Below are 56,428 nucleotides of genomic sequence, written 5' to 3'. Positions count from 1 at the left end.
GGCGGCAGCCAGGCCAGCCACAGCCCGAAGAGCGTGGCGAGCAGGACTCCGAGGGCGAACTCCGGTACGGCGTGCACCGCCAGGGTCAGCCCGCTCACGGTCCGGTCGAGCGGCCCGCCCTCGCGCCGGGCGGCCAGCACGCCGAGCCCGACCGAGAGCGGGACGAGCAGGGCCAGGGTGGCGCCGGCGAGGAGGAGGGTGGGGCCCATTCCGCCGGCCAGGTAGCCGGTGACGGGCCGTCCGCTGACCAGGGAGGTGCCGAGGTCCCCGTGGAGGAGGCCGCCGACCCAGTCGGCGAGGCGTTCGGCGGGCGGGCGGTCCAGGCCCATCGTCGCGCGGATCAGGGCGATGCGGTCGGGATCGGGCTGGTCCCCGGCGAGGGCGACGGCGGCGTCACCGGGCAGCGCCTCGGTGAGGGCGAAGACGAACAGGACGACGGCCGCCGTCTGCCCCAGACCGAGGAGCAGGCGGCGGCCGATCCATGGAAGGTGCGGTGTCACGCGAGCCAGATCTTGTCGAATCGGGCCCAGTCGAGGGTGTTCGCGGGGGCCTGCTTCGACACCCCGTGCACCGTGGGCGCGGTGGCGATGATCCAGTCGGCGAACCCCCAGATCAGGAAGCCGCCCTCGTCGTACAACCGGCGCTGCATCCGCTCGTAGAGGGCGCCGCGCTGGGTGACGTCACGCGTGGACTGGGCTTGCTGGTACAGGTCGTCGAAGTCTTGTCGCTGCCACTTGGTGGCGTTGGTGGTGGAGCCGGTCAGCAGGCGCTGCGAGATGTGGGACTCGATGGGCATGGCGCCGGAGCGGTAGGAGGCGAAGGTGCCGGTGTTCAGGATGTCCTTCCAGTACGTGTCCTTGTTGCCGACCTTGATCTCGACGGTGACTCCGGCCTTGGCGGCCTGCTCCTTGAAGATGCCGGCGGCCTCGACGAAGCCGGTGGCCGCGGGGGCGGTGTCGAGGGTGACCTTGAGGCCCTCGGCCCCGGCCTCCTTGAGCAGGGCGCGGGCCTTGTCGAGGTCCTGGGTGCGCTGGGGCAGGCCCGCGGGGTAGTACTGGTAGCCCTTGCCGAACAGGTCGTTGCCGATCTCGCCGGCGCCGGAGAGGGCCCCGTCGACGAGTTCCCGGCGGTCGGCGATGAGGAAGAAGGCCTGCCGGACCCGGGGATCGTCGAAGGGCGGGCGGTCGGTCTTCATGACGAAGCCCTGCATCGCGCTGCCCGGGAGGCGCACGACGTCGATCTTCCCCTTGCCCTCGTGGGTGCGGGCGGTGGCCGGGTTCAGTTCGTGGGCGTACTCGACCTGGCCTCCGAGCAGGGCGCTGACGCGTGCCGACTCCTCGCCGGCGACGACGAATTCGAGCTGGTCCAGGTGCGGGGCGCCGTCCCAGTAGGCCTCGTTGCGCTTGACGAGGAGGGAGCTGCCCGGTGTGAAGGAGACGAAGCCGAACGGGCCGGAGCCGACGGGCTTGTCGAAGGAGGTGGTGTCCTTGGGGACGATGTACGCGCCGAACGCGGCCAGGACGTTGGGGAATTCGGCGTAGGGGCGCTTGAGCTTGAACTCGACGGTCCCCGCGTCGACGGCGCGGCTGGCCGCCAGGTCGATGGGCTCCAGGGAGGCCTTGGCCCGGAAGGTGCCCTTGGGGTCGGCGATCCGGCGGTAGCTGTAGAGCACGTCCTCGGCCGTGACGGGCCTGCCGTCGTGGAAGGCGGCCTTGCGCAAGGTGACCCGCCAGGTGTCGAGGGTCTCGTTGGGCTCCCAGCGCTCGGCGAGCCGGGGGACGGCGGCGAGGTCGGCGCCGAAGTCGGCGAGCTTGTCGAAGAGGGCCTTGGCGCGGGCGGCGTCGACGAACAGGTTGGCGGCGTGCGGGTCGAGGGTCTCGTTGGCTCCGCCGCCCGCGAACGCGGCGCGCAGCTTACCGCCGGCCTTGGGGGCTCCCGCCGCGGCGTTCTTGGCGTCCGGGGCGGTGGCGCCGGCGCCGCAGGCGGCGGTGAGGGCGAGGGCGGTGGCCCCGGTGGCGATGAGGAAGCCTCTGCGGGCGAGGCTGGAGCGGGCGTCGTTCATGCGGACATGTCTCCGTTGCTGGGGTGGGGCGCGAGCCGGGCGATGAGGTGGAGGCGGTCGGAACGCGTGGTCCCGTGCGGGGCCTCGCCCTCGCGCCACGGCGGTTCGGTGCGGGGGCCGGGTCCGTCGTGCAGCCCGAGTACCTCGAACCCGGCGGTGGTGAGGAAGTACCGGAGCTCCTGCGGGAAGAGCAGCCTCCAGGCGGAGTGCTGCTCGTCCGGAAGGGAGCCGTCGTCGGCGGTCCAGGTCCTTCGGCGGCGCAGGAGTTGTGCGCCGTGGTCGATCCACAGGGTGGTGTGGGAGGTGTACGTGGTCCCGCGCCAGGCGAAGGAGGCGGTGCGCGGGGTGTCCAGGAGTTCGGTGTTGCCGAGGAAGAAGGCCCCGTTGCGCATTTCGGCGACGAGCAGCCCGCCGGGCGCGAGGTGGGCGCGGCAGCGGGCGAGGAAGGCGGCCAGGTCCTCGTTCGTGTGGCAGTAGAGCAGGGCGCTGTCCAGGCAGACGATCGCGTCGAAGGTGGCGTCGACCTCGAACGCGCGCATGTCGGCCAGCTGGTAGCCGGGGCCGGGGTGGTGGACGCCGGCGTGGGCCAGCATGGCCCGCGAGGTGTCGATGCCGGTGACCTCGCGCCCGGCCCGGTGGTGCAGCCAGGCCGCGTCCCGGCCGGTGCCGCACCCGACGTCGAGGACCCGGGGACCGGCGCCGTGGCGGGTCAGCATCTCCTCGGCCCAGCGGGCGGCGAGCCGTTCGGGGTCGGGGAAGCGCTCCTCGTAGAGCTCGGGGTGGTCGGTGAGCAGGTTGCCGCTGGTGGCGCCGCTCGTCGTGCCGCCGCTGGTGGTGACTGTCATCGGGTCTCGCTTCGGGGGCGCGCGGTGGTGCGGGAGGGCAGGGGGTCGAGGGGGTCCGGCGCCGGGTCGCGGGGCAGGGCGCGTCTTCGGTGCAGGTGGGCCACGGCCGCTGCCGAGAGCAGGCCGAGGGCGAGGCAGCAGCCGTAGGGCAGCCAGGTCCGGCCGGTGTGGCCCGCGGTGTCCATGGACCAGCCGATGGCCGCGCTGCCGGCGGCGGCCGCGACCCCGGAGACCGCGTAGAAGAGGCCGTAGTACGTGCCGGTCAGGTTCGGGCGCCCGAAGGCCGGTATCAGCTCCATCACGAAGGGCTGGGCGATCATCACCCCGAGGTGCAGCAGCAGGGCCCCGGCGAGCACCGGCAGGAGCCGCAGGGGGTGGGCGGTGGCGGGGCCGGCGACGAGCATCGGCGGCAGGAAGCCGAGGCCCATGACGGCCAGGCCGGTGGCGATCCAGCGCCCGCTGCTCCCCCGGGCCTTCAGGGCGCGGGTGATGCGCAGTTGGAACAGCAGGTTGGCGACGGTCCCGGCGAGGAACAGCAGGCCGACCGAACCGGCCCAGCCCGAGGCGTCGGTGGCCGCACGGGGCAGCAGCAGGTACAGCTGGTTCTCCAGGCCGTACATGCCGATCATGGCGAGCGAGAACGCCAGGAACCGGCGGTTGCCGGCCACCTCGCGCCAGTCGCCGAGCACGCCGGTGCCGGGGGCCGGGACCTTCCGGGCGGGCAGCACCAGCAGCTGGGCCACGGTGAGGACGGCGAACACCCCGGCCGCGGAGACGGCGGCGGCCCGGAAGTCCACGAGCAGCAGCAGGGTGCCGAGCAGCGGGCCGAGCAGCGCCCCTGTGGTGGCGAAGACGTTGAACAGGGCGAAGGCCTCGGCCTTGCGGTCGCCGGCCTCCTGGGCGACGTAGGTCCGCACGGCGGGGTTGAACAGGGCCCCCGCCAGCCCGCTGAGCACGGAAGCGGCGATCAGCAGCGGCAGCCCGTCGCCGAGGGCGAACAGGCCGAATCCCACCGTGCGCAGGGCGCAGCCCGCGATGATCACCCCGCGGGCGCCGAGTCGGTCGGCGGCCGAGCCGCCGATCAGGAACAGGCCCTGCTGGCTGAGGTTGCGCAGGCCGAGGACGACCCCGACGAGGGCCGCCGAGAGGCCGAGGTCGTCGGTGAGGTGGGTGGCGAGGTACGGGATGAGCAGGTAGAAGCCGGTGTTGACGCCGAGCTGGTTGACGAGGAGGAGGCGTACGGCGGGCGGGAAGCCCCGCATCGAGTGGAGGACCTTCACCGGACGACCGCCGGGTGGGCGCGCCGGACTCCGAGGCCCGCCCGGTCGGCGGCCCGTACGGTGCCGTCGGTCCCGCCGATGCCGGTCCACGGGTCCTCGGCGAGCAGCAGGTGCCCGTCGAGGTCCACCCAGCGGGCCCGGTCGGCGAGGTGCACGGCGGGCGCGATGCCGAGCGAGCTGGCGGTGAGGCAGCCGAGCATCAGGTCGGTGCCGCTGCCGCGCAGGGCTTCGTGGATGCGAAGGGCGGCTTGCACGCCGCCGCATTTGGCGAGCTTGACGTTGACGCCGTGGACGAGTCCGGCGAGCGCCACGGCGTCCTCGTACGAGACCGCGTCCTCGTCGGCGATCACCGGGACCGGGGACTCCTTCGCCACCCGGGCGAGCGCGTCGTGGCGGCCCGGCGCGATGGGCTGTTCCACGGCGGTGACGCCGAGGGCGGCGAAGCGCGGGAGCAGGTCGTGGGCCTGGCGTTCGGTCCACGCCCCGTTGGGGTCGAGCAGCACGCTCGCACCGGGGGCGGCGATCCGTACGGCCTCCACCCGCGCGAGGTCTTCGGCCGGATCGGGGGATCCCGCTTTGACCTTGAGGGCCGTGAAGCCGCTCATGGCGAGCCGGGCGGCCTGCGCGGCCGCCGCCACGGGCGTGGTGATGCCGATCGTACGGGTGGTCTGCGCGGCCGGTGCGGCGTCGGTGCCCAGCAGTTGGTGGGCGGGCCGGCCGGCCCGCTTGCCGACCAGGTCGAGCAGGGCCGCCTCCAGCCCGGCGAGCACGCCGGGCGGCAGGCCGGGAAACGGACGGGCCGCGTGCCGGTCCCGCGGGGACGCGTGTTCGTCCCACAGGGCGGCGTGTTCGTCCCACGGGGCGGCGTGTTCGTCCCACGCGGTCTCCGGGTCGGGAAGGCGTTCGACCGAGGGGCGCACCGCACCGAGGTGCCGGACGATGCGCTCGGTGGGCAGGCCGAGGTAGTCGCTGCTGACCACCTCGCCCCAGCCGGTCAGGCCGCCGTGCTCGATCGCCGCCCAGACCGCGTCGCGGCGGGCCATCACCGAGCGGGATATGCGCAGCGGTTCGGCGAGTTCCAGCTCCGTGGTGTACCAGGTGAGCTTCACGCAGCGCCTCCCCGCGCCGGCGCCGGCAGGTGCGGCCGGGTGGCCGCGAGCGGGTCGAGGACGGTGCGGCAACGGGTCCAGCCGACCGCCTCGGTCGCGTGCGGGTGGGCGATCTCCAGCGGGCGGAGCGCGAGTTCGGCCCGGTCGAGACCGTGGGCGTGGCAGAACTCGTCGTCGTAGACGGTACCGAGGTAGCGGTGCGGGCCGTCGGGGAAGACCGTCGCGACGACCGCGCCCGCTTCCACCCGGGCGGCCCAGGCGGAGACGAGGGCGACGGCGCCGGTGCTCCAGCCGCCGCTGACGAAGCCGGTGCGGGCGAGCCTGCGGCAGGCGTCGACGGCTTCGGCCGGGCCCACCCAGTGGACCTCGTCGAAGGCCTGGTGGGCGACGTTGCGCGGGTGGATGCTGCTGCCGAGCCCGCGCATGAGGCGGGGGCGGGCGGGCTGGCCGAAGATGGCCGATCCCACGGAGTCCACGCCGATCACCTTCAGGCGCGGCCAGCGGCGGCGCAGCGGGCCGATGAGCCCGGCGCTGTGGCCGCCGGTGCCGACGCTGCACACCAGGACGTCCAAGTGTTCGAGCTGCCCGCACAGTTCGGCGGCCATGGGGAGGTACCCGGCCGCGTTGTCGGGGTTGTTGTACTGGTCGGGCCAGTAGGCGTCCGGGATCCGGGCCAGGGCTTCGCGCAGCCGGGCGATCCGGGCCGCCTGCCAGCCGCCCTCGGGGGCGGGCCGGTCCACCAGCTCCAGCTGGGCGCCGTACGCATGGAGCAACTGCCGCATGGACGGTTCGAGTTCGCGGTCGCCGACGAGGACGACCGGGTGCCCGAGCGCCTGTCCGGCGAAGGCGAGCCCGATCCCCAGGGTCCCCGAGGTGGATTCGACCACGGTGGCGCCGGGGCGCAGTTCGCCGCGCCGCCGGGCGCCGCGCAGCATGGACACGGCGGACCGCGCCTTCATGCCACCGGCGCCGAGGCATTCGAGTTTGGCCCAGAAGCCCGGGTGGGCGTAAGGGAGTTCGGTACGGATCCGCGCGAGCGGGGTGCGGCCGACCAGCGTCAGCAGCTCCGGGTTCGCGCTGCGGGCCGGGGTGCGGTCCAGCAGGGGCGCGACGGTCAACAGGTGCCTCCGTAGCGGTGGATGACTCCCGGGCCGCCGTCGAGCCAGAAGAAGGGGTAGGGCTCCGCGGACACGGCGCTGACCCCGGCGCCCAGGAAGCGCGGGAGGACCGCGCTGCCGGTCTGGGCGAACATCACCAGGGGCTTGCCGGTGGCCGCGGCGTGGTCGAGCAGCGGCTCGAAGGTGCCGTTTCCGAGGGTCATGCCGGAGGCGAGGACGGCGTCGCACCGTTCCAGCTCCGCGAGGGCGTCGGTCCGCACCGGCTCGCCCCACTCGGTGGCGCCGCCCTTGAGATCGCAGGGCACGTACGCCAGTCCGCGCGACCGCAGTTGCTCCAGCAGGGAGTTGACGACGCCGATGACCAGGACCCGGCGGATCCCGGTCGCGGGCAGCAGGTCGGCCACGGCGCGGGCGCGGGCCCGGGACCGGTGCAGGGAGTTCCCGGCCGGCAGGGCGTACGGGCGGGCGCCGTGGTCGGGGGTGTGGGGGCGCACGTGGCCCAGGTACGCGTCGAGCGCGGCGATCCGTACGGGAAGCTGCGGGTGGTCGAGGAGTTCGGCCACCGTAGCTCCGACGCAGTCGTCGAGCGTCGCGGCGGGCAGGGTGCCCGGCTCCACGGCGCAGGATCCGACGGCCGCCTCCAGGCGCAGGCTGAGCACCTCGTTGCGGTATCCGCTGCCGCGGCCGGCGTGGCGTACCGCCTGGGCGGTGGTGAAGGCGAGCGCGATGCGCTCCAGGGCGGGGTCGGAGCCGTAACTCCCGCCGCGCACCGCTTCGACGAGCCGGCCGACGGTGCGCACGGCGGGATCGTGCAGGGTGGGATCGTGCACGGCGGGATCGTGCACGGCGGGCGCCGTCATGCGGGCACCGCCGCGGACTCGGCGCCCTGCTCCTCGAGTTCGGCATCCTGCTCCTCGAACGTGGGGCGCAGGCGGGCGAGGAGGAGCTCCGCGGCCCGGCGGGCCCCGCTCCCGAAGGTGTCGGCCGTCATGATGTGGCCGAGGTACTCGTTGTTGCTGGTCGCGGCCCGTACGGCGCGCCCCGGCCCGGCGAGGGTGAGCTCCAGCACTCCGGGCTGCGCCCGGACCTCGTCGGCGCCCTCGATTCCGGCGAGGGTGCCGGCCGTGTCGGGGAGCAGGAAGACGATGGCGGCGCTGTGCACGCCGGTCGGGCGCGGAGTGAGGTCGGGCGTCCGGCCGAGGGCGGCGTCCACGCAGGCCGCGGCCAGGTCGATGCCCGTGACGTGCCGGACGAGTTCGGTGATCCGGTTGCCGGCGGGCCGGGGGTTGACCTCCACCACCTTGGGGCCCTCGGGCGTCAGTTTGATCTCGGTGTGGCACACGACGTGGTCCAGGCCGAGGGCCTTGACCGCGGCCGCCGCCGTGTCCACCGCTTGCCGCGCCGCCTCCGGCGCGATGTCCGCCGGGAACATGTGCCCGGTCTCGATGAAGGCGGGCGCCCCGCCGATGCTCTTGTCGGTGACACCTGCCACGCCGATGACACCGCCGAAGGAGACGGTCTCGACGCTGACCTCGGGTCCGGTGAGGAACTCCTCCAGGAGGACGACGGGCATCCGTTCCTGGCCGCGCGCGTTGACCGGGAACTCCTCCAGCGCCCGGCAGGCCGCCTCCAGTTCCCGCTCGTCGCGGACCTCCCGTACGAGCATTCCGGCGCACAGGTCCACGGGCTTGACCACCAGCGGATAGCCGATCTCCCGGGCGGCGGCCGCGGCCTGCGCGGTGTCCGCGCAGAGCGCGAAGCGGGGCCCCGGAACCCCGGCCCCGGCCAGCACCCGGCGGGTCAGGTCCTTGCGGCAGGCGGCCTCCACGGCTTCGACGGCCGGGCCGGGCAGGCCCAGCCGGTCGGCGATCCGGGCCACGGCGGGCAGGTAGTAGTCGCAGGAGGAGACGACCCCGTCGAAGGCCAGCACCGCGTGGAGGCGTTCGAGGTGGGGCAGCAGCTCGTCCATGGCATTGGTGTCCGCGGTGATGATGTTGCGCGCCGCCAGCAGCGGATGCGGACCCTCCGGTCCGGCGCCGCGCAGGTAGTGGTGGAGGTCCCGGGTGACGAAGGTGAACTCGTGCCCGCCTTCTCCGATGGCCCTGGGCAACAGCCTGCTCATCGACCCCACCCAGCTCTCGACAACCAGCAGATGTGCCAAGGAAGTTCCTTTCAAAACGCCGTGACGACGGTGCGGCGCGCCTGCGGAGCGGACCGCCCGGCAGGAGGCGTCCGCAAGGGACCGAGGAGGAAGCTACCGGAAATCGTTTTCATTTCCAATAGAGCTGATTTCCGGTAGCCTGCCGCTCACGAGACCGGAGTGCAGGAAGGGAGCCGCCGAGCCATGAGGGAACTGACGGACCCGGCGCAGGGGCAGGCGCAGGGGCAAGGCCAGGGGCTGCGGATCGGGCCGTACGTCGTACGGCATGCCGAACCGGGGGACGCCGCCGGCGCGCGGAGCGTCATGCTCGACACGTTCTACCGGGAGTTCGACTACGGGTACGTGCCCCGGTGGCACGACGACGTCGTCGACCTCGACAGCACCTACCTCACGCACCCGCGCCACACCCTCGTCGTCGCGGTCCTGGGCGAAGAGGTGGTCGGCACCACCGCGCTGAACTCCCGCGGCCCCACCCACCCCCCGCACCCCCGCTGGCTCACCGAGCGCTATCCCTCGGGACGCACCGCGCAGCTCCTACGGGTGTACGTGCGCCCGGACCACCGCCGCCACGGGCTGGCCCGCGCCATGGTCGGGACGGCCTGCGCGTTCGCCGCGGGCGTCCCCGGATACGACACGGTCTACCTGCACACGAACGTCGACATCCCGGGAGCCGAGGCCTTCTGGCGCAGCCTGGCCGACGAGGTCTGCGACGGGCGCACCACGGGCGAGCACGGCGGCTACGGAACGGTCCACTTCGAAATCCCGCTCCCCCGGACGACCACCCCCACCCGAAGCGTCGACCACCTCCCCACGACCCACAAAAAAACGCCCCCCGGGCTGGGCACGCAGCCCGCCCAGGAGGCGACTTTCCACTCGTGACGTCCCGCCGGGGCATTCATCCGGCGGGCGTCGGACCATCACCGACCCGAACGTCAGGCGTCCTTCGCCACCCGTTCCAGGATCGCCACGCACTCCACGTGGTGGGTCATCGGGAAGAGGTCGAAGGCGCGCAGGGTGCGGACCTTGTAGCCCGCCTCCTGGAAATAGGCCAGGTCGCGGGCGAGGGCCGCCGGGTCGCAGGCCACGTAGGCGATGCGGCGCGGGTTGAGGCCGGCGACCTGGCGGACCGTCTGCTTGCCGGCGCCCGCGCGGGGCGGGTCCAGGACGACGAGGTCGCACTCGGTGATGCCGGTCTTCGGGAGGATCTGCTCGACCTTGCCCTGCTCGATGCGGACCCGCGGGAAGTCGGTCAGGTTGTGCCGGGCGTCCTCGACCGCGCGCTTCGTGGACTCGATGCCCAGGACCGCGCCGGTGTCGCCGAGGCGTTCCGCGAGGGCGCCCGCGAAGATGCCGACGCCGCAGTAGAGGTCGAGGGCCATTTCGCCCTTGCGCGGCATCAGGCCCTGCATGACGGCCTTGATCAGGGTGTCGGCGGCCTGGGGGTGGACCTGCCAGAAGCCGCCCATGCCGACGCGGTACGTACGGCCGTCCGCGCGCTCGCGCACGAAGGGGCGGCCGTGGACGCGGTGGACTCCGCCGTCCTTCTCCTCGACGCGGAGGACCGAGACGGGCTTGTCCAGCTCGACGAGCGGGAGCCGGCCGCCGGGGCGGGGGGTCAGGACGACCTGGCGGTCGCCGGAGCCGGACGCGGCGATGGCCTCGACGGTGGCCATCTGCGGCCAGTCCTGCTGCTCGATGCCGAGCTCGGTGACGCCCGGCGCCGCGATCATGCAGTGTTCGATCGGCTGGATGTCGTGCGAGCGGTGCTTGCGCAGGCCCACGACACCGTCCTCGTCGATCGCGTACTGCACGCGGGTGCGCCACTGCGGGACCTGCCCGGCGGGCACCTTGTCGCCCTCGGCCGGCATGACCGTACCGTCCCAGCCGGCCTGCTCCGGGGTGAGCCCGGCGAGCCTCAGCAGCTGCTCGGCGACGACCTCGCCCTTGAGCCGGCGCTGGGCGCCGGGCTTGGCGTGCTGCCAGTCGCAGCCACCGCACGCGCCGGGGCCGGCGTACGGGCAGGGGGCCTCGACCCGGTCCTTGGAGGGGTCGAGGACGGTGATGGCGTCGGCGCGCAGGAAGCGGGAGTCGACGTCGCCCTCGGTGACCTTCGCGATGATCTTCTCGCCGGGCAGCGTGTGCCGGACGAACAGGACGCGGCCCTCGGCGGTCCGGGCGATGCAGTGCCCGCCGTGCGCCACGGGGCCGACCTCGACCTCGTACTCCTCCCCGACCAGTGACTGCTTCTCGTTCTGCTCGCTCGTCATGGTGGGGAGACTCCAAGGATGTGGATCAGAAGATCAAAAAGGAACGGCCGGACGACCGACCCATCAGTTTACGTGGATCTCGTCCGGCCGTTCGCCACCCCGGATCCGGGGCTGCGGGACTACTTCCCCGCCGGGTCCTTCGGACGCGGACGGGGCGTGTCGACCGGCCCGCGGCGCACCGCGCCCGGGGCGTTCCACTCCGCGCGCTTCTTCGCCCGCTTCTTCGCCAGCTCCGAGGACTCCAGCTGGTAGGGCACCGAGGTGACCATCACGCCGGGGGTGAAGAGCAGCCGGCCCTTGAGGCGCAGGGCGCTCTGGTTGTGCAGCAGGTGCTCGTACCAGCGTCCGACCACGTACTCGGGGATGTACACGCTGACGGCGTCGCGCGGGTTCTCGCTGCGCAGGCCCTTCACGTACTCGACGACCGGGCGGGTGATCTCGCGGTACGGGGAGTCGAGGATCTTGAGCGGGACGTTGATGCCGCGCCGCTCCCACTCCTCGCGCAGCGCCTTGGTCTCGACCGGGTCGACGCTGATGCTGAGCGCCTCCAGCCGGTCCGAGCGGGTCAGCTTGGCGAAGGCCAGGGCGCGCAGGGTGGGCTTGTGGACCTTGGAGACCAGGACGATGGAGTGGACCCGCGAGGGGCGCACGCTGTCGTCGCTCGGGCCTTCGGCTGCGGCGATCTCCTCGGAGACCCGGTCGTAGTGCTTGCGGATCGCGGACATCGTTCCGTAGAAGATGACCATGCCGAGCAGGGCGACCCAGGCGCCGTGGGTGAACTTGGTGGCCAGGACGACGACCAGCACCATGCCGGTGAAGAAGGCGCCGAAGGTGTTGATCGCCCGGGACCGGTGCATCCGGCGGCGCGCGGCCGGGTCGCGCTCCGATCGCAGGTGGCGGTTCCAGTGCCGGACCATGCCGATCTGGCTCAGCGTGAAGGAGACGAAGACGCCGACGATGTAGAGCTGGATCAGCTTCGTCGAGTCGGCGTCGTAGATCCACACCAGCAGCATGGCGGCGCCCGCGAGCAGCACGATGCCGTTGGAGAAGGCGAGGCGGTCGCCGCGGGTGTGCAGCTGGCGCGGCAGGTAGCGGTCCTGCGCGAGGATCGAGCCGAGCAGCGGGAAGCCGTTGTAGGCGGTGTTCGCGGCGAGGAAGAGGACCAGCGCGGTGGCCGCGGCGAGCACGATGAAGAGGAAGCTGCCGTTGCCGAAGACGGCCTCGGCGACCTGGGAGATGACCGGGTGCTGGACGTAGCCGTCGCCGACGGGGACGCCGTTCTCCAGCAGGTCGGCGGCGGGGTTCTCGGCCATCCGGACGTTCGTGGCCATGGCCAGGCCGATGATCCCGCAGAACATGGTGACGGCCAGGCCGCCCATGAGGGCCAGGGTGGTGGCCGCGTTCTTGCTCTTGGGCTTGCGGAAGGCGGGTACGCCGTTGCTGATGGCCTCGACGCCCGTGAGCGCCGCGCAGCCGGAGGAGAAGGCGCGCAGCAGCAGGAAGACCAGTGCGAAACCGGCGAGCCCCTGGTGTTCGGGTTTGATCTCCAGGCCGGCCGTCGGGGCCTCCATGGTGTCGCCCATGACCAGGCCGCGCCAGGCTCCGTACGCGATCATCACGAAGACGGCGCCGACGAACACGTAGGTCGGGATGGCGAAGAGGTTCCCGGATTCCTTCACACCGCGCAGATTCATCAGTGTGAGCAGCAGGATCATGATGATCGCGGAGAGCACTTTGTGCTCGATGACGAAATCGACGGCGGAGCCGAGGTTCTCGACCCCGGAGGAGATCGACACGGCGACCGTGAGGACGTAGTCGACGAGCAGGGCGCTCGCCACGGTGAGACCGGCTCTGGGCCCGAGGTTGGTGTTGGCGACCTCGTAGTCACCGCCGCCGCTGGGGTAGGCGTGAACGTTCTGCCGGTAGGAGGCGACCACGGTGAACATCAGCACGACGACCGCGACGGCGATCCAGGGGCTGAAGTGGTACGCCGACACGCCCGCGATCGAGAGGACCAGCAGGACCTCGCCAGGGGCATATGCCACCGAGGAGAGCGGGTCGGACGCGAACACCGGGAGGGCGATCCGCTTGGGAAGGAGGGTTTCCCCGAGGCGGTCGCTTCGTAGCGCCCGGCCGATCAGGATCCGTTTGGGCACGTCGGTCAGTTTGGACACGCAGAGGATCGTAAGCGTTCGAAATCGGCCTGACGAACCCCCCACCCCTATACAGCGTGAAGTCGCACCGCATCCAGGGCAAAGGAGGCCCGCCTCCCGCGCAAATGGTCACAGTGGTGACCGCCCGTGTGTAGCTTGGGCCATGGTCTGAGACCCTGTTAAGCCAGAGCAGCAATGAGGCTGGAACCCAGCGAGCCGCTGACAGCCGGAAGGACGGCCGTGCACATCGTCATTATGGGCTGCGGAAGAGTGGGCTCCGCCCTCGCGCAGACCCTGGAACAGCAGGGGCATACGGTCGCGGTCATCGACCAGGACCCCACCGCATTCCGCCGGCTGGGAGCCGGATTCGGCGGCCGTCGCGTCACCGGAGTCGGCTTCGACCAGGACACGCTGCGCGAGGCCGGCATCGAGGAGGCGGGCGCCTTCGCCGCGGTGAGCAGTGGTGACAATTCCAACATCATCGCCGCCAGGGTGGCCCGGGAGATGTTCGGCGTCGAGAACGTCGCCGCCCGCATCTACGACCCCAAGCGCGCCGAGGTCTACCAGCGCCTGGGCATCCCCACCGTCGCCACCGTCCGCTGGACGGCCGACCAGATGCTCCGCCGGCTGCTGCCTTCGGGCGCCGAGCCGCTGTGGCGCGACCCGAGCGGCGGTGTCCAGCTCGCCGAGGTGCACACCTCCACCACCTGGATCGGCCAGAAGGTCAGCCGCCTGCAGGAGGAGACCGGCGTCCGCGTCGCCTTCCTCACCCGGCTGGGCGAGGCCATGCTGCCGACATCGGCGACCGTCCTCCAGGAGGGCGACCTCGTCCACGTGATGATGCGCACGGACGAGATCGACAAGGTGGAGGCCGCCTTCGCCGAGGGGCCTGAGGAGGCACACGCATGAGGGTCGCGATCGCCGGAGCCGGCGCGGTGGGCCGTTCCATCGCGGGCGAGCTCCTGGAGAACGGCCACGAGGTGCTCCTCGTGGACAAGGCCCCGACCGCCATCTCGGTGGAGCGGGTGCCGCAGGCGGAGTGGCTGCTGGCCGACGCCTGCGAGATCACCTCGCTCGACGAGGCGGCGCTCCAGCGCTGCAACGTGGTCATCGCCGCGACCGGTGACGACAAGGTCAACCTGGTCGTCTCCCTCCTCGCCAAGACCGAGTACGGGGTCCCCCGGGTCGTGGCGCGGGTGAACAACCCGAAGAACGAGTGGCTCTTCAACGAGTCCTGGGGCGTGGACGTCGCCGTTTCGACCCCGCGCCTGATGTCGGCGCTGGTCGAGGAGGCCGTCAGCGTCGGCGACCTGGTCCGGCTGCTGCGCTTCAGCCACGGCGACGCCAACCTCGTCGAGCTGACCCTGCCCGCCGACTCCCAGGTCGCGGGCAAGCAGATCAGCGAGATCACCTGGCCCGAGGACACCTCGCTGGTCACGATCATCCGCGGCAACCGGGTGCTGACCCCGCACGGCGAGGAAACCCTGGAACCGGGCGACGAGCTCCTCTTCGTCGCCGCCCAGGCCCGCGAGGAGCAGCTGGAGGACCTCCTCCAGGCAGCGGACTAGCCTGCGGCCCGCTGAACGCCGAAAGGGGGCGGCCGACCATTGCGGTCGGCCGCCCCTTCTCACATCCCCGGCCCTACGGAGCCGCACGCCCTACCCATCCGGCGCCGCCGAGCCGACTCCAGCCCCGCCGGCGTTTGTGCGCGGGGCCCGGGGCGGCGGCCCGCTCCCACCCCGCGCAGCAAAGTGAGCGCACGCAGCGGCGTACCGCTCAGACCCCCGGACCCCGCGCGGCCTTCGCGGCCGCCTTCGCGGCCTTCTCCGCGGCCTCCTCCGCCTCCCACTCCGCGATCACGTTGATCGGCGGCGGCGCCTGCGCCAGGAAGAGCCACGTGAAGTACACCGCCAGCACCATCGGCGGCAGCTTCAGCGCGATCAGCACCCAGCCGAGCTGCGTCGCGTCGCCCCACCAGTACAGCGGGAAGAGGATCGCGTACTTCGCGAGGAAGATCAGGCCCCAGGCCAGGCTGGCCTTGACGTACGCCTTCTTGCGCCCCGGGTTGCGCGTGCGCCAGGACAGGTTCTCCTTGAAGACCGGCCCCAGCATGACCCCCAGCAGCGGGAAGCCCACCAGCGCGGAGAGCGTGAAGGCCACGCCCAGGCCGGCGCCGTAGATCATGCCGGGCAGGTAGAACCCCTTCGCGCTGCCCGTGAACAGGGCGAAGGCCACGCCCACGCCCACGCCGAACACCCCGCTGAAGGCGTGCTTGACCGTGTCCTTGCGCAGCAGCCGCACGATCACCAGCAGGACCGCGACCGCGCCCGCGGCGATGGCGGACAGCTTCACGTCCTTGTTGATCGTGTAGATCATGACGAAGAGCAGGCCGGGGAGCATCGTCTCCACGGTGCCCCGGATGCCGCCGAAGGCATCGAAGAGTGCCGCCTGTGTGACGGCCTTCTGGTCCGCCGACGGTTCCGTGTCCGCAGTGGTCTGCGGGGTCGATTTGTCGAGTGACGTCACCGTCAGTGCTCCTGTCCGAGCGGTCGGAGTTCGTACTTCGGGTTGAAAAGCACCCGACGGCCGTGGCTCATCGAGATCCGCCCGGAGGCGATCATCCGACGGCCGGGTTCGATTCCCACGATCGAGCGACGTCCGAGCCAGACGACGTCCAGCGCGGCCGAGCCGTCGAACAGCTCGGCCTCCAGTGCGGGGACACCCGCGCGCGGCCGCAGGGTGACGGTCCGCAGGGTCCCGGTCACCTTCACTATCTGGCGGTCGTGGCAGTCACAGATCCGCGTGCACCCCGCGGCTTCTGCGTCCTCCTGCAGCTCCGCCGAATGCAGCTCCTCCTGCGAGGTGGACAGCCGCTCTATCATCCGGCGGAACCGGCCCGCCGGCCTGGCGGGCTTCGCCGGCTTCGCGGGCTTCTCGGAACGCGGTTCAGCACTCATACAGGAAGCGTACCGGCGCCCCCACTACCTCTCGAAGCGGTATCCCATGCCCGGTTCCGTGATGAAGTGCCTCGGGTGCGAGGGGTCGGCCTCCAGCTTGCGCCGCAGCTGGGCCATGTAGACCCGCAGGTAGTTGGTCTCGGTCCCGTACGAGGGCCCCCAGACCTCCTGGAGCAGCTGCTTCTGGCTGACCAGTTTGCCGCCGTTGCGGACCAGCACCTCCAGCAGGTGCCACTCGGTGGGCGTGAGGCGTACGTCGCGGCCGGCTCGCACCGCCTTCTTCGCCGCGAGGTCCACCGTGAAGGTCTCCGTCTCGACGATCACCTCGTCCTCGCCGGCCCCGGCGCCCGGCTCCGCCCGCCGGACGGCGGCGCGCAGCCTGGCGAGCAGCTCGTCCATGCCGAAGGGCTTGGTGACGTAGTCGTCGGCTCCCGCGTCCAGGGCCTCGACCTTCTCGTCGGAGCTGTGCCGGGCGGAGAGGACCAGGATCGGGACCCGGGTCCAGCCGCGCAGCCCCTTGATCACCTCGACCCCGTCCATATCGGGCAGGCCGAGGTCCAGGACGACCACGTCGGGGTGGCGGGCGGCCGCCAGTTCCAGGGCGCTCGCCCCGTCGGCGGCCGCGTCGACCTCGTACTTGCGCGCCTTCAAGTTGATCACGAGGGCTCGGACGATCTGAGGTTCGTCGTCCACCACGAGCACCCGGGTCATCGAGGTCCTGCCTTCTGTCGTATCGAATCGAGATCAAAATCCACCGGGTGCCCCTCGGCCAGGCCCGGCTCCGGCGTCTCGGCCGCGCCGGGCGCGCTGCGCCCCTCGCCGTCCACGCTCACGTGGATCTGCGGCCGCCCGCCGGTCACCGCCCGCAGCGTGAGCACCATGGTGAGCCCGCCTCCGGGGGTGTCCTCGGCCTCCAGCGTGCCGTCCATGGCCTCGGCGAAGCCGCGCGCGACGGCCAGCCCGAGCCCGACCCCGGCGCCGCGGGGCGCGTCCCCGTACCGCTGGAAGGGGGCGAAGATCCGGTCCTTGGCGTCGTCGGGCACGCCCGGCCCGCGGTCCACGACCCGCACCTCGACCCGGTCGCCGAGGAAGCTGGCCGCCACCAGCACCTGCTCCCCGGACGGGCTGTACTTCACCGCGTTCTCCACCACGTTGGCCACGCTCCGCTCCAGCAGCCCCGGATCCACCGCCACCATGGGCAGGGTCTCCGGGACGTCCAGCAGCACGCTGCCCTCGGGTACGCCGCCCAGCGCCATCGGGACCACCTCGTCGAGGTCGATCTCGCGGATCAGCGGGGTGACGGTGCCGGTCTGGAGCCGCGACATGTCGAGCAGGTTGCCCACGAGGTGGTCGAGCCGGTCGGCGCCGTCCTCGATGCCCTCCAGGAGCTCGGCCCGGTCCTCGTCGGACCAGTCCACGTCGTCGGAGCGCAGGGAGCTCACGGAGGCCTTGATGGAGGCCAGCGGCGTACGCAGGTCATGGCTGACGGCGGCCAGCAGCGCGGTCCGGATCCGGTTGCCCTCCGCCATCCGGCGGGCCTCCTCCGCCTCTCCGACCAGCCGCTGCCGGTCGAGTACGACGGCGGCCTGGGCGGCGAAGGCGCCGAGGACGCGGCGGTCCGCGGCGGGCAGCACCCGCCCGGACAGGGCCAGCGCCATGTGGTCGCCGATCGGCATGTCCACGTCGGCGTCCTCGGGGCGGGCGACCGGGTTCGGGCCGACGCTGCCCGCCGGCCGCCAGGGCTCGACGTCGCTCTCGCGCTCCAGCAGCGCCACCGACTCCATGGCGAAGGTCTCGCGCACCCGCTCCAGCAGCGCGTCCAGGGTGGTCTCGCCGCGCAGCACGCTGCCGGCGAGGAAGGACAGGATCTCGGACTCGGCGCGCAGCCGGGCCGCCTGGTGGGTGCGGCGGGCGGCGGCGTCGACGACGGAGGCCACCGAGCCTGCGACGCCGAAGAAGACCGCGATGGCGACGATGTTCTTGGGGTCCGAGATGGTGAAGCGGTGGATGGGCGGGGCGAAGTAGTAGTTGAGCAGCAGGGAGCCGACGGCGGCGGAGGCCAGCGCCGGCCAGAGGCCGCCGAGCAGGGCCGCGGCCACGGTCAGGGCCAGGAACAGCAGCATCTCGTTGGCGAGGCCGGGGTCGCCGTCGATGTGCGTCAGCAGCGTCGCGAGCCCCAGCGGCAGGGCCACCCCGACCACCCAGCCGGCCACCAGCCGGGTCCGGCCGAGCCGGGCCGCCGAGCGGGCCGCGGGCAGGAGGCCGCGGCCCTTGGCGACCTCCTCGTGCGTGACGATGTGCACGTCGAGGTCGGGCCCCGAGTCACGGGCCACGGTGGCGCCGACTCCGGGGCCGAACACGTACCGCCAGGACCGGTGGCGGCTGGAGCCGAGCACGATCTGGGTGGCGTTGACCCCTCTGGCGAATTCGAGGAGCGCCTCGGGCACGTTGTCGCCGATCACATGGTGAAACGTTCCGCCGAGGTCCTCGACCAGCGTCCGCTGGACCGCCAGCTCCTTGGGCGAGGCCGCGGTCAGCCCGTCGCTGCGGGCGATGTAGACGGCCAGGATCTCGCTGCCCGAGCCCTTGGCCGCCACCCTGGAGGCGCGCCGGATGAGGGTGCGCCCCTCGGGCCCCCCGGTGAGGCCCACGACGATCCGCTCGCGCGCCTGCCAGGTGGAGCGGATGTTGTGCTCGCCCCGGTACTGCTGGAGGTACTCGTCGGCCCGGTCGGCGACCCAGAGCAGCGCGAGCTCGCGCAGCGCGGTCAGGTTCCCGGGCCGGAAGTAGTTGGACAGGGCCGCGTCGACCTTGTCGGACTTGTAGATGTTGCCGTGCGCCATCCGGCGGCGCAGGGCCTGCGGGGACATGTCGACCAGCTCGATCTGGTCGGCGCGGCGCACCACCTCGTCGGGGACGGTCTCCCGCTGCCGCACCCCGGTGATCGACTCCACCACGTCGCCCAGGGACTCCAGGTGCTGGATGTTGACCGTGGAGATCACGTCGATCCCGGCCCGCAGCAGCTCCTCCACGTCCTGCCAGCGCTTGGCGTTGCGCGAGCCCGGCACGTTGGTGTGCGCCAGTTCGTCCACGAGGGCTATGGCGGGCTTGCGGGCCAGCAGCGAGTCCACGTCCATCTCGGTGAAGGCGGCGCCCCGGTACACGAGCTCCTTGCGCTCCACCTGCTCCAGACCGTGCAGCATGACCTCGGTGCGCGGGCGCCCGTGGTGCTCGACGAAGCCCACGGCGCAGTCGGTGCCGCGCTCGACCCGGCGGTGGCCCTCCGAGAGCATGGCGTACGTCTTGCCCACTCCGGGGGCCGAGCCGAGATAGATCCTGAGCTTGCCGCGTCCCATGCGCCCATTCTCAGGGACGTCCGCCCCGTTCACGCGCCGATGACCGGCCGCGGGCGGATCCCTGACGGTTCCCTGACACCCCCCCGGGCGGGCGGACGGGGACACCGCCGGGACCGCGGCCGGGTACGACGGGGCCTACGGCCGTGGGCCGCACCCCGGAGGAGCGCGGCCCACGGCCGTACGGGATCGGACCGGGGTCAGCGGACCTCGGTGATCTCCGGGCCGCGCTCGAGCTGGCCCATGCCCCCGCCGAAGCGGGAGCCTTCCTGGTCCCCGGCGTCGTCGGTCTGCACGCCGTCCGGCACCATCTGCGCGTCGTTCGGCAGCTTCAGGACGATCGGGTCGCGCGGGGCCATCGGGCCCTCGCCGCGGACCACGACGGTGTCCAGGAAGATGCGCTCCAGCACCCCGGCCGATTCGGGACGCACCGCGCCCTGGCCGGAAATGACACCGCGCAGGAACCAGCGCGGACCGTCCACCCCGACGAAGCGGACCAGCTGGGCGCCGGTCTGCCCGTCCGGGAGCGGTACGGGGACCTGCGCGCGCAGCTCCCAGCCCAGCGGACCCTCGACCTCGTCGATGATGCCGCCCTGCTTGGTGATGCCCTCGGCGATCTCCTCGCGGACCTCGCCCCAGATGCCTTCCTTGCGGGGTGCGGCGAAGGCCTGCAGCTGCACGGCGCTGTCGCCGAGCACCACGGTCGCGGCGACGATCGCGTCTCCGGCGACCTCGACGCGCAGCTCCATGCCCTCGACACCCGGTACGAGGATGCCGCCGAGGTCGACCCGGCCGTCCTCGGGGTTGCCGGGGACCTCCGAGATGTCCCACGGGCCGTCGGGCCGCGGGGCCGGCGGCAGGTTCACCCTGCGCGGTTGGACCGCGTCGGTCTCCTCCGTGCCGTCCTGCTCATCGGCACCTACGCCGTCGACGACCTGCTCGGCCGCGCCGCCGTCCTTGGCGGAGTCGTTCTTCTTGCGACGTCCGAACACGTCACTGTCCTTCCCGGTCGGATACGACCGAAGCGTAGCCATTCCCACCCTGCTGACCAGCGCCGGATCCGGCCACGGCCGCATGACCACCGGTGGAGCCGAAACCCCCCTCGGCCCGCGCCGAGTCGGGAAGCTGCGCCACCTCGCGGAAGCGCACCTGCTCGACTCGCTGGACAACCAGCTGGGCAATGCGGTCGAAACGCTCGAACCTGACGCTCTCGCGCGGGTCGAGATTGACCACGATCACCTTGATCTCCCCACGGTACCCGGCATCCACCGTCCCGGGGGCATTCACGAGTGCGAGCCCGCAGCGGGCGGCCAGGCCCGAGCGCGGGTGAACGAACGCCGCGTACCCCTCGGGCAGCGCGATGGAGATCCCGGTGGGCAGGACCGCCCGCTCCCCCGGCTCCAGCTCCGCGGCCACGGTGGTGACCAGATCGCAGCCGGCGTCGCCGGGGTGCCCGTAGGCCGGAATCGGCACCTCCGGGTCGACGCGCCGGATGGCCACGTCCACGCCGGTGTTGTTCTCAGACATCAGGGGTTCACCTCGAAGGCGCGTGCGCGCCTGACCTGGTCCGGGTCGGCCATCGCCGCCCGGATCTCCTCGGGCCGTCCGTTGTCGATGAAGTGGTCGACCTTCACCTCGATGAAGAGGGCGTCGGCGCGCAGCGCGACCAGCCCCTGCGGTCCGCCTATTCGGCCGACCGCGCTGGAGTAGATCTTCCGGCCGGCGACGGCGGTGACCTCGGCCTCCAGGTACAGCACGGTGTCCACGGGCACGGGCCGGACGAAGTCGGTCTCCAGCCGGCCGGTGACGGCGATGACGCGCAGCAGCCAGTTCAGGGAGCCCAGGGTCTCGTCGAGCGCGGTGGCGAGGACGCCGCCGTGCGCGAGACCGGGCGCGCCCTGGTGGGCCGCCTTGACGGTGAACTCCGCGGTGACGCGCACGCCCTCGCCCGCGCGGGCCTCCAGGTGGAGCCCGTGCGGCTGGCCGTCGCCGCAGCCGAAGCAGTGCTCGTAGTGCGCGCCGAGGAGTTCGCCGGGGGCCGGGGCATCGGGGTGCCGCACCGGCGGCGCGGCATCGGCGGGGGGCGTCAGCGCTGTGTTTCGTCCACTCACAGCCGCAGACCTTACCCGCGCGGCTACCCGCCGGTCGCCTCGTGGCAGGCTTGGCCCCATGCAGCTCTCCCCCGCGCACCACGACGAACGTCTGACGGCCCCCCGTTCCTGGTGGGCCATCGCCGCCCTCACCGGCCTGGCCTGCGCGCTGATGCTGCTCCCGCTGGGCACGCTGCCCCTGCTGGCGGGGCTGATCGGGGGCACCGCGCTGGCGGGGCTGGTGGTGAGCTCGTACGGTTCCCAGCGGGTGCGCGTGGTGGGCGGCGCGCTGGCCGCCGGCGGGGCCCGGATCCCGGTGACGGCGCTCGGCGACCCCGAGGTGCTGGACCCGGAGGAGGCCCGCGCCTGGCGCACGTACAAGGCCGACACCCGCGCCTTCATGCTGATGCGCAGCTACGTGCCGACGGCGGTGCGCGTCGAGGTCACGGACCCGGCCGACCCGACCCCGTACGTCTACCTCTCCACCCGCGAGCCGCAGGCCCTGGTGGCGGCCATCCGCGCGGCGCAGGGCCGGGACTGACCCCGGCCGGGCTCAGTCCCGGGGGTCGGCGGCTCCCGGATCGCCGGCCTTCGGGTCGAGGGCGGCCGGATCGACGGTGCTCGGGTCGATGGCCCGCGGGTCGAACATCCGGCCCTCGACCGCGGCCCTGGCCGCCTCGGGAAGGGCCTCGGTGGGCCGCTCAAGGGGCGGGAGCTGCGGGAGCGCGTTCCAGGGCACGGCGCGGGCCCGCAGGTCCGTACGTACCTTCTCGGCGAGTTTGCGGGTGTCCCGGCGGTTCATGACCGCTCCGACGGCGGCTCCGACCATGAAGGGCATCAGGTTGGGCAGGTTGCGGAACATCCGCTTCGTGATCTGCTGGCGCAGTTCGCGCTTCATCTGACCGCCGAGCGCCGCGTTCAGCGTGGTCGGCTTCGTCAGGTCGACCCCGCGCTCCTCCGTCCACGACGTGAGGTAGGCGACGCTGCGCTGCTTGAGGCTGCCGGGCGGTCGCAGGCCGTAGACCTCGTGGAGTTCGGCGATGAGCTTCAGCTCGATCGCGGCGACCCCGGTGATCTCGGCGGCCAGCTCGGCCGGCATGGCGGGGGGCACCGGCAGCATGGCGGCCGCGCCGATCCCGGCGCCGACCGTGGAGGTGGCGTTGGCGGCGCCCGAGATCAGCTTGTCGGCCAGCTGATCGGGCCCGAGGCCCGGGAACTGCGCGCGCAGGGTCGCGAGGTCCCGAACCGGAACGCGTGGTGCGTTCTCGATGACTCGGTCGGTGAGGTAAAGGGCGGCGGCCCTGGCACTTTCGCCGCCCTTGCGCACACCGTTCTTGACGGCTTGCAGCCGACGGACCCCGGAGTGCTTCCGGGGCCCCTCGCCGGCCTCGGAGGCCGACGGCACCGCCTCGGCGATGTCGGGGAGCACGGCGGGTACGCCGTGGGCTCCAGGGCCTGTTACCAGGCCCTCGGTTCCCTCGCGCGTCTCCGCCGGATCACCAGCTTTTCGGAAGCGCCGCTTCCGAAATGGTGTCGAGCCAGTCACGGCCGACGCCTCTCAGTCGCATTCGCGGCAGATCGGCTGACCGTTCTTCTCGCGCGCAAGCTGGCTGCGGTGGTGCACCAGGAAGCAGCTCGTGCAGGTGAACTCGTCGGCCTGCTTGGGCAGGACCCGAACGGCCAGTTCCTCGTTGGAGAGGTCTGCGCCGGGCAGGTCGAGGCCCTCCGCGTTGTCGATTTCGTCCAGGTCGACGTTCGAGGACGACTTCTCGTTGCGACGAGCCTTCAGCTCTTCGATGCTGTCGTTGTCTACGTCGTCGTCGGTCTTGCGCGGGGTGTCGTAGTCCGTTGCCATAGTTCGCTCTCCCCCTCTGGGATTTAGCGGGTGTCTCAGCGCACGTAACGCGCGAGAGGCCGGACTTGTGCCCGACCTGAGGCGGAGATTTTGCCTCACATCAAGGTCTGTTACTCAATCGACACCCAGCCGCACATTCGTAAGAGCGATTGGCTGGGATGACGACCGGGACCGTACACGGTCCGGGGGCCGTCTTGCACAAACGCCACCCCATGTATTTCCCGCCGCTAGGGGGGCAGGAAACCCGGACTTCCCGGGCTTTCCGGCCGCCCCAAGGTCACTGAGCGCATAGGGCCGGACACTCGGCACTGTGATCGATCGCACAGAAGTCACTGCCTTCATGACCCAAGCATTCAGCCAGCAGCGAACACCGGGTGGTCTCGCTCACAAGGGCAGAGTGACACGCATCACGAGGCCACCGCCCTCGCGCGGTACCGCCTGGATCTTTCCGCCGTGTGCGCGCGCCACGGAGCGCGCGATCGAGAGGCCGAGCCCGACACCCTTGTCGCTGCCCGTGCGCTCCGTACGCAGCCGTCTGAAGGGCTCGAAGAGGTTGTCCACCTCGTACGCGGGAACCACGGGACCCGTGTTCGATACCAGCAGGACCGCCTGCCCGTGCACGGCCTCGGTGGTGACCTCCACCCAGCCGCCCTCGGGCACGTTGTAGCGGACGGCGTTCTGCACCAGGTTGAGCGCGATCCGCTCCAGCAGCACACCGTTGCCCTGGACGACGGCCAGCGCGCGCTCCCCGCGGATCTCCACGCCCTTGGCCTTCGCCTCCCCGCGCACCTGGTCGAGGGCGCGCGAGGCCACCTCCGCCAGGTCCACGGGCTTGCGCTCGATGATCTGGTTGTCGCTGCGGGCCAGCAGCAGCAGGCCCTCGACCAGCTGCTCGCTGCGTTCGTTGGTGGCGAGCAGGGTCTTGCCGAGCTGCTGGAGCTCCACCGGCGCCCCGGGATCGGAGAGGTGCACCTCCAGCAGCGTCCGGTTGATGGCCAGCGGGGTCCTCAGCTCGTGCGAGGCGTTGGCCACGAACCGCTGCTGGGCCGTGAAGGCCCGCTCCAGCCGGTCGAGCATCTCGTCGAACGTGTCGGCGAGCTCCTTGAGCTCGTCGTCCGGCCCGTCCAGCTCGATCCGCCGGGTCAGGTCGGAGCCGACCACCCGGCGGGCGGTGCGGGTGATCTTGCCCAGCGGCGAGAGCACCCGGCCGGCCATGGCGTAGCCGAAGGCGAAGGCGATGATGCTGAGCCCCATCAGGGCCATCAGCGACCGGCTCAGCAGATCGTCCAGCGCGTGCCGGCGCTGCTCCAGGACGCACTGGGCGATCGCGACGTTGAACTGCTCGTTCGACTGGCGCGGAACGCCCACTCCGGGGCAGTTGCTGGTCACCTGGATGTCGGTGCCGCCCACGATCTTGAACGGCTGGGCGTTGCCCTCGCGCAGCGCCTGAGCCGCCAGCAGGTAGATGATCGACAGCAGCAGGATGCCCGCGATCAGGAACATCCCGCCGTACAGCAGCGTGAGACGTATGCGGATGGTCGGCCGCAGCCAAGGGAAAGGACCCTCGGGCTGGCCGGGGTCCCAGGTCGGTTTCGGAGGCGCCGCCGGTGGCGCCGGGGTCGCTGCCACCCGCGTCAGATCCGGTAGCCGGAACCGGGGACGGTCACGATGACCGGCGGCTCCCCCAGCTTGCGGCGCAGCGTCATCACCGTCACGCGCACCACGTTGGTGAAGGGATCCGTGTTCTCGTCCCACGCCTTCTCCAGGAGCTGCTCGGCGGACACGACCGTGCCCTCGCTGCGCATGAGGACCTCAAGCACCGCGAACTCCTTCGGTGCCAGCTGCACCTCCTTGCCCTCGCGGAACACCTCGCGCCGGTTCGGGTCCAGCTTGATCCCGGCGCGCTCCAGCACCGGGGGCAGCGCGACCGTGGTGCGGCGGCCCAGGGCCCGTACCCGCGCGGTCAGTTCGGCGAACGCGAAGGGCTTGGGCAGATAGTCGTCCGCCCCGATCTCCAGGCCCTCGACCCGGTCGCTCACGTCGCCGGAGGCCGTCAGCATGAGCACGCGGGTGGGCATGCCGAGCTCGACGATCTTCCGGCAGACGTCGTCGCCGTGGACGAGCGGGAGGTCCCGGTCGAGCACGACCACGTCGTAGTCGTTCACTCCGACGCGCTCCAGTGCCGCGGCGCCGTCGTACACGACGTCCACGGCCATGGCCTCCCGGCGCAGTCCGGTGGCCACCGCATCGGCGAGCAGCTGCTCGTCCTCGACGACGAGTACGCGCACGTCGTTTCCTTCCTCAGAGCCCGTCAGGGCAGGCGTGTCATGTGGCCTCCATCCTGCCCCTTTCGCCGGTAAACCGGCTGTAAGACGCTGCTCGGGGGTGACTCCACAGACGGAAGTGAGGATTCCCTCGCCTTACGAGGTTTCTGGGGCCGAGGCGGCGGGGAGGACGACTTCACACCCCGAACACCTCCCTGACGGCGCACTGCCACGTGCCGCCGCCGACCCACGAAGAGGGGGCGAACCCACCATGGACGCATTCACCGCGGGTCTCCTGCAGCGCATCAGGAGCACGCAGTCGGACCTCAGGCTGGCTCGCGAGACGGGCGACGACTTCCTCGTGGAAGTGGAACAGGCGGAGCTGGAAGACCTCCAGCGCATCGCCGCCGATCACGGCGTTCCGGTCACCGTCTCCGCCTGCTGATTCCAGCCGCCGCTACCCACACTCCCCCGGACCCCGGAGGCCGCCACCCGGCCGCCGGGGTTCCTTCACGCCCGCCGGGGCGCGCCCCGGGGGCGCCGGCTCAGTCGTGCCAGGCCCCGGCTTCCTCCAGCAGCGGCCGCAGCGTGGCGAAGACCGCGGGGGTCGCGGCCAGCGCGAGCTCGCCCGAGGCGGGCTCCCCGGCCCGGCCGCCCGTCACCGCGCCGGCCTCCCGCGCGATCAGCTCGCCCGCCGCCAGGTCCCAGGGGTTCAGCCCGCGCTCCCAGTACCCGTCCAGCCGTCCGGCGGCCACGTCGCACAGGTCGATCGCCGCCGAACCGCCGCGCCGGACGTCCCGCACCAGCGGGATGATCCGCTGCGCGACGTCGGCCTGGTGCGCCCGCCTGCTCTGGACGTACGCGAAACCGGTGCCGATCAGCGCCTGGTCCAGCGGAGCCGCCGGCCGGCAGGCGAGCCGTACCCCGCCCAGCCAGGCCCCGCGTCCCAGGACCGCGTGGTACGTCTCCCCGCGCATCGGCGCCGCCACGACGCCGGCCACCGTCTCGCCGCGGTACTCGGCCGCGATGGAAACGCCCCAGGTCGGCAGCCCGTAGAGGTAGTTCACCGTGCCGTCCAGCGGGTCGATGACCCACCGCACGCCGCTGGTGCCGGCCGATTCCGAGCCCTCCTCGCCCAGCAGCCCGTCCTCGGGCCGCCGCTCCCCGAGGATGCCGGTGATCAGCTTCTCGGCCGCGATGTCCATCTCGGTCACCACGTCGATCGGGCTCGACTTGGTCGAGGCCACCGCCAGATCGGCCGGCCGCCCGTCCCTCAGCAGCGCGCCCGCCCGGCCGGCCGCCTCCAGGGCCACGTCCAGCAGTTCGGTCTTCAGCTCTTCGGAGATCACGCCCGGCTCCAGTTCCTCGGCTCGTACGGACTGACTGGCTGACTGACTGCGCACACGGAGCGGCCTACGCGTACGGGCTGTCCACGCCCGCGGCCGCCGGCCGGGGCCCGCGCGCCGGGCAGCAGCCCACCGCGCACAGGTCGTGGCTGGGCCCGAGCTGCCCGAGCGCACAACGCTCCACGGCCTCCCCGCGTTCCGCCGCCGCCCGCTCCAGCACGAGGTCCCGTACTGCCGCCGCGAACCGGGGGTCGGCGCCGACCGTGGCCGAGCGGGCGATGGGCAGCCCCAGCTCGGCGGCCTTCGCCGTCGCCTCCGTGTCGAGGTCGTACAGCACCTCCATGTGGTCCGAGACGAAGCCGATCGGCACCATGACCACCGCCGGGGCTCCCGCCGCGTGCAGGGCCTCCAGGTGGTCGCAGATGTCCGGCTCCAGCCACGGGACGTGCGGGGCACCGCTGCGCGACTGGTAAACGAGCTCCCAGGGCAGCTCGGTGCCGGTCTCGGCGCGGACCGCGTCGGCGATCAGCTTCGCGACGTCCAGGTGCTGCTTGACGTAGGCCCCGCCCTCGCCGTTCGCGGTGTGGTCCTCCACCGGGCCGGAGGCGTCCGCGGCCGCGGTCGGGATGGAGTGCGTGGTGAAGGCCAGGTGCGCCCCGGCGCGGACCTCCGCGGGCAGGGACGCCAGCGAGGCGAGCACCCCGTCGATCATGGACTGTACGAAGCCGGGGTGGTTGAAGTAGTGCCGCAATTTGTCGACCTTCGGCAGGTCCGCCCCGGCCACGCCCTCTTCGACGAGCAGGGCGAGCGCGTCGGCGAGGTTCTCGCGGTACTGCCGGCAGCCCGAGTACGAGGCGTACGCGCTGGTAGCGAGCACCGCGATGCGGCGGCGCCCGTCGGCGGCCATCTCGCGCATCACGTCGTTCAGGTACGGGGCCCAGTTGCGGTTGCCCCAGTAGACCGGCAGGTCCAGCCCGTGCCCGGCGAAGTCCTTGCGCAGGGCGTCCAGCAGTTCGCGGTTCTGGCCGTTGATCGGGCTGACCCCGCCGAAGCCGAAGTAGTGCTGCCCGACCTCCTTGAGCCGCTCGCGCGGGATGCCGCGGCCCCGGGTGACGTTCTCCAGGAACGGCACCACGTCGTCGGGGCCCTCGGGGCCGCCGAAGGACAGCAGCAGGAGGGCGTCGTAGGGGGCGGCGGGGCCTTCGGCCGAGCCGGCGGCGGAGGCGCGGAGCTGGTCAGACATGCCTCGAATCCTGCCACCCGCCGCCGCTCCGCGGAAAACAGCCCCGGCCCCGGGACCGCTCCGCCGCGGGTCGGGCGCCCCCGGCTTACGCCCCGGCTTCCGCCCGCCTTCCGCCCCGTCCGCCGTCCCGCGCCGGGCCCCGCGGCTTCCCCAGGCGGGCGGCACGTGCGCGGCCGTAACCTGTATGGGCCAATGACGTCCCTTACGGAGGGCACCTTGCCCAGTCCCTACCGCGCGATCTTCGCCGCCCCCGGGAGCCGGGGCTTCAGCGCGGCCGGCCTCATAGGCCGGCTGCCGCTCTCCATGGTGGGCATCGGCATCCTGACGATGATCTCCGAGCTCACCGGCCGCTACTCGCTGGCCGGCGCCCTCACCGCCACCCTCGCGCTCTCCGCCGCCGCGCTCGGCCCGCAGGTCTCCCGCCTGGTCGACCAGTACGGCCAGCGCCGCGTCCTGCGTCCGGCGACCCTGCTCGCGCTGCTGGCCATCTCCGGGCTGCTGCTGTGCGCGGCCAACAACACGCCCGACTGGACCCTGTTCGTCTTCGCGGCGCTCGCCGGCTGCGTCCCCAGCGTGGGCTCGATGATCCGCGCCCGGTGGACGGCCATCTACCGGGACTCGCCGCGCGAACTGCACACGGCGTACTCCCTGGAGTCCGTCCTGGACGAGGTCTGCTTCATCTTCGGGCCGATCCTCGCCATCGGGCTCTCCACCACCTGGTTTCCCGAGGCGGGCCCGCTGGTCGCCGGGGTCTGCCTGCTGGTGGGCGTGTGGTGGCTGACCGCCCAGCGCGCCACCGAGCCGGCCCCCCACCCGCGCGGCGAGGACGCCGACCGGACCTCGGCGCTGCGCTCCCCCGGACTCCAGGTGCTGATGGCCACCTTCGTGGCCACCGGCGCCATCTTCGGCTCCATCGACGTGGTCACGCTGGCCTTCGCCGACGAGCAGGGACACAAGGCCGCCGCCAGCTTCATCCTCGCCATCTGGGCGGTCGGCTCCTGCCTCGCCGGCATCGTCTTCGGCCTGCTGCACCTCAAGGGCAAGCCGGAACGCAGGTGGGTGCTGGGCATCTGTGCGATGGCCGTGAGTATGATCCCCCTCCTACTGGCCGGGAACCTTCCGTTTCTGGCCGTGGCGCTCTTCGTCTCGGGCCTCGCCATCGCTCCCACGATGATCACCACGATGGCCCTGATCGAGGCGCACGTACCACGCGCGAAGCTGACCGAGGGCATGACCTGGATCAGCACCGGCCTCGCGGTCGGGGTAGCGCTCGGCTCCTCCGCGGCCGGCTGGGTCATCGACGCCGCCGGCGCGAAGACCGGGTACGTCGTCTCCATCTCGGCGGGGACCGCCGCGGCGGCGGTTGCGTTCGCGGGTTACCGCCGGCTGACGAGGTCGGCGCAAGGGGAGGAGCCTTCCAACGATGGCGACGACGGGGACAGCAGGCAGCAGCGGGACACGGACCGCCGCGTGGCATAACTGGGCGGGCAACGTCAGCGCCACGCCCGCGCGCGTGGTCACCCCGGCATCGGTCGGGGAGCTCCGGGAGGCGGTCCGCCGGGCCGCCTCGGACGGGCTGAAGGTGAAGGCGGTCGGCACCGGCCACTCCTTCACCGCGGCCGCCGCGACCGACGGCGTACTGATCCGCCCACAGGCGCTGGCCGGAATCCGGGCGATCGACCGGAAGGCCGGCACCGTCACCGTGGCGGCGGGCACGGTCCTCAAGGACCTCAACCTGGCCCTCGCCAAGGAGGGCCTGTCGCTCGCCAACATGGGCGACATCATGGAGCAGACGGTCTCGGGCGCCACCAGCACCGGGACCCACGGAACCGGCCGCGACTCCGCCTCCATCGCCGCCCAGATCCGCGGCCTGGAACTGGTCACGGCGGACGGGCGGCTGCTCACGTGCTCCGAGAAGGAGCATCCGGACGTCTTCGCCGCGGCCCGGCTGGGCATCGGGGCGCTCGGCGTGGTCACCTCGCTCACCTTCGCCGTGGAGCCGCTCTTCTTCCTGACCGCCCGTGAGGAGCCGATGGCGTTCGACCGGGTGACGGCCGAGTTCGACCAGCACCACGCGGAGAACGAGCACTTCGAGTTCTACTGGTTCCCGCACACGGGCAACTGCAACACCAAGCGCAACAACCGCAGCCAGGGCCCGGCCGCCCCGCCCGGAGCGGTCTCCGCCTGGGTCGAGGACGAACTGCTGTCCAACGGGCTCTTCCAGGCCGTCAACTCCCTCGGCCGCGCCGTCCCGGCGGCCATCCCCTCCATCGCCCGGATCGCGAGCCGCGCCCTGTCGGCGCGCACCTACACGGACATCCCGTACAGGGTGTTCACCAGTCCGCGCCGGGTGCGCTTCGTGGAGATGGAGTACGCCCTTCCGCGCGAGCGCGTCGTCGAGGCGCTGCGGGAGCTGAAGGCCATGGTGGACCGCTCCGGCCTGCGGATCAGCTTCCCGGTGGAGGTGCGGACGGCTCCGGCGGACGACATCACCCTGTCGACGGCCTCGGGCCGCGAGACGGCGTACATCGCGGTGCACATGTACAAGGGCACCCCGTACCAGGCCTACTTCACGGCCGCCGAGCGGATCTTCACCGAGTACGGCGGGCGGCCGCACTGGGGCAAGGTGCACACGCGCGACGCGGAGTACTTCGCCGGGGTGTACCCGCGCTTCGGGGAGTTCACCGCGCTCCGGGACCGGCTGGACCCGGACCGGGTCTTCGGCAACGACTACCTGCGGCGCGTTCTGGGGGCCTGAGCCCTCAGGGGGTCCGCGTCTCCCCGCCGGTGCCGGCGTCCGCGCCCGAACCGCTTCCCGTGCCGGCGCTCGGGGCCGGCTTGCCGGTGCCCGGCGTGGGGGTCGGGGTGGGCGTCGGCGTCGGGGTGGGCTTCGGCGGAGTCGGGCTCGGCGTGGGGGTCGGCGTCGGCGAGGGGTCCGGGTCGGGCTTCGGGCTCGGGTCGCCCTTCGAAGGCGAGGGGCTCGGGGAGTTCCCGGTGTCCGGGGTCTTCCCGCCCTTCTCGCCGGTGCCGGTGCCCGAGGGGGCCTTCCGCGGGTCCGGCTCGTGGTCGCGGGCCGTGCCGACGCCGCCGGTGAGGAGCGTCTTGCCGTCCGCGCTCACCGAGGTCCCGGCCACCGCCTCGTAGGCCCCCAGGCCGCCGAGCGCTATGACGAACGCCGCACCGGAGGCCACGGCCGTCCGCTTCCAGCCCCGCATCCGGCTGCCGTGGACCGTCGCCTCGCCGAACTCCTCGTCGGGCGGCGGCCCGCCCGCCGGCACGGCGCCCAACAGCATCGTGCCGTCCGGCGGCCGTACCGCGGGGGCGGACCCGGGTCCGTCCACCGGTACCTGACGGGCCTTCGGCCGGGCCGTCTCGCGCAGCTGGTCACCGGTGCGGCGGAAGAAGTGCTGGATGACGGGCCCGCCCGCCGTGGCCACCACGCTCACCACGCCGGCGCCGAGGATGGTCCCGTAGACGCCCAGCTGCGAGGCGAGCAGGGCCGCCGCGACCGTGGCGAGGGAGGAACCCGCGACCTGAGCCGCACTCAGATCGAGCTTCTTCTCCTTCTCCCGCTCCGGCTCGACGTCCAGCACCGTCTTCTGACCCATCGCCATCCCCTGCGTGTCCTGCCCCTCGCGCTCCAACGCCTTCTCCCGTTACTGACACATCAGCGAAACGGATAGTTCCGTTTCCGGAGTTCTGTGAAGCAAGACACCCGAAAACGGGCGCACGGGCAGGTCCGGCCGGATGTGGACCCGATCCGGGGCAGCCCAACTCCCGCCGTCCGGGACAAGTTCGGCGGCGCGGCGGTCCACCCAGGTGGCCCGAATGGAGTACTGTGGCGAGCCCTGGGGCCGTCCTTCCTTACGGATGTCCGGACTCGGGAGAGGGGGCCGGCTGATGGAAAAACGGCACTCGAGACCGGTGATGCCGCGGTATTGCACGGGATCCTGCTGCGCACAGTAATCGTTCGGTCACTGTGCGTGCCCAACAGGTAACCGTGCCATAACAGCGATCAAGGGCGCATGCCCGACACGCCGGTTTAACTCGGCAAGGTAGTGGCAGGCTGCACCCGGGCAGGCCACACTCGACTAGCGGAAGCAGCGACGCACGTGACGTCGGCAGGCACCACCCGGGAGGTCCCCATGCCCGAACTGCGTGTCGTGGCCGTCTCAAATGACGGCACACGACTGGTGCTCAAGGCTGCGGACAGCACGGAGTACACGCTTCCGATCGACGAGCGTCTCCGGGCTGCCGTGCGCAACGACCGTGCGCGCCTGAACCAGATCGAGATCGAGGTGGAGAGCCACCTCCGCCCCCGCGACATCCAGGCCCGCATACGGGCCGGTGCCTCCGCGGAGGAGGTCGCTCAGCTCGCCGGCATCCCCGTCGACCGGGTACGCCGCTTCGAGGGCCCCGTCCTCGCCGAGCGCGCGTTCATGGCCGAGCGGGCCCGCAAGACCCCCGTGCGCCGGCCCGGCGAGAACACCGGGCCCCAGCTCGGCGAGGCCGTGCAGGAGAGGCTCTCGCTGCGCGGGGCCGAGAAGGAATCCGTCCAGTGGGACTCCTGGCGCCGCGACGACGGCACCTGGGAGGTCCTGCTGGTCTACCGGGTCGCGGGCGAACCGCACTCGGCGAGCTGGACGTACGACCCGCCGCGCCGGCTGGTCGTGGCCGTGGACGACGAGGCCCGCTCGCTCATCGGCGAGTCGGACGACCTGCCGGCGACCCCGGAGCCGAGCTTCCCCTTCGTGCCGAGGATCGCGCGGCTGCCCCGGGACCGGCCGCTGGACCGGGCGCTCGACCGCCAGATGGAAAGGCCCACCGCGCCCGCTCCCCCGCCGGAGCCGGAGGCCGAGGAGGAGCGGGACACGCTGACGGCCCTGCTGGAGGCGGTCCCGAGCTTCCGCGGCGACCTGGTGGTTCCGGAGCCGGTGACGGAGCCGGAGGTGGAGGAGCCGCCCGCCGCCTCGGCGTCGGCCGGCGCCGGTTCCGCCTACGCGGACGTGCTGATGCCGCGCACCGTGGCGGGCCACCGGGACCGGCTGACGGGCACGACCGACCGGCAGGCGGAGGCCGACGGGGTGCGCCCCGGCCGCCGCGCGGCGGTGCCGAGCTGGGACGAGATCGTCTTCGGCACCCGCCGCAAGAAGCAGGAGTAGCGCGGACCGGGTCCGGGCCCCGATGGCGGAAGCCGCCATCGGGGGCCGGGCCCGAGCACCTAGCCCGGCAGCTCGCCGACCGCCACCTCGCGTGCCGGGTCGGCGGACCATTCCGACCAGCTGCCCGCGTACAGCGCCGCCGGGATGCCCGCCGCCGCGAGCGCCAGGACCTCGTGGGCCCCCGAGACGCCCGAGCCGCAGTAGACCCCGACCGGGGTGGCGGTGTCGGCGTGCACGCCCAGGCCTTCGAAGCGGGCCCGCAGGGCGTCGCGATCCAGGAGCAGGCCGTCGGGTCCCGCGTTCTCCGTGGTCGGAGCCGACACCGCACCCGGGATGTGGCCACCGACCGGGTCGATCGGTTCGACCTCACCCCGGTACCGCTCGCCCGCCCGTGCGTCCAGCAGCACACCCGTCCGGGCCAGCGCGGCCGCCCCGTCCGCGTCCAGCAGTCCGATGGCACCCGGATTTGGCTTGAAATCGCCCTCGCTCACCGAAGCCACTTCGGCCGACAGCGGACCGTCACCGGCCTTCCACGCGGCCAGTCCCCCGTCCAGGACCCGCACGCGCGGGTGGCCCGTCCAGCGCAACAGCCACCACGCGCGCGCCGCCGCCCAGCCCTGGCCGCCGTCGTACACGACCACCGGCGTGTCCGCCGAGACGCCGGCCCGCCGCATCACCGCTCCGAACTCCTCGGGGTCCGGCAGCGGGTGCCGGCCGCCGGAACCCGCCGGGCCTGCGAGTTCCGCGTCGAGGTCGACGTAGACCGCGTTCGGGAGGTGTCCGGCCTCGTACTCGGGCCGCAGGTTCGGGCCCCCGAGCTGCCAGCGGACGTCGAGGAGCACCGGTGGCAGCGGGCCGGTCAGCTCCTCCTTCAGAGCGGCGGCGGAGACGAGCGGGGAGCGGGGCTGGTTCGCAGTCATGCGGGCCATTTTGCTCTCCGCCGCACACCCCGCGTAACAAGCAGTGCATCGACGGGCGGGGACGGGCCGCACTGATCCGGACATCTCTCCCGGCTCCCGGGAAACCCGGCCGGTCGGGGCGCGCCGGACCCCCTGGAGTGGAAGCATCAGCTGCGGGAAGGGTCACGAGCGTGACGACGGAGGAGACGGCTGACATGACCGAGGCAACGGAAGCAACGCGGCGCACGCCCGGCACGCCGTGCTGGGCGAGCCTGATGGTGCACGGCCTCGGTACCACCGAGGAGTTCTACGCCGACCTGTTCGGCTGGGAGTACGAGCCCGGCCCCGAGCAGCTCGGCCCGTACGTCCGGGCCATGCTCGACGGGCGGGAGGTGGCCGGCATCGGCGAGATGCCGCCGGACCGGCAGCTCCCGGTGGCCTGGACCACGTACCTCGCCACGGACGACGCCGACGCGACGGCCGAATCCATCCGCTCCTGCGGCGGCACGGTCGCGGTGGGCCCGCTGGACGCCGGGATCGCGGGACGGGTGGCGATCTGCTCGGACCCGCTGGGCGCGATCTTCGGGCTCTGGCAGGCGGCGTCCCACCTCGGCACGCGCCTGGCCGGGGGGCCCGGCACCCCGGTGTGGCACGAGCTGGTCACGCAGGACACCTCGACGGTCGGGAAGTTCTACGAGCACGTCTTCGGCCACGAGGCCCTGGCCCACCCCGACGCCTGCGAGGACTTCGACTACCTCACGCTGTCCCTGCGGGGCCGGCCGGTGGCCGCCGTCCACGGCGTCGGCCGCTCCCTGCCCCACGACCGGGGGCCGCACTGGATGACGTACTTCGAGGTGGAGGACACCGACGCGGCCGCCGCACTGGTCCTGCGGCTCGGCGGCCGGATCGTCCAGCCGCCGCGCGAGGGCCTGAGCGGGCGGCTGGCCGTGGTCACGGACCCGGAGGGCGCGGTGTTCGCCCTCGTGCACGGCAGGCACTGAGCGCCTGCGGGCGGCGCGTCACACGGGAGTCCCGGCAGCCTGCCCGGCTTCGCTCCGTGCGGGCCTGGCGTTGACCGTCAGGCCCGCGATCAGGGCCGCGAGCAGCACGCCGCCGAACGCCCACCAGAGGGTGGCGGTGTAGCCGCCCACCAGGTACTCGTCCATCTGGCCTTCCGACCCGATCTGCGGGAGGCCGGCGAAGACGGCGGCGATCACCGCGCCGCCGAGCGCCTCGCCCAGTTGGTGGGCCGTCATGACGGCCGCCGAGGCGGCCCCCATGTGCCGCGGGGCGATGCCCGTGGTCGCGGTGGCCAGGATCGGGGCGAAGGCCAGGCCGGTGCCCAGGCCGGCGAGGATCGTGCCGGGCAGCACCTGGGCCTCGTAGGCGCCGTGGACCTCCAGGCCCGCCAGCAGCAGGAGTCCGGCGGCCACCAGCACCAGCCCGGCCGCGATCAGGACGCTGGGCGCGGCGCGGTGGAGCAGCCGGCCGGAGATCTGGGTGGCCCCGAGGGCGACCGCCGCGAACATGGGGAGCAGCAGCAGCCCGACCGTGCTCGGGGGGTAGCCGACCACGTATTGCAGGTAGTAGCTCACGGACAGGAACAGGGCGAGGAGCCCGGCTGCGGCCAGGAGCAGGGCGAGCAGGCTGCCGGCGCGGTTGCGGTCCTTGAGGACGTACGGCGGCTGGAGCGGGTGCGGAGACCTGGCCTGCCACCACAGGAAGACCACGAGCAGGACGGCACCGGCCGCGACCGGGATCAGCGCCAGGGGGGCGCCCCAGCCGTGCGTCTCGCTCGCGCCGAAGCCGTAGACGAGGGCGGCGACCGCGCCGGTGCCGAGCAGCGCTCCGGGCACGTCGAGGCGGGCTCCGCCGGGGGCCGGGCGGTCGTGCGGCAGACCGAGTGCGCAGATCAGCGCGATCACTCCGACGGGGACGGCGGCGAACAGCGCCACCTCCCAGGCCAGGCCCGTGACGAGCCATCCGCTCGGGAACAGCACGAGCGCGGCACCGCCGCCCACGAGCACGGCATAGATCCCGAAGGCCCTGCCGCGCTCCTTGGGGTCGGGGAAGCCGGCGGCCACCAGGGCGAGCCCGGCCGGTGTCACCAGCGCGCCGAAGACGCCCTGCAGGACGCGGGCCGCGACGAGCACCCCGCCGGAACCGCCGGCCGCGCCGCCGAGCGCGGAGGCCGCCGCGAATCCGACCAGGCCGACGAGCATCGCCGTCCGCCGCCCCACGAGGTCCACGAGGTGCCCGCCGAGCAGGAGCACCGCGCCGAAGGCGACCGCGTAGGCGAGGAAGAACGGACCGGGTCCGCTGAGGCGCAGGTCCGCGTGGAGCTCCGGCAACGCCGCGGCGAAGAGCGCCGCCTGGAACACCACCATCAGCTGCGCGAGGGCCGCGACCGCCAGACCCCGCCGGCGTGTGGCGTACGGGGAGGCGGACTTGCCGGAGGCCGTGGACGGCGTCGCGGCCCAGCCGTCGCCGGTGGCAACCGGGGGCGGTCCGAACCCCCGCGCGAGGCCGAAGTCCGTCGGGGCCGTCGGGGCGTACTCCGGCGGCGGGGGGACCGGGATCCAGGGCTCGGGCCGCGCGGGCGGGACACGGGGGTCGGCCTGTGCGGCGGGGGGCTCGGCGGGCGTGGTGGGGGCGAAGTCCAGCAGCTCGGCGGCGTGGCGGCCGAGTTGGGCGAGCACCGTGCCCGGCAGCCACTCCCCGGCCCGGTCGGCCGCCGTGCGTTCGGCGACCTGCCCGGGGGTGGGCCGCAGGGCCGGGTCCTTGTGCAGGCAGGCGCGTACGAGCTCGACGAGCCCCTCCGGTACGCCGGTCAGGTCCGCCTCCTCCTCGGCCACCCGGAAGAGGTGGGCGTTGAGGCCGGTGTCCGCGGCGCCGAAGAGGAGCCGTCCGGTGGCGGCGTAGACGAGGACGGCCCCGAGGCAGAAGACATCGCTGGCGGGCGTGAGTTCGAGGCCGCGGACCTGCTCCGGCGACATGAAGCCGGCCGATCCGATCAGCATGCCGGTATGGGTGAGCAGGCTGTCCCCGGCGAGGCTGTCCATCGCCCGGGCGATGCCGAAGTCGATGACGCGCGGACCGTCGACGGTGACCAGGACGTTGGAGGGCTTGAGGTCGCGGTGGATCAGGCCCGCCCCGTGCACGGCCTGCAGGGCGAGGGCGAGCCGGTTGGCGAGGGTGTGCACGGAGTGCTCGGGCAGCGGCCCGAAGTCCTTGGCGACCACGGCGTGCAGGTCGGGCCCCGGGATGTACTGGGTCGCCACCCAGGGCACGGCGGCCTCGGGGTCGGCGTCGAGGACGGCCGCGGTCCAACTCCCGCCCACCCGCCGCGCGGCGGCCACCTCCCGGGCGAAGCGCCTGCGGAACTCCGGGTTCCCGGCGTACTCGGCCTGCACCACCTTCACCGCGACGGTGCGCCCGCCCTCGGAGCGGCCGAGGTAGACCAGACCCATGCCGCCTGCACCCAACCGGGCGATCAGACGGTACGGGCCGATACGGGTCGGGTCTTCGACGAGCAGCTGATCCACGCGATGAGGATAGTGCAACTATCCAAGGCGCGTGGGCACATCGACGGAACTCAAGGAACCAGCGGGTCGGCCGAGTTCGCGGAGCGGGCCGGAGACTCGACGGCGTACTCGGCGGGCGCTGACGGTGGTGGCGATCGGCATGCTGGTGGGGTGGCTCATCTCGCCGCCCGACGCCTTCGCCACGAACAGCCAGGTCTCCTCGCGGATCAGGCCCCCGGCTGATCGACCTGGTCGCCGCCCTGGCCACCGGGACGGTCGGCGCCTTCGCCCTGGTGCGCTCCGACATCTCCGACACCCTCCCGGGGGTGGCCATCTCCATCTCCCTGGTGCCGCCCCCGGCCGTCACCGGACTCCTGATCACCACGCACCGCTTCCACGACGCGAGCCAGTCCGCGCTGCTGTTCGCCACCAACGTCGCGGCCATCGTCGCCACCGGCACGGTGGTCTTCCTCGCCTACGGGGTCCGGGCCGGCGCCGGCGAGGCGGGCCTCGCGGTGGGCGCTTTCCGCGGCCGGACCCTGGCCGCGGTCTCGGCGATCGTGCTGCTGGTCGCCGTACCGCTCACCGCGGGCATCCTCTCCGTCGCCCGCGACCGCGCGCTCGCGGCGAACGCGCGGCCGGTGGCGGAGCGGTGGGCCGCCCCGGGCAACTGGCAGATCGCCTCGGTCGAGGCCCGCAGCGGAGTCGTCGTGGTGGGCGTACTGGGACTCCCGCCGCAGCCCGCCCCCACCGCCCTGCGCGAAGCACTGAACCTGGGCGGCATGCGGGACGCGGCTCTAGAACTCCACCTGGTCGGCGGCCGCACCCACTGGCGCCCCGCGGACAGCGCCACGTGCACGGTCCGCGACTCCTCCCGCACCTGACCCGGCCGGAGTGGGGCGCGCGCCGCCGCGGCGGTCAGCGGTGCGGGGCCGTACCGCTGACGCGGTGGTCGGCGTGGCTGAGGGCTTCCAGGACGAGCCGGCGCAGATGTCCGTCGCGCAGGCTGTAGTGGATGCGCCGGCCCTCTCGGCGGGTGTCGACGAGGCCCGCCAGCCTCAGCTTCGCCAGATGCTGGCTCACTGCGGTCCTCGACGCCTCGCAGCGCTCGGCGAGCGAGCCCACGTCCGACTCCTCCTGGGCGAGCAGCCACAGGAGGTGCAGCCGGGTGACGTCCGAGAGCATCGCGAAGACCTCGGTCGCCTCGGCGAGACGCGCCCGGTCGGGATCCCGTAGGTGCGCATCGGGTGCAGGTGGCTGAGGTTCGCGAGCAGGCATACCCCACAGGGTAGGTCGCCCCGGCCGGCCCGCAGGGAGGGCGGAGCCGAAATACACTGGACATGTGCGCAGGTGCGCATCTATGGATACATTGGAGTCCCGTCCCACACCCCGGGGCCCGGTCCGGCCCGGAGAGGAACCGCATGCAGAGCGTGCTGCGCGACCGCACCTACCGGCGCCTGTTCGGCGCCCAGGTCATCGCCCTGTCCGGCACGGGCCTGGCCACCGTGGCCCTCGGCCTGCTCGCCTACGACCTCGCGGGGGCGGACGCGGGTTCGGTGCTCGGCACGGCGCTCGCGATCAAGATGGCGGCGTACGTCCTCGTCGCCCCGGCGATCGCGGCGGTGGCCGACCGGTTGCCGCGCCGGGCCCTCCTGACCGGCTCCGATCTGGTCCGGGCCGGGGTCGCCCTCTTCCTGCCCTTCGTGAGCGAGGTGTGGCAGGTCTACGTCCTGATCTTCCTGCTGCAAACCGCCTCGGCCGCGTTCACTCCCACCTTCCAGGCCCTGATCCCCGAGGTCCTGCCGGACGAGCGCGACTACACGCGGGCCCTGTCCATGTCCCGGCTCGCCTACGACCTGGAGAGCCTCTTCAGCCCCGCGCTCGCGGCCGCACTGCTGTCGGTGATCACCTACGACCGGCTGTTCCTCGGCACGGCGGCCGGCTTCCTCGCCTCGTCCGCGCTCGTGGTGTCCGCCGCCCTGCCCCGGCGGGCCCGGGCCCTCGGCGCGCCCGGGCAGGGCGCGTACGCCAAGGCCACCGCGGGGACGCGCTTGTTCCTCGGCACCCCGCAGCTGCGCTCCCTGCTGGCGATGGACCTCGCGGTCGCGGCCGCGGGAGCCGTGGTGACGGTCAACTCCGTGCTGTACGTACGGGACTTCCTGGGGCTGTCCGTGGAGTCGGTCGCCCTCGCCCTCGGCGCGTACGGAGCCGGGTCGATGGCCGTGGCCCTGGCGCTGCCGCGGATCCTGGAGAACCGCCCGGACCGGCGGGTGATGCTGGCCGGCGTCCTCCTGCTCCCGGTCGCATTCGGTGCCCTGGGTGTCATCACCTCGGCCCACGGCGGCGGTTGGCGCTGGCCCGCGCTGCTGGGCACGTGGGCGGGGTTCGGGGCGGCCTGTTCGATGGTGCTCACGCCCGCGGGCCGGGTGCTCCGGCGGGCCGCGCCGGAAGGGGACCGCACCGCGGTGTTCGCCGCCCGGTTCTCCCTGTCGCACGCCGCCTGGCTGCTGACCTACCCGCTCGCGGGCTGGATCGGCGCGAAGGCCGGTCTCGGGTGGGCGACGGCGGTCCTCGGTGCGATCGCCGTCGCCGCCGCGGTCCTCGCCGCGCGCCTGTGGCCGGCCGGGGCCGACGCGGGCCGGGGCCACGCACACGAGCACGAGCACGAGCACACCGGGCTGGCCCCCGGGCATCCGCACCTCCACGGGGCCCGCAGGGCCGGTGCGGGGTGGCGGCACAGCCACCACCACCTCACGGACGAACTGCACGCCGCGCACGGCTGACCGATCCGGGGTACATACGACCGACGGACTGAATTGATCACCCATTAGCCATAAACGATCAAACAGGACGCCCCCTTCCTGGCTAATTGTGTGAATAGATCACCGCACTGGTCCTCCTTGGGCGAGTCGTCTTCCCCGAAGGGCACCCGATGCGACGTGTCGTGAGAAGCCGCCCCGGTGGCCCGTACCGGCGCCTCCGCACCGTGACCGCGTTCTCCGCGGTGGCGGCATGCTGCTTTCTCGCCGCGGCGCCGGCCGCGGCATCGGCCGCGGCATCGGTCCCGGCGGACCCCGGTACCACCGCGTCCGAGTCCCCGGAGCCCCCGGCCGCCTCCGTACCGGCGCCGCCTGCCGCCGGTACGGGGGAGGCGCCGCCGGGAACAGCACCGGGCGGCGACGCGGGACGGGCGGACGGGCTCGGGGCGAGCGCCGGAGCCGCCACCGCCGCCCAGCAGGTGCCGGAGCGTGCGGATCTGACGGTGTCGGGCACGCTGCGGCCGACGGCGACCGGCGACCGGGACCACCCGGACAGCCGTGACCATCGGGAGAACGCCGCCCCGGCGGGTCGGGAGACGTTCGACTACGTCGTGACGGTGACCAACCGGGGACCCTCCACCGCCCGGCAGGTGCGGGTCACCGACCGGTTGCCGCCCGCCCTGGAATTCGTCGCGTCCCGCGACGGCTGCACCGCGAGCGGCCGGACGGCGGTGTGCGGGCCGTTGGCCACGCTGGCGGTCGGCAGCTCGCACGCATGGGTGATCACCGTGCGGCTCGCGACCGGCTACCAGGGGGACGGTTCGGACATCGTCAACGAAGCGGTCGTCGACGCGGCCACGTCGGACCCGGACTCCCGGAACAACACGACCTCCCTGACCGGCCTGGAGATTCCGCCCAGTGCGCGGACCGCGGACCTGTCGATCCGGAAGACGGCGGTGCTCGCGAAGGGACGGGAGCACGTCAGGCCGGGCGAGAAGTTCACGTACCTGATCACCGTGAACAACGAGGGCCCGGCGACGGCGCGGCAGCTCCAGGTCGCCGACCGGCTGCCGTCCTCGCTGGTCCTGCTCTCCTCACCCGATGACTGCGCGGTCGCGAAGGACGGGGACCGGCTGGTGGTGTGTCCGCCGCTGGCGCGCCTGGCGGCCGGCGAGAAGGCGGAGTACAGGATCAGGGTCCGAGCCGTCGCCGAGGACCGGGCGGCCCGGCCACCGGACGGCAGGTGCACGCCCATCGAGAACATCGCCCGTGTCACCTCGGCGAGTTTCGACCCCGACCTCTCGGACAACACCAGCCGGCCGGGAACCACGGGGCCGGGCGGTGGCCGGCTGTGTCTGGTGTCCGAAGGGCGCGGGGAGCAGCACGGCCGGCACGAGGGGCACGACGGCCGTGAGGACGGCCGTGGAGACGGTCGTGAGGACGGCCGTGGAGACGGTCGTGAGGACGGCCGTGAGGACGGCCGTGAGGACGGCCGTGAGGACGGCCGTGAGGACGGCCGTGGAGACGGTCGTGGGGACGGCCACCACGGCCGCGGCGACCACCACGACGGCCGGGAGCAGCACGGCGGCCGCGGCGACCTGGCCGACTCCGGCGCCACGGTCCCGGCCTGGCTGCTGTGGACCTCCACCGCGCTGGTGGCCGCGGGAGCGGCGCTGCGGACGGCGTTCCGGGTGCGGCGCCCGTGACCGGCGGTTCGCCGCGGCCCCCGCGGCGAACGACCTCCACAGGCTCAACCGCAGAGCGGGAAGACGAGGAACGTTCCGGTATGACGATGCCCCGGGGTGCCTGGTGGCGCAGGGCCGCCGCCTCCTTGCTGTGCACGACGGCGCTGGTCCTGCCGGCGGCCCTCGCCGCGCCCTCGACGGCGGCCCCGGCCACGCGGACCGGCACCGCCGAGGCCGACGGCCCCCGGCCGCGCGCGCTCGCCTTCCCCGTCAACGAGAGCTTCGACAGCTCCACCAACCTGGGCGGCACCAGCGGCCACGCGGGCTATCCGGAGGGCGGCGGCTGGCTGCGGCTGACCTCCGCGAGCTCCGGCCAGGCCGGCACCTGGAAGCTGAAGGACTCCTTCCCCACCACGCTCGGCATCCTCGCCGAGTTCAGGTACGCCACCTACGGGGGAACCGCCTTCGAGGGCAAGCGCGGCGACGGGCTGTCGTTCTACCTGGCCGACGGCGCGGCGGCGGACGGGGCCGGCCCTACCGGCGGAGCCCTCGGCTACGCCTGTTCGGGTGCGGCGGACACCTGCGCGGCATCGGGCGTACCGGGTGCCTATCTCGGCATCGGGCTGGACGAGTTCGGCAACTTCTCCTCGAACACGGTCGGCAACGGCGGCCCGGGCGCCCAGCCCAACAGGATCGTGGTGCGCGGCGGAGGCACCGGCAGGACGGGGTACCGCTTCGCCACGTCCGCCGACGGGCCGGGCAAGACCGTGGAGACGGGCAGCCGCGCCAAGGAGCGCACGGTGCGCGTCTCCCTGCTGCCCAGCGGTACGAAGATGCTGCTGTCGGTGTGGTCCGACAGCGGTCCCGGCACGGCCATGACCCAGCTGATCACCGACTTCGACGTCACGGGCATCACGGGCCAGCCGAAACTGCCGGCCACCTTCAAGGTGGGGTTCTCCGGGAGCACCGGCGGCGCGACGAACATCCACGAGATCGACGACCTGCGGATCAACGTGCCGGCCGACCTGACCATCGCGAAGACGGGCTCCCCCGCGAGCGTGCCCGCCGGCGGCGGGCCCGTGACCTACACCCTGACCGTCTCCAACAGCCGGGCCAACGAGGTCACCGGCGCCGCCGTGCGCGACACCGTTCCCGGGCTGACCAACGTGACCTGGACCTGCCGCGCCAACACCGGCGGTACCTGCGGCCACGTCTCCGGCAGCGGGAACGCCCTGGACACCACGGCCGACTTCCAGCGGGGCGGCTCCGTCACCTACACCCTCACCGGTACGGCGCCGGCCCAGCCCGCCACGCTGTCCAACACGGCCACCGTGACCGCCCCGGCGGACCGTACGGACACCAATCCGGCGGACAACAGCTCCACCGCCGCCGCGACGGTGGTGACAGCGCGCGCCGACGTGGCCGCGGAGAAGGAGGGGGTCGGGTCCGGACCGGTGGTTCCGGGGCAGGAGTTCGCGTACCGGATCACCGCACGCAACCTGGGGCCCTCCCACACGACCGCGGTGCAGATCTCCGACACCCTTCCCGGGCCGCTGCGGTTCGTCTCCTCCGCCGACGGGTGCACGGCCTCGGGGCAGCAGCTGTCCTGCCCGGTCCGCGATCAGCTGAACGCCGGGACGAGCACCTCGTGGACCGTGCGCGTACGGCTGGACCCGGCCTACCAGGGCGACGGATCGGACCTCGGGAACGTCGCGTCCGTCCGGCACGCCCTCCCCGATCCGCAGCCCGCCAACGACACCGGCGCGGCCGCCGCCCCGCCCGGCGGAGTGGCGGCCGCGCGGGCCGACCTCTCGTTGGCCAAGGCCGTCGAGGCCCGCTCCCCCGTGGCTCCCGGGGAGACCTTCGCGTACACGGTGACCGTGCGCAACGGCGGCCCGTCCACGGCCCGGAACGTCACGGTCGCCGACCCGCTGCCGACGGCGCTCGCGTTCGTCGCGTCGGCGGGGGGCTGCACCGCCGTCGGCCGGGACGTCACCTGCGGCACGGCGGCGACGCTGGACCCGGGCGGGGTCCGGTCGTGGACCTTCACCGTGCGCCTCGACCCGGCGTACACCGGGGACGGGACGGGCCTGCTGAACACCGCGACCGCCCGCTCGGACACGGCCGATCCGAACCCGCTCGACAACAGCGGCTCCGCCGGCGTGCCGGGCGGGCGGGTGCGCCCGCCGAGCGCCGACATCGAGCTCGCCAAACGCGCGACGGCCGGCTGACGGGGCGCCCTCCCGTGTCCCGCCGTCCCCCGAACTCCCGTACAGCTCTCTGTACGGTCCTCTCCCGCACGAAACGGAAACGATGCGCGATGACGACGACACCAGGCCTGCGGCCGGCGGTGTGGGCCCTGGCTCCGCTGCTCTGCGCCGCGGCACTGTGGGCCGGACCGGTCCCCGGGGCCGCCGCGCTGCCCGGCGGAGGGCCTAAGGTCGAGGTGACGACACTGCGGGCCAAGGCCCCCGGTGACCTGATCACCTACACGCTGACCGCGAGGAACAAGGGGCCGTCGGTGGCCCGGAGGGTCACGGCGACGGACACGCTCCCCCACGGGATCTCCTTCGTGGGCTCCTCCGACGGCTGCACCGCCATCGCGCAGACCGTCACGTGCGGGCCCGAACCGCAGCTTTCCGCCGGGGAGACCAAGAGCTGGAGCTTCCAGGCCCGGCTGAGCCCCTCGTACCAGGGCGACGGTTCCGACCTCGGCAACAGCGCCACGGGCAGCTCCGAGGCCACCGATCCCGACCCGGCCAACAACAAGCCGGATCCGGTGCTGCCTCCGGGGCCGTTCGATCCCGTCTCGGACCTGGCCACCGTCAAGACCCCGCTGGGCGCGGGGCCGACGGTCCCGGGCCAGGAGTACGAGTACGAGGTCCGTACGACCAACAAGGGCCCCTCGGACGCGCGCAACGTCGTGGTGACCGACACCCTGCCCGTCGGGCTGGCCTTCGTCTCCTCCGCCGACCCGTGCACGGTGTCCGGACGGGCCGTCACCTGCGGTCCGCTGGCCCGGCTCGTCCCCGGCGGCGAGGTGGTGTGGACCTTCAAGGTGAAGCTGGACTCCGCCTACTCCGGTGACGGCGGCGACCTGCGCAACACGGCGACCTCCGCCTCCGCGTCCAAGGATCCGGAGCCCGCCGACAACACCTCTCGGGCCGTCCTGCCGCCGGGCGGGGTCACCGCCCCGCAGGCCGACGTGTGGACGACCAAGCGGCCGGCCGACGACATCCCCGTCGCCCCCGGGCAGACCTTCGACTACGTGGTCAGCGCGACCAACGACGGCCCCTCGCGAGCCCTCGGCACCGCCATCACCGACAAACTGCCCGCACAGCTCGCCTTCGTCTCCTCCCCCGACGGCTGCTCGGTCACCGACGGTACGGTCAGCTGCGGCCCGGTGGCCGTACTGGAGCCCTCGGCGTCCCGGACCTGGCGGTTCACCGTCCGGCTGGACAGCGACTACACCGGCAACGGATCCGACATCCGCAACACGGCGACCGCCGGCTCGCGGACCGGGGACCCCAAGCCGGAGAACAACACGAGCAGCCCGGCGGGCCTGCCCGGCAGCACCGTCAACAAGCCGACCGCGGACCTGGAAGTGGTCAAGGAAGCCGTCGGTACGAAGCCTCCCGTGCCGGGCGAGACCTTCGACTACCGGATCCGGATCTCCAACAACGGCCCGTCGGCCGACGCCTTCAACGTCAAACTCACCGACGCCCTCCCCGAGGGCCTCTCGTACGTGGCGTCCTCCCCGGCCGGATGCACCGTCGCCGGACGTCTGGTGTCGTGCAAGCGCACCAGCCCGCTCAAGGTCGGCGACACGGTCGAGTACCTGCTCACCGTCAAGGTGGATCCCGCGTACGCGGGAGACGGCAGTGACCTGCGGAACACCGCACAGGTGACGGCCGACAACATCGACCCGGCGAGCGAGAACGACAAGAGCAGCGCGACCGTGCCGGGCGGGCACGTCGCGGAGCCCGCCGCGGACCTCGCCATCGGCAAGAGGCCCGTCCAGACCGCCCCCGTGGCCCCGGGCGAGACCTTCGACTACGCCCTGACCGTCACCAACAACGGCCCCTCCCAGGCCGAGCAGATCACGGTCTCCGACACGCTGCCGACCGCGCTGAGCTTCGTCTCGGGCGACGCCACGTGCACCTCCGGACGAACCGTCACCTGCGGCCCGCTGCCGCGGCTGGCACCCGGAGCATCGATGACCTGGGTGATCAAGGTGAAGCTGGACCCGGAGTACACGGGGAACGGCTCCGACATCCGCAACACCGCCACCGTCGACTCCCTGACCGGCGACCCCAAGCCCGCGAACAACACGAGCGCGCCCGCCGGCCCGCCCGGCGGCACGGTCAAGGACCCGACGGCCGACCTGGAGGTCGGCAAGACGACCCCCTGACCCCGCACCCCGTGACAGGCCGGCAGAGCACCCCGCTCTGCCGGCCTTCCCGCGTACCCGCTCCGTACGCCCTCCGGAGCCGTCCCGCCGGATTCACCCGAATGGCGGCGCTCGAATGTCCCTCCGCGCCCCCGCCACGGACGCTGGGCGCAAGCAGGACCCCAGGCGTCCCGCCCGACGAAGGAGCCTCTCGTGGCACAGGCAACGCCCCCCAGCAGGGCCCCCAACAGCGGCTACACCACCGACGGGCAGAACCCGTGGGCGGCGAGCGGCGTCGTGTTCGCCGGAGTGCTGATCCTCGTGGAAGGCGTCCTCGGCATCCTGAAGGGAATCGTCGGCATCGCCGACGACGACGTCTACGCGAGCGTGGGCAACTACACCTTCAAGTTCGACGTCACGGCGTGGGGCTGGATCCACCTCGTCCTGGGCATCGTGCTCGCGGTCGTCGGCGCAGGCCTCCTCAAGGGAGCGACCTGGGCCAAGGGAACGGCCGTGGTGATCGTCGCGCTGGACATCATCCTCAACTTCCTGTGGCTGCCCTACACGCCGCTCTGGGGCCTCATCTCGATCGCCATCGGCGTCTTCATCATCTGGGCCCTGTGCAACGACACCCGCGCATCCCGCTCCACCGCCGCCTGAGCGACGCACCGGACGTCCTCCTGACCTGCGCGCCGGACAGAGGCCGACGCGGTGGGCCGGGAGGACGTCCGGCGGTGTCGGTGACCATGGAGCGTTCATACCTCTGAGTGAGGCCGGCGGCGTTCGAGGGGGACGGGAGCAGACATCTGCCTAGGGTGACTCCTGGTGGCGGGCAGCCGCTCCGACCGGCGCGTCGACTCATGTACGGGAGTTCGTGTGACGCAGCAGCGCACGGCGTCACTCCGACTCCGTCTCCAGTACCGCTTCGACCATCTGGTCTCGGGTGGAACGACCGCACTCATCGGCTGGCTCGCCCTGGCCTGCCTGGCCGTCGTCGTTCCGGCCAGCATGGTCCTCGTCTGGTCCGACCGCGCCGCTCCGGCCACGCTCTCCGGCCGGCTCACCGCCGTGTGGGTCAGCGTCGGCCAGACCCTGAAGATCGGGGGCGCCGTCGGCTCCCCGCTCTACGTACTGGCCTCCGTATCCCTCGCGCTCGTCGCGCTGCTCTTCGTGTCGACCCTGGTCAGTCTGATCACCACCGGCATCAACCGGCGCATCATGTCGCTGCGCCTCGGCCATTCCACCGTGCTGGAGACCCGGCACACCGTCGTCCTGGGGTGGTCGGACCAGGTCTTCCCCGTGATCGGGGAGCTGGTGGCCGCGAACGCGAACCAGCGCAAGTCCGCCATCGCCGTGCTCGCCCCGCAGGACAAGGTGTGGATGGAGAGCGAGATCTCCACCCGTGTCGGCGACAGCGGCAGAACGCGGATCATCTGCCGCAACGGGAGCACCACCGACCCCACCGAGCTGTGCCGGGTGAGTCCGCGCACCGCGAAGGCGGTCCTGGTGCTGCCTCCCACCGGGGACGGCGGTGACGCCCACGTCGTGAAGACGCTGCTCGCCCTCGACGCGGCCGCCCCCGGGTCCGGCGAGGGGGAAGCGGTGGTGGTCGCCGCCGTCCGCGACTCCCGCAACCACGTCACCGCCAGACTTGCCGCCGGGCCCACGGGACACGTCCTGTGTGTCGACGACGTCGTCGCCCGGCTCCTCGTCCAGACGGCCCGGCAGCCCGGACTCTCCCTCGTCTACTCGGAGTTGCTGGACTTCGAGGGAGACGAGTTCTACCCGGTCGACGCGGAGGGCCTGGTGGGGCGGCCGTTCGGCGAGGCGCTGCTGGCGTTCGCCACGTCCTGCGCGGTCGGCCTGCTGCACACCGACGGGAGCGTCACCCTCAATCCTGCCCAGGGGACGGTGATCGGCCCGGCCGACCGGATCATCGTCATCTCCCGGGACGACGACACGGCCGCGCGGGCGGACGTGGCCTCCCTCGTCGAGGAGGACGCGATCGTGTCGGCGGGGCCCGGGGCCGCCCCTGCCGAACGCCTCCTCCTGCTCGGCTGGAACCGCCGCGCCCCGCTCGTCATCGAACAGCTCGACCACTACGTGAGCCCCGGAACGACCCTGGACGTCGTGGCGCTCGGCGCGTACGCGGCCGAGCACGGCGCCCGAGCCGTCACGGCCGCCCGGTCCCGCCTCGAAGTCTCCCTCCACCAGGGAGACATCACCGACCCGCTCACCCTGGCCAAGCTGGACGTGCCCTCGTACGACGGCGTGATCGTGCTCGGCGAGGCGGAGCCCGCGGGCGCGGACACCGGCTCGGTCCGGGGCGTGGCCCCCGACGCGCCCTTCGCCCGCCCCGCTCCGGCGACGGAATCGGATACGGAGGCGCGGGCGGACGACAGGACGCTGGTCACCCTGCTGCACCTGCGGGCCATCGGGGACGCCGCGCAGCGGGAACTCGCGCTCACCACCGAGATGTCGGACGACGGCAACCGGCTCCTCGCCCCCGCCCGGGGCGGCGCGGACTTCATCGTGAGCGGCAGGCTGATCAGCCTGCTGATGACCCAGATCTCGGAGAGCCCCTATCTCGCCGAGGTCTTCGAGGAGTTGTTCAAGGCGGAGGGCCACGAGTTCCACCTCAAGCCGGCCGCGGACTACGTCCGGGCCGGCTCCGAGGTCACCTTCGCCACTGCCGTCGAATCGGCGCGGCGGCGCCGGGAATGCGCGGTCGGCTACCGGCTGCGCGCGCGGAGCGCCACGGGCCCCGACTACGGGGTGCGGATCAACCCCGACAAGCGGCAGCGCGTCCGGTTCTCCGAGGGGGACTGGCTGATCGTGCTCGCCGAGAGCTGACCGCGCCGGCGGGGCGGCCGGCGGGGCGGGGCGGCCGGCCAGGCGGTCCGGCCGGCCAGGCGGTGCGCACTCCTAGGCGGTGTGCACCTCCAGGGCGGTCCGGACCGCGGATTCCAGGGCCCCCTCGATCCACGCGGGCTTGATGGACGTGTGGCACCCGGCGAAGTGCAGGTTGCCCTCGGCCTTGCGGACGTGGGGGAAGAGCTCGGTGTGCTGGCCGGGCAGCAGGACGGAGGCCTCCCCGTAGGCGTACGGATCGCGCATCCAGGACTGGGTGCGGCCGACGCCGGTGTAGAACACCTCGATGCGCTGGCCGAACACCTCCTGGACGCCCGCGAGGGCGCGCGGGTAGCGCTCCTCGTCGTCCAGGGAGTCCCACTTCAGGGCGTCGTCCGACCAGCTGTAGGAGGCGAGGATGACGCCGCCGGCGCTGCCTTCGACGGGGTAGGAGGGCTGGAACATGAAGCGGTTGGGGTTGTCGGTGGCCGAGCCGCCGCCGATGACCCCGGCCGCCTCGGGCTGGTCGCGGCTGACCGCGCGGCTGGCGGCGTAGTGGGAGCGCTGGCCCGTGGAGATGCGGCCCGGGGGCACGGAGGAGTGCGCGCCCATCAGGGTTCCGTTCGCCGGGGTCTGCCCGGTCTGGTACTTCCGGTACAGGCCGGGCTGTACGGCCTCCAGCTCGCGCTTCCAGTCGGCCTCGTCGAACTCCCACCAGCGGCGGCTGAATTCGAGCAGCACCTTGGTGGCGGCGTCGTAGTGCAGCTCGGTGACCGCGCGCCGCTTGCCGTAGGAGAGCGCGGGGGTGACGGGGATGTGGCGCAGTCCGGAGAAGGGGACGGTGATGATGGCGCTGTCGGCGGTGAAGGTCTCGCGCCGCACGGGGCTGCCGCCGCGGCCTTCGGAGACGGTCTCGACCGTGACCTTGCCCTCGCCGTGGGTGATGCGGGTGGCACGGCGGTCGAGCCGTACGAGGTCCTTGACGCGGGCGTACATGGCGTCGGCCAAGGTGGCGGTGCCGTCGGGCAGTTCGTAGAAAGCGGTGTCGGGGCTGATCAGCGAGGCGCCGATGAAGCTGTGCACGAAGGCGAGGTGCAGGCGGGAGGTGAGGTTCTCGACGGTTCCGATCAGGTCGATGGTCCGCTCGTCGAGCTTGGCCTCCTCCGTCAGGAAGCGATACATCGACATGTGGCCGTAGCGCTGGATGACCCGGGCCCAGCCCTCGACGAGGTCTTCGTCCTTCTTGCCGTCGATCTCCTTGCGCACGGGGGCGAAGGCGTCGCGGACGATCTGCGAGGCGGGCACGGACTCGTACGCCTGCGGGACGCCGAAGGAACGATTGAGCGCCTGCGGGGCGCGCGCGTAGTCGGCGCGGCGAACGCGGATGCCGTTGACGTAGATCCACGTCCGGTAGGCGGGGCGGCCGGCCCCGTCCACGTCGACCAGGTGGAAGCGCCGGCGCTTGAGGCCGAGGCCGTCCATCAGCCCGGTGACCAGGGGGTGGCTGTCCGGGATGCGCATCGCGCCGGCCTCGGCGTACTGCTTGGGGTCGGCGAAGGGCTGCGCGGCGTTCTCGTGGCCGCCGGTGCGGAAGGTCTTGATCCGGCCGCCCACCCGGTTGCCGTTGGCCTCGATGACGGTGACCCGGTGGCCGGCTTCGCGCAGCAGGTGTGCGGCGGTCAGGCCGGCCGGGCCGGCGCCGACGATCAGCACCTTCCTGGCGGGGCGGCGGGAGCGGGGCAGGCCGTTCTTCAGGAGGATGTCGGCGTAGCGCGGTACGAGCGGCTGGTCCTCGTCGTCCCGCACGAGGATGGCCCGGGCGATCGTCAGGCAGGCGTCCCAGTCGGCGACCGCGGCGCCGGGGACGGCCTGCGAGGTCTCGGCGGAGGTGACGGCGACCGTCAGACCCCCGGCCGCGGCGACGGCGGCCGCGCCGGCGATGACCGTACGGCGGGAAGGCCTGCGGGAGGGCGCCGGTGCGGACTCGCCAGGGGCTCCGGAAGCTTCGGGGGTTTCGGAGTTGGAATCGGGATCCATGATCATGACCCAACTCTTGCCGCCCTCCCCCGCCCCCGGCGGCCAGAACGGGCCCGCACGGGCAAGGACCACCCGGACGTGCGTCGCGGGCCTCGCCGTGCTGACGAACTGGGTTTCGTACGAGCGGCCTTCGGACCGTCAGGCGTACGAGGGGGCGCCGCTCAGCTGTCGGGCTCGGCGGCGGAGATCGCGGCGAGAGCCGACCCCGGATCCCGTTCCACCTCGAGGTCGCCCAGGGTGACCACGCCGACGAGTTCGCCGTCCTCGGCCTGCACGGGCAGGCGCCGCACCGCGTGCCTGCGCATGAGGTCGGCGGCCCGGTCGACGTCGTCGGCGGGCTTGACGGTGACCGGATCGGTGCTGCAGATCGCCTGCACGGTCGTGTCGGCGGGATCCTTGTTCTCGGCGATGGCGCGTACGACGAGGTCCCGGTCGGTGAGGATGCCGCAGAGCCGTCCCCCGTCGACGACGAGGACGTCCCCGATACCGGCGTCCCGCATCACCCGGGCGGCCTCGGCCAGTGACGTCAGCTTCTCGACGGTCACGGCGTTCCCGGTCATCACCTCGTGGACTTGCCTGGTCATGGTGCCTCCAGTGTTCGTGGGAGAACCGGCGAAAGGACGGTCAGACACGGTCGGTGGTGTCCACGTCACGGGTCGTGTCCTCCCGGACGATGACGACCGGACAGGACGCGTGCGCGGCGCACTGCTGGCCGACCGATCCCAGCAGGAGACTGGCGAACCCGCCCAAGCCCCTGCTGCCCACGACCAGCAGCTCGGCGCCGGCCGACGCCGCGATCAACGTGCTCGCGGCCCCGCCCCGCACCAGGTGCTGTTCCATCGGCACCTCGCCGACCTGGAGGAGCACCTTCTCGATGTCGCGGGCCATGGCCAGCCTGCTCTGCGCTTCGTCGAACTCGGCATCCACCGCCGGAGCCGACCAGCCGATCGCTCCGGGCAGCTCGTAGGCCGCCACGGCGTCCACCGTCGCCGCGATCAGGCGTGCGTACCGCACTGCCCACCGGAGCGCCTCGTACGACGCCGGGGATCCGTCGACGCCCACCACCACACGGGGCATCCGACCACTGGTGTCCATGGCCTCGTCCCTCCTCGTCTTGTCCCTCCTCGTTCGGCCTTCCTCGTTCGGCCTTCCTCGTTCGGCCTTCCCCCACTACTTCAGTCTTCCCCCTTCCCTCACTTCGGAGACATCCGAGCACGGACCCGACCGGCGGGCGCGGTGCGTGCGCTGCCGCAGCACGGGTAAGCGCACGGGAGAAGGCGAAGGCAGCACATCAGGAGAGGGGCCCCGCCATGGACGGCCCTGAGCTCTCGCAGCAGGAACTGAAGATCCTGGGCGACATTGAGGAAGGCCTGCGGGCCGACCAGCTCTTGGACCGCAGGCTGCGCACCCTGCACCGCGGGATGCGCCCCTGGACGTCCCCCCGGGACTGGGGCCGCCCCCAAGGGCTCGGTCTGTACACCGCGTTTCTGGGCCTCGTCTGCGCGGCGCTCTTCGTACGGGCGGTCCTCCGAGCGTGACAGGGAATGACGACCCGGGACCGGCTCCTCAGTGCCCGAGGGCGCGCTTGAGTTCCGCCTTGTCCATCTGGGAGCGCCCCTTGATGTCGCGCTGCCTGGCCTCGTTGTAGAGCTGCTCCTTCGTCGGGCCCTGCGCGCCGCTGTGGGAGCGCAGACCGCCGCGCCTGGAGGAGGAGATGTCCTCGAGGGAGGAGCGGCTCGCCGTCTCCGACTCGCCGGCGCGGGCACGCTCCTTGTTGACGGTGCGGGCCGCGATCTCCTTGGCGCGCTCCGTGCTCTCGCCGCGCTGTTCGACGCTCTCCTTGATGTGCTCGTACTGGCGTTCACGCTTGGGACTGGAACCGCGGGGCATGGTGACTCCTTGCGTGGGATGCGACCTCGATGACGAACCCGCTCCGCGGACGGGTCGGGATCCGGTTCAGCGGGATGGACAGGTCCTGTCGCGGGACGGCGGGGTCCGTGCGGGCGAGGGCCGACGACAGTGTGGCGAGCAGGGACAGGGTGATGTCCTCGCCCGGGCACCGATGGCCGGTGCGGGCGTCGCCGCCGCCCTGGGGGATCAGTTCGCCGGTGCCCGGTTCGCGGCCCAGGAACCGCTCCGGAGCGAAGTCGTACGGCCGCTCCCACAGCGCGGGGTCGTGATGGTGCCCGTACACGTCGAGGAGTACCAGCGTTCCGGCCGGGACCCGCTCACGGCCGAGGGCGAGGTCGCGGGCGGCCAGGCCCGCGACGAAGGGCACGAAGGGGTAGAAGCGGCGGACCTCGTGGGCGAAGGCGCGGGCCTCGGCCGCGCTGCCGGTCCGCAGCTGGTCGCCCCGGCTCGGATGCCGGTGGAGGGCGTGGGCCGCGAAGGTCGCGTACCAGGTGACGGCGACGGTCGGACGGATGACGTTGAGGAGCTCGACGGCCGCCGTGTGCGGATCGAGCAGGGTGCCGTCCGGCTCGCGGTGCAGGGCGACCGTCTCCACGACCGTCCCGGAGACCAGCCGCGGGTCGTGTACGCGGACGCGGTTCACCGCGGCCATGAGGGCCTGCTCCTGGCGGTGCCGGGCGCGACGGGCGCGTACGTGCCGGGGTCCCGCGGTGGCGAACCCGTCCACCATGGACACGCAGTCCTTGGCGATCTCACGGGCCTCGCGGTCCGGGACCGGCAGACCCACCCAGTCGCAGACCGCCCCCGCGAGCAGGGTCGCCACCTCGTCGAACAGCACCACCCCGCTGCCCTCCCAGCGGGACACGGCTTCCCGCCAGCCGCTCTCGACCCGTGCGGCCAGGCCTTCGACGCCCAGGGGCGACATCAGCACCGATGCCAGCAGGTCCTTGCGCGCCCGGTGGGGTGTTCCGTCCAGTGTGTGTACCGCCCCCTTGCCGAAGAGGGTGTCGAGCACCGGCCCCGGCAGGGCTCCGTGGCGCGTGACGCGGCTCTCGTCGTAGAAGAGGGCGACGGCCTCGGAGCCGTGCAGGAGGGCCGCCGGCCGCCCCATCAGTCGGGTGTGCACGACCGGCGCCCCGTCATGGGCTCGACGCAGGTCCGGGGCCCATGCGTAGCCGTGGGCCAGCAGCGACAGCGTGCTGTCCATGTGGTGACCAGACATGTGGTGACCAGACAAGTGGTGACCGGACATGTCGTGCGCCTACCCGGGCCCGGCGCGCTCATTCCACCCTCGGGGACCGCTGCGCCTTACAGGGGAGCCCCCGGAGCGCCGCCCGCTCCTCCGCACCGGGTACGGGCCATGGTGAACAGCCGGACAGCAGCATCAGCGAACGAGGAGACAGCCATGGCGGACGAGGGCATCTGGGGTTACCGCGCCGATTCCGGCTACGAGACCGGAACCGACCTGATCGGCTTCAAGGTCGAGGCCACCGACGGAAGCATCGGAAAGGTCGATGAGCACACGGACGAGGCCGGCGCCGGCTACCTCGTCGTCGACACCGGCGTATGGATCTTCGGCAAGCACGTGCTGCTCCCCGCCAGCACCATCCAGCGCGTCGACCGCGCCGCCGAGACGGTCCACGTCGGCCGTACGAAGGACCAGATCAAGGACGCTCCCGAGTTCGAGCGGCAGAAGCAGCCCCGCGACCCCAGCTACCTGGAGCAGTTCGCCAAGTACTACGGCATGCCGCACATGTGACGGCGGCAGGTCCGTCGACCGTCCGGAGTCACCACGGCGCGGACTTCGGCACGCGCCACCACCAGACGTGGGCCCGCGGCGCCCGGCCGCGCGCGGTGCGCAGCCACGGGTCGAGGGCCCCCGTCACGTCCTGGTCGGTGGCGGCCGCGAAGCGGGCGTCCAGTGCGTCCAGCAGCGCGGCCAGTTCCGCCCGCGCCGCCGGGGGGAGGGAGGCCATCACCTCTGCCAGCCCGTCCCTGCCGTCGAGGTCGTTCTCGTAGGCGCTGAACGGGTAGAACTCGTCCGGGCCCGGTCCCGATTCCAGGATCCGCCCCAGCCGCTCCCACGCCTCGAACCGCCGGCGTGCGGAGTACACCGGCTCGGTGACGGCCTCCCGCCGCTCCGGGGACAGCCGCGCCCGTTCCAGCTCCAGCCGCTCCGCGTCGACGGCGGCCACCGCCGCCCCCGCGGCGGGCGACAACCGCGCCCACACGGCGTCCGTCTCGGGGGCCCCGCTCATCCGTGCCTCATTCATTGATCTGTTCCAAGTAGTACTCGTAGCCGCGGTCCGGTTGCATGAACGTGCCGTTCTCGCCCTCGCGGATGAGCATCGTGCCCGTCGAATCGTCCCACCAGGGCCAGCGGGGCGTCCCCGAAGGGGTACTGCGCATCTCCACCCCCGGGTTGTTGGTCATCATGTCTTCCAGGTGTTCCGGCACGTCCAGGTCGTCGACCCCGGGAATGCCGCGCTTCTTGATGTCGCCGTGTGCGGCGATCTTGTCCGCCAGCATGGGGAGGCTGCCCCCCTGGCTCGCCGGGTCCGGCTGCCCGATCTTGCGTTCCGGGGCCAGCCCGAGGTAGTCGCTCCGGGTCAGCGGGTCGGTGACGTACGTGGCCGGGTTCGGCGCGGGGCCCAGGCCCAGCGGGTCCGGGCTGAGGTAGCGCGCGGTTTCGGGGTCGTAGGTGCGGAAGTAGTTGTGGTGCAGGCCGGTTTCGGGGTCGTAGTACTGGCCCGTAAAGCGGAGCGGCGTGTACGCGGTCGCGTCGCGGTTCCACGCGGTTGCGCCCCACAGCGTGGCCCGGACGCGCCAGGCGATCTCCCCGTTCTCGCCGACCAGTTCCTTCGGCGTGCCGATCAGGTCCGTGACGATCGCGAAGAACCGCTCGTCCACGGTCTCCTGGGTGGCGTGGGCGACGATCCGCTCCGTCTGGGCCAGCGGGTGCAGGCCGTTGTGGTCCCAGGAGACGACGGTCGAACGGCCCGCCCCCTCCGGGCCGCCGGAAGCCGGGGCAGCGACGGTCGTGGTCTGCTCGCACAGGGTGCTCTCGTCCCAGGTGAAGAGCGTCTCCGTAGCGCACCGCGCCCGCGC

General features: G+C 72.6%; 51 protein-coding genes and 1 pseudogene (2 of these 52 cut by a window edge). 18 read left to right on the top strand and 34 right to left on the bottom strand.

Translation table 11 applies throughout. The features are described 5' to 3' along the window. The 8 genes in view from AC6CKD_RS15170 to AC6CKD_RS15135 are tightly spaced (each overlapping or abutting the next) and all read right to left on the bottom strand, a layout consistent with a single transcriptional unit that may run on beyond the window. A protein-coding gene (locus AC6CKD_RS15170) for an ABC transporter permease (RefSeq protein WP_498328121.1) crosses the window boundary here: on the bottom strand, positions 1 to 509 show its 5' portion. The gene continues 448 nt to the left of window position 1, outside the view; only the first 509 of its 957 coding nucleotides appear in the window; its start codon is at positions 507 to 509; its stop codon lies off the left edge, out of view. Further along, on the bottom strand, positions 497 to 2,062 hold the full coding sequence (locus AC6CKD_RS15165; RefSeq protein ID WP_498327799.1) for an ABC transporter substrate-binding protein: 1,566 nt from the start codon (positions 2,060 to 2,062) through the stop codon (positions 497 to 499). The genes AC6CKD_RS15170 and AC6CKD_RS15165 overlap by 13 nt, the downstream gene beginning before the upstream one ends. Further along, positions 2,059 to 2,907, bottom strand: a complete 849-nt coding sequence (locus AC6CKD_RS15160) for a class I SAM-dependent methyltransferase (protein WP_498327797.1) — start codon at positions 2,905 to 2,907, stop codon at positions 2,059 to 2,061. Before AC6CKD_RS15160 ends, AC6CKD_RS15165 begins: the two co-directional genes overlap by 4 nt. Beyond that, positions 2,904 to 4,187, bottom strand: coding sequence for an MFS transporter (locus tag AC6CKD_RS15155; RefSeq protein WP_498327795.1), 1,284 nt, complete (start codon positions 4,185 to 4,187; stop codon positions 2,904 to 2,906). The genes AC6CKD_RS15160 and AC6CKD_RS15155 overlap by 4 nt, the downstream gene beginning before the upstream one ends. Next, positions 4,184 to 5,296 carry an enolase C-terminal domain-like protein gene (locus AC6CKD_RS15150; RefSeq protein ID WP_498327793.1) on the bottom strand — a complete coding sequence of 371 codons (1,113 nt, stop codon included), beginning with the start codon at positions 5,294 to 5,296 and terminating at the stop codon, positions 4,184 to 4,186. Before AC6CKD_RS15150 ends, AC6CKD_RS15155 begins: the two co-directional genes overlap by 4 nt. Then, entirely contained in the window at positions 5,293 to 6,414 is a 1,122-nt protein-coding gene (locus AC6CKD_RS15145) for a PLP-dependent cysteine synthase family protein (RefSeq protein ID WP_498327791.1), read from the bottom strand. The genes AC6CKD_RS15150 and AC6CKD_RS15145 overlap by 4 nt, the downstream gene beginning before the upstream one ends. Then, entirely contained in the window at positions 6,411 to 7,274 is an 864-nt protein-coding gene (locus AC6CKD_RS15140) for a Rossmann-like domain-containing protein (protein WP_498327790.1), read from the bottom strand. The genes AC6CKD_RS15145 and AC6CKD_RS15140 overlap by 4 nt, the downstream gene beginning before the upstream one ends. Further along, the gene (locus tag AC6CKD_RS15135) at positions 7,271 to 8,575 is read right to left on the bottom strand and encodes an ATP-grasp domain-containing protein (protein ID WP_498327788.1); all 1,305 of its coding nucleotides are present in this window, start codon (positions 8,573 to 8,575) and stop codon (positions 7,271 to 7,273) included. Before AC6CKD_RS15135 ends, AC6CKD_RS15140 begins: the two co-directional genes overlap by 4 nt. Positions 8,576 to 8,758: 183 nt before the next feature. Between AC6CKD_RS15135 and AC6CKD_RS15130 the strand changes: the two genes are divergently transcribed. Beyond that, positions 8,759 to 9,454 (top strand): GNAT family N-acetyltransferase, encoded by a 696-nt coding sequence (locus AC6CKD_RS15130; protein WP_498327787.1) that lies wholly within the window; start codon positions 8,759 to 8,761, stop codon positions 9,452 to 9,454. A gap of 53 nt (positions 9,455 to 9,507) precedes the next feature. On the opposite strand, the gene AC6CKD_RS15125 is transcribed toward AC6CKD_RS15130, so the two are convergent. Together AC6CKD_RS15125 and AC6CKD_RS15120 are read right to left on the bottom strand one after the other, a co-directional pair. Beyond that, positions 9,508 to 10,842: a class I SAM-dependent RNA methyltransferase gene (locus tag AC6CKD_RS15125; protein ID WP_498327785.1), complete on the bottom strand. Its 1,335-nt coding sequence runs from the start codon at positions 10,840 to 10,842 to the stop codon at positions 9,508 to 9,510. Positions 10,843 to 10,961: 119 nt separating this feature from the next. Next, positions 10,962 to 13,016 carry an APC family permease gene (locus AC6CKD_RS15120; protein ID WP_498327783.1) on the bottom strand — a complete coding sequence of 685 codons (2,055 nt, stop codon included), beginning with the start codon at positions 13,014 to 13,016 and terminating at the stop codon, positions 10,962 to 10,964. A 219-nt stretch (positions 13,017 to 13,235) separates the two neighbouring features. On the opposite strand from AC6CKD_RS15120, the gene AC6CKD_RS15115 reads away from it, so the two are divergent. Together AC6CKD_RS15115 and AC6CKD_RS15110 are read left to right on the top strand one after the other, a co-directional pair. Beyond that, entirely contained in the window at positions 13,236 to 13,904 is a 669-nt protein-coding gene (locus AC6CKD_RS15115) for a potassium channel family protein (protein WP_498327781.1), read from the top strand. Continuing rightward, positions 13,901 to 14,563, top strand: coding sequence for a potassium channel family protein (locus AC6CKD_RS15110; RefSeq protein WP_214953432.1), 663 nt, complete (start codon positions 13,901 to 13,903; stop codon positions 14,561 to 14,563). Before AC6CKD_RS15115 ends, AC6CKD_RS15110 begins: the two co-directional genes overlap by 4 nt. A 208-nt stretch (positions 14,564 to 14,771) precedes the next feature. On the opposite strand, the gene AC6CKD_RS15105 is transcribed toward AC6CKD_RS15110, so the two are convergent. From AC6CKD_RS15105 to AC6CKD_RS15075, 7 genes are all read right to left on the bottom strand, one after another. Beyond that, complete coding sequence (locus AC6CKD_RS15105; protein ID WP_498327779.1) at positions 14,772 to 15,521, bottom strand: DUF3159 domain-containing protein; 750 nt, start codon at positions 15,519 to 15,521, stop codon at positions 14,772 to 14,774. A gap of 2 nt (positions 15,522 to 15,523) precedes the next feature. Then, positions 15,524 to 15,952 carry an OB-fold nucleic acid binding domain-containing protein gene (locus AC6CKD_RS15100; RefSeq protein WP_403710606.1) on the bottom strand — a complete coding sequence of 143 codons (429 nt, stop codon included), beginning with the start codon at positions 15,950 to 15,952 and terminating at the stop codon, positions 15,524 to 15,526. Between the two features lie 24 nt (positions 15,953 to 15,976). Further along, the gene (locus AC6CKD_RS15095) at positions 15,977 to 16,663 is read right to left on the bottom strand and encodes a response regulator (protein WP_498327777.1); all 687 of its coding nucleotides are present in this window, start codon (positions 16,661 to 16,663) and stop codon (positions 15,977 to 15,979) included. Further along, positions 16,660 to 19,308, bottom strand: coding sequence for a DUF4118 domain-containing protein (locus AC6CKD_RS15090; RefSeq protein ID WP_498327776.1), 2,649 nt, complete (start codon positions 19,306 to 19,308; stop codon positions 16,660 to 16,662). Before AC6CKD_RS15090 ends, AC6CKD_RS15095 begins: the two co-directional genes overlap by 4 nt. A gap of 197 nt (positions 19,309 to 19,505) precedes the next feature. Continuing rightward, entirely contained in the window at positions 19,506 to 20,297 is a 792-nt protein-coding gene (locus tag AC6CKD_RS15085; RefSeq protein WP_478684862.1) for a DUF3710 domain-containing protein, read from the bottom strand. Position 20,298: 1 nt separating this feature from the next. After that, entirely contained in the window at positions 20,299 to 20,832 is a 534-nt protein-coding gene (gene dut, locus AC6CKD_RS15080) for a dUTP diphosphatase (protein ID WP_266903881.1), read from the bottom strand. Continuing rightward, on the bottom strand, positions 20,832 to 21,416 hold the full coding sequence (locus AC6CKD_RS15075) for a PaaI family thioesterase (protein ID WP_498327775.1): 585 nt from the start codon (positions 21,414 to 21,416) through the stop codon (positions 20,832 to 20,834). Before AC6CKD_RS15075 ends, dut begins: the two co-directional genes overlap by 1 nt. A gap of 58 nt (positions 21,417 to 21,474) precedes the next feature. Here AC6CKD_RS15075 and AC6CKD_RS15070 point away from each other — a divergent pair, with 58 nt between their 5' ends. Beyond that, positions 21,475 to 21,936, top strand: coding sequence for a DUF3093 domain-containing protein (locus AC6CKD_RS15070; protein ID WP_498327774.1), 462 nt, complete (start codon positions 21,475 to 21,477; stop codon positions 21,934 to 21,936). Positions 21,937 to 21,948: 12 nt separating this feature from the next. On the opposite strand, the gene AC6CKD_RS15065 is transcribed toward AC6CKD_RS15070, so the two are convergent. The 4 genes from AC6CKD_RS15065 to AC6CKD_RS15050 all read right to left on the bottom strand — a co-directional run bounded on the left by AC6CKD_RS15065 (position 21,949) and on the right by AC6CKD_RS15050 (position 25,538). After that, entirely contained in the window at positions 21,949 to 22,941 is a 993-nt protein-coding gene (locus AC6CKD_RS15065; RefSeq protein ID WP_498327773.1) for a hypothetical protein, read from the bottom strand. Positions 22,942 to 22,953: 12 nt separating this feature from the next. After that, entirely contained in the window at positions 22,954 to 23,250 is a 297-nt protein-coding gene (locus AC6CKD_RS15060; protein WP_112451146.1) for a DUF4193 domain-containing protein, read from the bottom strand. Between the two features lie 384 nt (positions 23,251 to 23,634). Then, positions 23,635 to 24,879 (bottom strand): sensor histidine kinase, encoded by a 1,245-nt coding sequence (locus tag AC6CKD_RS15055; protein WP_498327772.1) that lies wholly within the window; start codon positions 24,877 to 24,879, stop codon positions 23,635 to 23,637. Positions 24,880 to 24,884: 5 nt separating this feature from the next. Then, positions 24,885 to 25,538 carry a response regulator transcription factor gene (locus AC6CKD_RS15050; protein ID WP_403710620.1) on the bottom strand — a complete coding sequence of 218 codons (654 nt, stop codon included), beginning with the start codon at positions 25,536 to 25,538 and terminating at the stop codon, positions 24,885 to 24,887. A gap of 247 nt (positions 25,539 to 25,785) precedes the next feature. Here AC6CKD_RS15050 and AC6CKD_RS15045 point away from each other — a divergent pair, with 247 nt between their 5' ends. After that, complete coding sequence (locus tag AC6CKD_RS15045; RefSeq protein WP_498327769.1) at positions 25,786 to 25,959, top strand: hypothetical protein; 174 nt, start codon at positions 25,786 to 25,788, stop codon at positions 25,957 to 25,959. Positions 25,960 to 26,059: 100 nt separating this feature from the next. Here AC6CKD_RS15045 and AC6CKD_RS15040 read toward each other — a convergent pair whose 3' ends face one another. Both AC6CKD_RS15040 and AC6CKD_RS15035 read right to left on the bottom strand, forming a co-directional pair. Then, positions 26,060 to 26,875, bottom strand: coding sequence for an inositol monophosphatase family protein (locus AC6CKD_RS15040; protein ID WP_498328120.1), 816 nt, complete (start codon positions 26,873 to 26,875; stop codon positions 26,060 to 26,062). 52 nt (positions 26,876 to 26,927) lie between these two features. Further along, complete coding sequence (locus AC6CKD_RS15035) at positions 26,928 to 28,103, bottom strand: ferrochelatase (RefSeq protein ID WP_498327768.1); 1,176 nt, start codon at positions 28,101 to 28,103, stop codon at positions 26,928 to 26,930. A 216-nt stretch (positions 28,104 to 28,319) separates the two neighbouring features. Between AC6CKD_RS15035 and AC6CKD_RS15030 the strand changes: the two genes are divergently transcribed. Both AC6CKD_RS15030 and AC6CKD_RS15025 read left to right on the top strand, forming a co-directional pair. Beyond that, positions 28,320 to 29,582, top strand: coding sequence for an MFS transporter (locus AC6CKD_RS15030; RefSeq protein WP_498327767.1), 1,263 nt, complete (start codon positions 28,320 to 28,322; stop codon positions 29,580 to 29,582). Further along, the gene (locus AC6CKD_RS15025) at positions 29,527 to 30,861 is read left to right on the top strand and encodes a D-arabinono-1,4-lactone oxidase (RefSeq protein WP_498327766.1); all 1,335 of its coding nucleotides are present in this window, start codon (positions 29,527 to 29,529) and stop codon (positions 30,859 to 30,861) included. The genes AC6CKD_RS15030 and AC6CKD_RS15025 overlap by 56 nt, the downstream gene beginning before the upstream one ends. 4 nt (positions 30,862 to 30,865) lie before the next feature. Here AC6CKD_RS15025 and AC6CKD_RS15020 read toward each other — a convergent pair whose 3' ends face one another. Beyond that, positions 30,866 to 31,711 carry a hypothetical protein gene (locus AC6CKD_RS15020; protein WP_498327765.1) on the bottom strand — a complete coding sequence of 282 codons (846 nt, stop codon included), beginning with the start codon at positions 31,709 to 31,711 and terminating at the stop codon, positions 30,866 to 30,868. A 537-nt stretch (positions 31,712 to 32,248) separates the two neighbouring features. Between AC6CKD_RS15020 and sepH the strand changes: the two genes are divergently transcribed. Continuing rightward, entirely contained in the window at positions 32,249 to 33,265 is a 1,017-nt protein-coding gene (sepH, locus tag AC6CKD_RS15015) for a septation protein SepH (RefSeq protein WP_498327764.1), read from the top strand. 59 nt (positions 33,266 to 33,324) lie between these two features. On the opposite strand, the gene AC6CKD_RS15010 is transcribed toward sepH, so the two are convergent. Then, positions 33,325 to 34,185, bottom strand: coding sequence for a sulfurtransferase (locus tag AC6CKD_RS15010; protein ID WP_498327763.1), 861 nt, complete (start codon positions 34,183 to 34,185; stop codon positions 33,325 to 33,327). 194 nt (positions 34,186 to 34,379) lie between these two features. Between AC6CKD_RS15010 and AC6CKD_RS15005 the strand changes: the two genes are divergently transcribed. After that, positions 34,380 to 35,165 (top strand): VOC family protein, encoded by a 786-nt coding sequence (locus AC6CKD_RS15005; RefSeq protein WP_498327761.1) that lies wholly within the window; start codon positions 34,380 to 34,382, stop codon positions 35,163 to 35,165. 18 nt (positions 35,166 to 35,183) lie between these two features. On the opposite strand, the gene AC6CKD_RS15000 is transcribed toward AC6CKD_RS15005, so the two are convergent. Beyond that, positions 35,184 to 37,709: an MDR family MFS transporter gene (locus AC6CKD_RS15000; RefSeq protein WP_498327760.1), complete on the bottom strand. Its 2,526-nt coding sequence runs from the start codon at positions 37,707 to 37,709 to the stop codon at positions 35,184 to 35,186. Between the two features lie 218 nt (positions 37,710 to 37,927). Between AC6CKD_RS15000 and AC6CKD_RS14995 the strand changes: the two genes are divergently transcribed. Continuing rightward, complete coding sequence (locus AC6CKD_RS14995) at positions 37,928 to 38,572, top strand: DUF389 domain-containing protein (protein WP_498328119.1); 645 nt, start codon at positions 37,928 to 37,930, stop codon at positions 38,570 to 38,572. Between the two features lie 34 nt (positions 38,573 to 38,606). Here AC6CKD_RS14995 and AC6CKD_RS14990 read toward each other — a convergent pair whose 3' ends face one another. After that, complete coding sequence (locus AC6CKD_RS14990) at positions 38,607 to 38,966, bottom strand: ArsR/SmtB family transcription factor (protein WP_498327759.1); 360 nt, start codon at positions 38,964 to 38,966, stop codon at positions 38,607 to 38,609. A 143-nt stretch (positions 38,967 to 39,109) separates the two neighbouring features. On the opposite strand from AC6CKD_RS14990, the gene AC6CKD_RS14985 reads away from it, so the two are divergent. The 6 genes from AC6CKD_RS14985 (at position 39,110) to AC6CKD_RS14960 (ending at position 49,375) form a co-directional block, all read left to right on the top strand. After that, a complete protein-coding gene (locus tag AC6CKD_RS14985) occupies positions 39,110 to 40,471 on the top strand; it encodes an MFS transporter (protein WP_498327757.1) in 1,362 nt (453 codons plus the stop codon). A gap of 203 nt (positions 40,472 to 40,674) precedes the next feature. After that, complete coding sequence (locus tag AC6CKD_RS14980) at positions 40,675 to 42,153, top strand: hypothetical protein (protein WP_498327756.1); 1,479 nt, start codon at positions 40,675 to 40,677, stop codon at positions 42,151 to 42,153. An 80-nt stretch (positions 42,154 to 42,233) separates the two neighbouring features. Next, positions 42,234 to 44,363: a hypothetical protein gene (locus tag AC6CKD_RS14975; protein ID WP_498327755.1), complete on the top strand. Its 2,130-nt coding sequence runs from the start codon at positions 42,234 to 42,236 to the stop codon at positions 44,361 to 44,363. A gap of 89 nt (positions 44,364 to 44,452) precedes the next feature. Next, positions 44,453 to 46,543, top strand: a complete 2,091-nt coding sequence (locus AC6CKD_RS14970) for a DUF11 domain-containing protein (RefSeq protein ID WP_498327753.1) — start codon at positions 44,453 to 44,455, stop codon at positions 46,541 to 46,543. A gap of 192 nt (positions 46,544 to 46,735) precedes the next feature. Further along, positions 46,736 to 47,182 carry a DUF7144 family membrane protein gene (locus AC6CKD_RS14965; protein WP_498327752.1) on the top strand — a complete coding sequence of 149 codons (447 nt, stop codon included), beginning with the start codon at positions 46,736 to 46,738 and terminating at the stop codon, positions 47,180 to 47,182. A 216-nt stretch (positions 47,183 to 47,398) separates the two neighbouring features. Continuing rightward, the gene (locus AC6CKD_RS14960; RefSeq protein ID WP_498327751.1) at positions 47,399 to 49,375 is read left to right on the top strand and encodes a CASTOR/POLLUX-related putative ion channel; all 1,977 of its coding nucleotides are present in this window, start codon (positions 47,399 to 47,401) and stop codon (positions 49,373 to 49,375) included. A 72-nt stretch (positions 49,376 to 49,447) separates the two neighbouring features. On the opposite strand, the gene AC6CKD_RS14955 is transcribed toward AC6CKD_RS14960, so the two are convergent. The 3 genes from AC6CKD_RS14955 to AC6CKD_RS14945 all read right to left on the bottom strand — a co-directional run bounded on the left by AC6CKD_RS14955 (position 49,448) and on the right by AC6CKD_RS14945 (position 52,504). Then, the gene (locus AC6CKD_RS14955; RefSeq protein WP_498327749.1) at positions 49,448 to 51,415 is read right to left on the bottom strand and encodes a flavin monoamine oxidase family protein; all 1,968 of its coding nucleotides are present in this window, start codon (positions 51,413 to 51,415) and stop codon (positions 49,448 to 49,450) included. 155 nt (positions 51,416 to 51,570) lie between these two features. After that, a complete protein-coding gene (locus AC6CKD_RS14950; RefSeq protein ID WP_498327748.1) occupies positions 51,571 to 51,993 on the bottom strand; it encodes a CBS domain-containing protein in 423 nt (140 codons plus the stop codon). A 40-nt stretch (positions 51,994 to 52,033) separates the two neighbouring features. Continuing rightward, on the bottom strand, positions 52,034 to 52,504 hold the full coding sequence (locus AC6CKD_RS14945; RefSeq protein ID WP_498327747.1) for a universal stress protein: 471 nt from the start codon (positions 52,502 to 52,504) through the stop codon (positions 52,034 to 52,036). A 215-nt stretch (positions 52,505 to 52,719) separates the two neighbouring features. Here AC6CKD_RS14945 and AC6CKD_RS14940 point away from each other — a divergent pair, with 215 nt between their 5' ends. Next, a complete protein-coding gene (locus AC6CKD_RS14940; protein WP_498327745.1) occupies positions 52,720 to 52,947 on the top strand; it encodes a hypothetical protein in 228 nt (75 codons plus the stop codon). A 28-nt stretch (positions 52,948 to 52,975) separates the two neighbouring features. Here the strand turns inward: AC6CKD_RS14940 and AC6CKD_RS14935 are convergent, their stop codons facing one another. Together AC6CKD_RS14935 and AC6CKD_RS14930 are read right to left on the bottom strand one after the other, a co-directional pair. After that, entirely contained in the window at positions 52,976 to 53,299 is a 324-nt protein-coding gene (locus AC6CKD_RS14935) for a plasmid stabilization protein (protein WP_498327744.1), read from the bottom strand. Continuing rightward, positions 53,271 to 54,527: a cytochrome P450 gene (locus tag AC6CKD_RS14930; RefSeq protein ID WP_498327742.1), complete on the bottom strand. Its 1,257-nt coding sequence runs from the start codon at positions 54,525 to 54,527 to the stop codon at positions 53,271 to 53,273. Before AC6CKD_RS14930 ends, AC6CKD_RS14935 begins: the two co-directional genes overlap by 29 nt. A gap of 198 nt (positions 54,528 to 54,725) precedes the next feature. Here AC6CKD_RS14930 and AC6CKD_RS14925 point away from each other — a divergent pair, with 198 nt between their 5' ends. Next, complete coding sequence (locus AC6CKD_RS14925) at positions 54,726 to 55,079, top strand: PRC-barrel domain-containing protein (RefSeq protein ID WP_498327740.1); 354 nt, start codon at positions 54,726 to 54,728, stop codon at positions 55,077 to 55,079. A 28-nt stretch (positions 55,080 to 55,107) separates the two neighbouring features. Here the strand turns inward: AC6CKD_RS14925 and AC6CKD_RS14920 are convergent, their stop codons facing one another. Next, entirely contained in the window at positions 55,108 to 55,578 is a 471-nt protein-coding gene (locus AC6CKD_RS14920; RefSeq protein ID WP_498327739.1) for a hypothetical protein, read from the bottom strand. A 7-nt stretch (positions 55,579 to 55,585) separates the two neighbouring features. Beyond that, positions 55,586 to 56,428 (bottom strand): annotated as a pseudogene (locus tag AC6CKD_RS14915) (RHS repeat-associated core domain-containing protein); its annotated part runs 118 nt beyond the window's last position; the annotation flags it as partial.

It is taken from the genome of Streptomyces sp. GQ60, assembly GCF_059758875.1.
This window is presented reverse-complemented; position numbering and strand designations above follow the sequence as displayed.

Coding starts and splice junctions, on each gene's coding strand:
- AC6CKD_RS15165 (WP_498327799.1), bottom strand. CDS start 2,062: ATGAACGACGCCCGCTCCAGCCTCGCCCGCAGAGGCTTCCTCATCGCC.
- AC6CKD_RS15160 (WP_498327797.1), bottom strand. CDS start 2,907: ATGACAGTCACCACCAGCGGCGGCACGACGAGCGGCGCCACCAGCGGC.
- AC6CKD_RS15140 (WP_498327790.1), bottom strand. CDS start 7,274: ATGACGGCGCCCGCCGTGCACGATCCCGCCGTGCACGATCCCACCCTG.
- AC6CKD_RS15130 (WP_498327787.1), top strand. CDS start 8,759: ATGAGGGAACTGACGGACCCGGCGCAGGGGCAGGCGCAGGGGCAAGGC.
- AC6CKD_RS15125 (WP_498327785.1), bottom strand. CDS start 10,842: ATGACGAGCGAGCAGAACGAGAAGCAGTCACTGGTCGGGGAGGAGTAC.
- AC6CKD_RS15110 (WP_214953432.1), top strand. CDS start 13,901: ATGAGGGTCGCGATCGCCGGAGCCGGCGCGGTGGGCCGTTCCATCGCG.
- AC6CKD_RS15100 (WP_403710606.1), bottom strand. CDS start 15,952: ATGAGTGCTGAACCGCGTTCCGAGAAGCCCGCGAAGCCGGCGAAGCCC.
- AC6CKD_RS15095 (WP_498327777.1), bottom strand. CDS start 16,663: ATGACCCGGGTGCTCGTGGTGGACGACGAACCTCAGATCGTCCGAGCC.
- AC6CKD_RS15090 (WP_498327776.1), bottom strand. CDS start 19,308: ATGGGACGCGGCAAGCTCAGGATCTATCTCGGCTCGGCCCCCGGAGTG.
- dut (WP_266903881.1), bottom strand. CDS start 20,832: ATGTCTGAGAACAACACCGGCGTGGACGTGGCCATCCGGCGCGTCGAC.
- AC6CKD_RS15070 (WP_498327774.1), top strand. CDS start 21,475: ATGCAGCTCTCCCCCGCGCACCACGACGAACGTCTGACGGCCCCCCGT.
- AC6CKD_RS15060 (WP_112451146.1), bottom strand. CDS start 23,250: ATGGCAACGGACTACGACACCCCGCGCAAGACCGACGACGACGTAGAC.
- AC6CKD_RS15045 (WP_498327769.1), top strand. CDS start 25,786: ATGGACGCATTCACCGCGGGTCTCCTGCAGCGCATCAGGAGCACGCAG.
- AC6CKD_RS15035 (WP_498327768.1), bottom strand. CDS start 28,103: ATGTCTGACCAGCTCCGCGCCTCCGCCGCCGGCTCGGCCGAAGGCCCC.
- AC6CKD_RS15025 (WP_498327766.1), top strand. CDS start 29,527: ATGGCGACGACGGGGACAGCAGGCAGCAGCGGGACACGGACCGCCGCG.
- AC6CKD_RS15020 (WP_498327765.1), bottom strand. CDS start 31,711: ATGGGTCAGAAGACGGTGCTGGACGTCGAGCCGGAGCGGGAGAAGGAG.
- sepH (WP_498327764.1), top strand. CDS start 32,249: ATGCCCGAACTGCGTGTCGTGGCCGTCTCAAATGACGGCACACGACTG.
- AC6CKD_RS15010 (WP_498327763.1), bottom strand. CDS start 34,185: ATGACTGCGAACCAGCCCCGCTCCCCGCTCGTCTCCGCCGCCGCTCTG.
- AC6CKD_RS15005 (WP_498327761.1), top strand. CDS start 34,380: ATGACCGAGGCAACGGAAGCAACGCGGCGCACGCCCGGCACGCCGTGC.
- AC6CKD_RS14990 (WP_498327759.1), bottom strand. CDS start 38,966: ATGCCTGCTCGCGAACCTCAGCCACCTGCACCCGATGCGCACCTACGG.
- AC6CKD_RS14985 (WP_498327757.1), top strand. CDS start 39,110: ATGCAGAGCGTGCTGCGCGACCGCACCTACCGGCGCCTGTTCGGCGCC.
- AC6CKD_RS14975 (WP_498327755.1), top strand. CDS start 42,234: ATGACGATGCCCCGGGGTGCCTGGTGGCGCAGGGCCGCCGCCTCCTTG.
- AC6CKD_RS14970 (WP_498327753.1), top strand. CDS start 44,453: ATGACGACGACACCAGGCCTGCGGCCGGCGGTGTGGGCCCTGGCTCCG.
- AC6CKD_RS14955 (WP_498327749.1), bottom strand. CDS start 51,415: ATGATCATGGATCCCGATTCCAACTCCGAAACCCCCGAAGCTTCCGGA.
- AC6CKD_RS14950 (WP_498327748.1), bottom strand. CDS start 51,993: ATGACCAGGCAAGTCCACGAGGTGATGACCGGGAACGCCGTGACCGTC.
- AC6CKD_RS14945 (WP_498327747.1), bottom strand. CDS start 52,504: ATGGACACCAGTGGTCGGATGCCCCGTGTGGTGGTGGGCGTCGACGGA.
- AC6CKD_RS14940 (WP_498327745.1), top strand. CDS start 52,720: ATGGACGGCCCTGAGCTCTCGCAGCAGGAACTGAAGATCCTGGGCGAC.
- AC6CKD_RS14935 (WP_498327744.1), bottom strand. CDS start 53,299: ATGCCCCGCGGTTCCAGTCCCAAGCGTGAACGCCAGTACGAGCACATC.
- AC6CKD_RS14930 (WP_498327742.1), bottom strand. CDS start 54,527: ATGGACAGCACGCTGTCGCTGCTGGCCCACGGCTACGCATGGGCCCCG.
- AC6CKD_RS14925 (WP_498327740.1), top strand. CDS start 54,726: ATGGCGGACGAGGGCATCTGGGGTTACCGCGCCGATTCCGGCTACGAG.
- AC6CKD_RS14920 (WP_498327739.1), bottom strand. CDS start 55,578: ATGAGCGGGGCCCCCGAGACGGACGCCGTGTGGGCGCGGTTGTCGCCC.